Source organism: Rickettsiales bacterium Ac37b, assembly GCA_000746585.2.
In the GTDB taxonomy this organism is placed as follows: domain Bacteria; phylum Pseudomonadota; class Alphaproteobacteria; order Rickettsiales; family Arcanibacteraceae; genus Ac37b.
On sequence record CP009218.1, the window covers coordinates 1 to 47,058 of the forward strand.

The 47,058-nt window shown below is 31.1% G+C and carries 45 protein-coding genes and 2 pseudogenes; 8 read left to right on the top strand and 39 right to left on the bottom strand.

All coding sequences use genetic code 11. The features are described 5' to 3' along the window. Nucleotides 1-218: 218 nt before the first annotated feature. Genes NOVO_09095 through NOVO_09105 form a run of 3 tightly spaced genes read right to left on the bottom strand, consistent with a single transcriptional unit; the run spans nucleotide 219 to nucleotide 2,671 of the window. On the bottom strand, nucleotides 219-1,658 hold the full coding sequence (locus NOVO_09095) for a Plasmid encoded RepA protein (GenBank protein AIL66133.1): 1,440 nt from the start codon (nucleotides 1,656-1,658) through the stop codon (nucleotides 219-221). Between the two features lie 37 nt (nucleotides 1,659-1,695). Continuing rightward, nucleotides 1,696-2,031: a hypothetical protein gene (locus tag NOVO_09100; protein ID AIL66134.1), complete on the bottom strand. Its 336-nt coding sequence runs from the start codon at nucleotides 2,029-2,031 to the stop codon at nucleotides 1,696-1,698. Beyond that, nucleotides 2,024-2,671, bottom strand: a complete 648-nt coding sequence (locus NOVO_09105; protein AIL66135.1) for a Plasmid partitioning protein ParA — start codon at nucleotides 2,669-2,671, stop codon at nucleotides 2,024-2,026. The genes NOVO_09100 and NOVO_09105 overlap by 8 nt, the downstream gene beginning before the upstream one ends. A gap of 501 nt (nucleotides 2,672-3,172) precedes the next feature. Here NOVO_09105 and hin_2 point away from each other — a divergent pair. From hin_2 to hin_4, 6 genes and pseudogenes are all read left to right on the top strand, one after another. Next, the gene (hin_2, locus tag NOVO_09110) at nucleotides 3,173-3,739 is read left to right on the top strand and encodes a DNA-invertase hin (GenBank protein AIL66136.1); all 567 of its coding nucleotides are present in this window, start codon (nucleotides 3,173-3,175) and stop codon (nucleotides 3,737-3,739) included. A 173-nt stretch (nucleotides 3,740-3,912) separates the two neighbouring features. Beyond that, a complete protein-coding gene (locus tag NOVO_09115; protein ID AIL66137.1) occupies nucleotides 3,913-4,308 on the top strand; it encodes a hypothetical protein in 396 nt (131 codons plus the stop codon). Nucleotides 4,309-4,332: 24 nt separating this feature from the next. Beyond that, nucleotides 4,333-5,481 carry a hypothetical protein gene (locus tag NOVO_09120; protein ID AIL66138.1) on the top strand — a complete coding sequence of 383 codons (1,149 nt, stop codon included), beginning with the start codon at nucleotides 4,333-4,335 and terminating at the stop codon, nucleotides 5,479-5,481. 418 nt (nucleotides 5,482-5,899) lie between these two features. Next, a pseudogene (locus tag NOVO_09135) lies at nucleotides 5,900-6,406 on the top strand (putative ParA protein). A gap of 300 nt (nucleotides 6,407-6,706) precedes the next feature. Then, nucleotides 6,707-7,159: pseudogene (locus tag NOVO_09140) on the top strand (DNA-invertase hin_3). 653 nt (nucleotides 7,160-7,812) lie between these two features. Then, nucleotides 7,813-8,373: a DNA-invertase hin gene (gene hin_4 / locus NOVO_09150; protein ID AIL66139.1), complete on the top strand. Its 561-nt coding sequence runs from the start codon at nucleotides 7,813-7,815 to the stop codon at nucleotides 8,371-8,373. Nucleotides 8,374-8,489: 116 nt separating this feature from the next. Here hin_4 and NOVO_09155 read toward each other — a convergent pair whose 3' ends face one another. The 27 genes from NOVO_09155 to NOVO_09285 form a co-directional block, all read right to left on the bottom strand. Next, entirely contained in the window at nucleotides 8,490-9,410 is a 921-nt protein-coding gene (locus tag NOVO_09155; protein ID AIL66140.1) for a hypothetical protein, read from the bottom strand. Further along, on the bottom strand, nucleotides 9,404-9,757 hold the full coding sequence (locus NOVO_09160; protein AIL66141.1) for a hypothetical protein: 354 nt from the start codon (nucleotides 9,755-9,757) through the stop codon (nucleotides 9,404-9,406). Before NOVO_09160 ends, NOVO_09155 begins: the two co-directional genes overlap by 7 nt. A gap of 437 nt (nucleotides 9,758-10,194) precedes the next feature. Beyond that, nucleotides 10,195-10,410 (bottom strand): hypothetical protein, encoded by a 216-nt coding sequence (locus NOVO_09165; GenBank protein AIL66142.1) that lies wholly within the window; start codon nucleotides 10,408-10,410, stop codon nucleotides 10,195-10,197. Between the two features lie 9 nt (nucleotides 10,411-10,419). Then, a complete protein-coding gene (gene traI, locus NOVO_09170) occupies nucleotides 10,420-13,335 on the bottom strand; it encodes a Multifunctional conjugation protein TraI (GenBank protein ID AIL66143.1) in 2,916 nt (971 codons plus the stop codon). A 65-nt stretch (nucleotides 13,336-13,400) separates the two neighbouring features. Next, nucleotides 13,401-14,444 (bottom strand): hypothetical protein, encoded by a 1,044-nt coding sequence (locus tag NOVO_09175; protein ID AIL66144.1) that lies wholly within the window; start codon nucleotides 14,442-14,444, stop codon nucleotides 13,401-13,403. Between the two features lie 11 nt (nucleotides 14,445-14,455). Further along, a complete protein-coding gene (gene traD, locus NOVO_09180) occupies nucleotides 14,456-16,366 on the bottom strand; it encodes a DNA transport protein TraD (protein AIL66145.1) in 1,911 nt (636 codons plus the stop codon). Further along, nucleotides 16,359-16,718 (bottom strand): hypothetical protein, encoded by a 360-nt coding sequence (locus NOVO_09185; protein ID AIL66146.1) that lies wholly within the window; start codon nucleotides 16,716-16,718, stop codon nucleotides 16,359-16,361. The genes traD and NOVO_09185 overlap by 8 nt, the downstream gene beginning before the upstream one ends. Before the next feature lie 38 nt (nucleotides 16,719-16,756). Further along, nucleotides 16,757-19,540 (bottom strand): conjugal transfer mating pair stabilization protein TraG, encoded by a 2,784-nt coding sequence (locus tag NOVO_09190; GenBank protein ID AIL66147.1) that lies wholly within the window; start codon nucleotides 19,538-19,540, stop codon nucleotides 16,757-16,759. Nucleotide 19,541: 1 nt separating this feature from the next. Further along, nucleotides 19,542-20,924: a conjugal transfer pilus assembly protein TraH gene (locus NOVO_09195; protein AIL66148.1), complete on the bottom strand. Its 1,383-nt coding sequence runs from the start codon at nucleotides 20,922-20,924 to the stop codon at nucleotides 19,542-19,544. Further along, nucleotides 20,917-21,687: a conjugal pilus assembly protein TraF gene (locus NOVO_09200; protein AIL66149.1), complete on the bottom strand. Its 771-nt coding sequence runs from the start codon at nucleotides 21,685-21,687 to the stop codon at nucleotides 20,917-20,919. The genes NOVO_09195 and NOVO_09200 overlap by 8 nt, the downstream gene beginning before the upstream one ends. Before the next feature lie 5 nt (nucleotides 21,688-21,692). Beyond that, nucleotides 21,693-23,060 (bottom strand): conjugal transfer mating pair stabilization protein TraN, encoded by a 1,368-nt coding sequence (locus tag NOVO_09205; GenBank protein ID AIL66150.1) that lies wholly within the window; start codon nucleotides 23,058-23,060, stop codon nucleotides 21,693-21,695. Next, nucleotides 23,045-24,298 carry a hypothetical protein gene (locus tag NOVO_09210; GenBank protein ID AIL66151.1) on the bottom strand — a complete coding sequence of 418 codons (1,254 nt, stop codon included), beginning with the start codon at nucleotides 24,296-24,298 and terminating at the stop codon, nucleotides 23,045-23,047. Before NOVO_09210 ends, NOVO_09205 begins: the two co-directional genes overlap by 16 nt. After that, nucleotides 24,298-24,957, bottom strand: a complete 660-nt coding sequence (locus NOVO_09215) for a conjugal transfer pilus assembly protein TrbC (protein ID AIL66152.1) — start codon at nucleotides 24,955-24,957, stop codon at nucleotides 24,298-24,300. The genes NOVO_09210 and NOVO_09215 overlap by 1 nt, the downstream gene beginning before the upstream one ends. After that, on the bottom strand, nucleotides 24,942-25,931 hold the full coding sequence (locus NOVO_09220; GenBank protein AIL66153.1) for a conjugal transfer pilus assembly protein TraU: 990 nt from the start codon (nucleotides 25,929-25,931) through the stop codon (nucleotides 24,942-24,944). The genes NOVO_09215 and NOVO_09220 overlap by 16 nt, the downstream gene beginning before the upstream one ends. Next, entirely contained in the window at nucleotides 25,924-26,556 is a 633-nt protein-coding gene (locus tag NOVO_09225; protein AIL66154.1) for a conjugal transfer pilus assembly protein TraW, read from the bottom strand. Before NOVO_09225 ends, NOVO_09220 begins: the two co-directional genes overlap by 8 nt. A gap of 4 nt (nucleotides 26,557-26,560) precedes the next feature. Continuing rightward, on the bottom strand, nucleotides 26,561-26,947 hold the full coding sequence (locus NOVO_09230) for a hypothetical protein (GenBank protein ID AIL66155.1): 387 nt from the start codon (nucleotides 26,945-26,947) through the stop codon (nucleotides 26,561-26,563). Nucleotides 26,948-27,037: 90 nt separating this feature from the next. Beyond that, a complete protein-coding gene (gene traC_2, locus NOVO_09235) occupies nucleotides 27,038-29,596 on the bottom strand; it encodes a plasmid conjugative transfer protein TraC (GenBank protein AIL66156.1) in 2,559 nt (852 codons plus the stop codon). After that, the gene (locus NOVO_09240; protein ID AIL66157.1) at nucleotides 29,593-29,832 is read right to left on the bottom strand and encodes a hypothetical protein; all 240 of its coding nucleotides are present in this window, start codon (nucleotides 29,830-29,832) and stop codon (nucleotides 29,593-29,595) included. Before NOVO_09240 ends, traC_2 begins: the two co-directional genes overlap by 4 nt. Further along, a complete protein-coding gene (locus NOVO_09245) occupies nucleotides 29,816-31,045 on the bottom strand; it encodes a conjugal transfer pilus assembly protein TraB (GenBank protein ID AIL66158.1) in 1,230 nt (409 codons plus the stop codon). The genes NOVO_09240 and NOVO_09245 overlap by 17 nt, the downstream gene beginning before the upstream one ends. Nucleotides 31,046-31,047: 2 nt before the next feature. After that, entirely contained in the window at nucleotides 31,048-31,767 is a 720-nt protein-coding gene (locus tag NOVO_09250) for a TraK protein (protein ID AIL66159.1), read from the bottom strand. Beyond that, nucleotides 31,751-32,299, bottom strand: coding sequence for a type IV conjugative transfer system protein TraE (locus NOVO_09255; GenBank protein ID AIL66160.1), 549 nt, complete (start codon nucleotides 32,297-32,299; stop codon nucleotides 31,751-31,753). Before NOVO_09255 ends, NOVO_09250 begins: the two co-directional genes overlap by 17 nt. Then, nucleotides 32,290-32,571, bottom strand: coding sequence for a conjugal transfer pilus assembly protein TraL (locus NOVO_09260; GenBank protein AIL66161.1), 282 nt, complete (start codon nucleotides 32,569-32,571; stop codon nucleotides 32,290-32,292). The genes NOVO_09255 and NOVO_09260 overlap by 10 nt, the downstream gene beginning before the upstream one ends. Nucleotides 32,572-32,581: 10 nt before the next feature. Continuing rightward, nucleotides 32,582-32,926 (bottom strand): hypothetical protein, encoded by a 345-nt coding sequence (locus NOVO_09265; GenBank protein AIL66162.1) that lies wholly within the window; start codon nucleotides 32,924-32,926, stop codon nucleotides 32,582-32,584. A gap of 34 nt (nucleotides 32,927-32,960) precedes the next feature. Further along, nucleotides 32,961-33,566 carry a hypothetical protein gene (locus NOVO_09270; GenBank protein AIL66163.1) on the bottom strand — a complete coding sequence of 202 codons (606 nt, stop codon included), beginning with the start codon at nucleotides 33,564-33,566 and terminating at the stop codon, nucleotides 32,961-32,963. Continuing rightward, the gene (locus NOVO_09275) at nucleotides 33,560-34,138 is read right to left on the bottom strand and encodes a hypothetical protein (protein ID AIL66164.1); all 579 of its coding nucleotides are present in this window, start codon (nucleotides 34,136-34,138) and stop codon (nucleotides 33,560-33,562) included. The genes NOVO_09270 and NOVO_09275 overlap by 7 nt, the downstream gene beginning before the upstream one ends. Nucleotide 34,139: 1 nt before the next feature. Next, the gene (locus NOVO_09280; protein AIL66165.1) at nucleotides 34,140-34,487 is read right to left on the bottom strand and encodes a hypothetical protein; all 348 of its coding nucleotides are present in this window, start codon (nucleotides 34,485-34,487) and stop codon (nucleotides 34,140-34,142) included. Between the two features lie 76 nt (nucleotides 34,488-34,563). Further along, a complete protein-coding gene (locus NOVO_09285) occupies nucleotides 34,564-34,947 on the bottom strand; it encodes a hypothetical protein (GenBank protein AIL66166.1) in 384 nt (127 codons plus the stop codon). A 140-nt stretch (nucleotides 34,948-35,087) separates the two neighbouring features. On the opposite strand from NOVO_09285, the gene NOVO_09290 reads away from it, so the two are divergent. Then, nucleotides 35,088-35,582, top strand: coding sequence for a hypothetical protein (locus NOVO_09290; GenBank protein AIL66167.1), 495 nt, complete (start codon nucleotides 35,088-35,090; stop codon nucleotides 35,580-35,582). Nucleotides 35,583-35,593: 11 nt separating this feature from the next. Here NOVO_09290 and NOVO_09295 read toward each other — a convergent pair whose 3' ends face one another. From NOVO_09295 to NOVO_09330, 8 genes are all read right to left on the bottom strand, one after another. Beyond that, entirely contained in the window at nucleotides 35,594-36,877 is a 1,284-nt protein-coding gene (locus NOVO_09295) for a tpr repeat-containing protein (protein ID AIL66168.1), read from the bottom strand. A gap of 9 nt (nucleotides 36,878-36,886) precedes the next feature. Further along, nucleotides 36,887-39,268, bottom strand: coding sequence for a putative ATPase (locus tag NOVO_09300; protein AIL66169.1), 2,382 nt, complete (start codon nucleotides 39,266-39,268; stop codon nucleotides 36,887-36,889). Continuing rightward, nucleotides 39,240-40,745, bottom strand: a complete 1,506-nt coding sequence (locus NOVO_09305) for a hypothetical protein (protein ID AIL66170.1) — start codon at nucleotides 40,743-40,745, stop codon at nucleotides 39,240-39,242. Before NOVO_09305 ends, NOVO_09300 begins: the two co-directional genes overlap by 29 nt. Before the next feature lie 95 nt (nucleotides 40,746-40,840). Continuing rightward, nucleotides 40,841-41,074 (bottom strand): hypothetical protein, encoded by a 234-nt coding sequence (locus NOVO_09310; protein AIL66171.1) that lies wholly within the window; start codon nucleotides 41,072-41,074, stop codon nucleotides 40,841-40,843. A 246-nt stretch (nucleotides 41,075-41,320) separates the two neighbouring features. After that, the gene (locus tag NOVO_09315; protein ID AIL66172.1) at nucleotides 41,321-41,671 is read right to left on the bottom strand and encodes a hypothetical protein; all 351 of its coding nucleotides are present in this window, start codon (nucleotides 41,669-41,671) and stop codon (nucleotides 41,321-41,323) included. Nucleotides 41,672-41,756: 85 nt separating this feature from the next. Continuing rightward, nucleotides 41,757-42,647, bottom strand: a complete 891-nt coding sequence (locus NOVO_09320; protein ID AIL66173.1) for a putative O-linked N-acetylglucosamine transferase, SPINDLY family protein — start codon at nucleotides 42,645-42,647, stop codon at nucleotides 41,757-41,759. A 6-nt stretch (nucleotides 42,648-42,653) separates the two neighbouring features. Beyond that, on the bottom strand, nucleotides 42,654-43,871 hold the full coding sequence (locus NOVO_09325; protein AIL66174.1) for a hypothetical protein: 1,218 nt from the start codon (nucleotides 43,869-43,871) through the stop codon (nucleotides 42,654-42,656). Next, entirely contained in the window at nucleotides 43,861-45,450 is a 1,590-nt protein-coding gene (locus NOVO_09330; GenBank protein AIL66175.1) for a putative O-linked N-acetylglucosamine transferase, SPINDLY family protein, read from the bottom strand. The genes NOVO_09325 and NOVO_09330 overlap by 11 nt, the downstream gene beginning before the upstream one ends. Before the next feature lie 181 nt (nucleotides 45,451-45,631). Between NOVO_09330 and NOVO_09335 the strand changes: the two genes are divergently transcribed. Next, a complete protein-coding gene (locus tag NOVO_09335) occupies nucleotides 45,632-46,165 on the top strand; it encodes a Helix-turn-helix protein (GenBank protein ID AIL66176.1) in 534 nt (177 codons plus the stop codon). A gap of 21 nt (nucleotides 46,166-46,186) precedes the next feature. Here the strand turns inward: NOVO_09335 and NOVO_09340 are convergent, their stop codons facing one another. Continuing rightward, the gene (locus tag NOVO_09340; protein ID AIL66177.1) at nucleotides 46,187-46,948 is read right to left on the bottom strand and encodes an Ankyrin repeat protein; all 762 of its coding nucleotides are present in this window, start codon (nucleotides 46,946-46,948) and stop codon (nucleotides 46,187-46,189) included. Between the last annotated feature and the right edge of the window lie 110 nt (nucleotides 46,949-47,058).

Genomic DNA, 47,058 nt, shown 5'->3' on the forward strand with positions numbered 1-47,058 from the left:
ATATAAATTCATTAGCGATTATGATTACTTTGTCCTGAAGAATTAGATATTACGCATTATTAGACGACACATTACGCATTATTAGACGACACATTACGCATTATTAGACGACACATTACGCATTATTAGACGACACATTACGCATTATTAGACGACACATTAGTCCTAGAAAACGCTATTATAAATAGATATAACATGTTCTCTTATATATACTTGTATTAACTATTAATACAAATACTCTCTTCTTCTAATCGGGAGGCATAATTTCTTATAGAATGAAAAATGCAGTTTTCTAAAGAAGGACAAACTTGCTTCCAAGCATATAAGATATCTTCTTTATAATGATCTAATAAGTATTCTTTTATAAAGTCTGTTTTGCAAACATAAACAACTTCACGTTCAGTAATAGTATCAACTCTCATTTTCATAAACCACGATTTAAATATAGGAATATCATATTGCTTTAATAATACTAATAATACTTGTTTTTCATGATCATTATCAATTGATTGTAAAAATAGGTCTATATCTTGTTTATTATTTTCATTATGCTCAAGCGTATGGGTACTAGGTGATAATGAATTTTTTATAGCGGAAATTAAATATGCTGTTATGTTATTAATTTTAGTATTATTATAATTCAAACGTTCAACAGTATGTTCTATAGCATTTCTAATAATGCTTTTCTCATAGGTATCGAGCAAATTAAGAATTTGTTTTTCTGGTAGTGAAAAGTCATTTTTAAGAGAGTGATATAAATCATCTTGTTCTATAATAGTTTGATTTTTATCCTTGATACTGTCAGACATTCTAATATGAGTATTACTAGGAGATAGTAAAATACCTGAATCTAAGATATTTACGTTAGCTTCATTATATACTTCCAAAACTTTTTCTAATTGTAATATAAACTTTCGTTTAAATTCGTATTTATGATGACGTGAAGTTGTATAACCAGCTCCAAATTGGGATTGCAAAGTTTCAAAGTTAAGTAATATAGGTTTCTTTAAGTAGCTCATTCTATATGTAAGCCAAAAATAAATATCCAGGGCTAGAGAACTATCTTTTAGTATCTGTACAGCTTCTATATCAATAGGAACTGGATTTGATAATATTTCATTATAGAACTCTTCCCCTAATAGAATTTTAGAATTAAAAACATCTATGTTATCAAAATTTTCAGGATTCCAAAATACTCTAGTTTTATCTGCTATAGAAATTTTTGTTGAAATAAACTTGCCATTTGAAGCATCATGATAAGTACATGTGATAGTAGAAGCAAATAGTCTGCACATTTGGTCTTTGAATCTTGAAAGAGTACCCCACTTACCTCCGCTGACAGATATACCTAGGTTTTTCATAAAATTACTTAGGCTCTTTCCTAGAATAATTTCTCTTGATTTATTTTTAAAAACTTCTGTAGACAACCAAGAAAGTATTATTCTTGGATAAGATCCATAGGGTATACCACCAGCCTCATCATTACCAATAATGGAAAGAGTGAAATTATTACATTGTCTCTTATATACTAAACCTTTGGGTTTTGAGTGAGGTAAAGATGCTGAAACAAGTGCGCGAGCAATGTATCCAATATCTTGAGGTTCTTCCTGTACTGTAAGAGACTTCTTATGTGTATAATCTTTTGTCAACCTAATCACCTTTATAATATATACTATACTAGTATAATATATGCTATTACATTTTGTTTTTTGTCTTCTTAAGACACATAATTTGTTCTTCTTTTATAGTTTTAAAAATAGCATTTTTATACCACTCAGTCTTGACTGATACATTTAAATCTTTTAAATGCCTTTCAATGGTAAGCCATTCTTTTTCATTAGTATTTATTAAAATAGGTTTCTTTAAATTACTACCTTCTGCTAAGGTACAAATGTCGGTTGTGTCTTGTAAAGGCCAAACATTACCTTTAACACATTTATACAATTCATCAAGTCCTTCCTTTGTTTGTTCAGCAGAGGAATCATTGATAAATTTTTCTGCTTTGGATACATCTATAGGTCTTTTACGCATTTTTAAATACCTCTTTATATAAATTCATTATTTCTGTTATAGATTTTTCATCCTTTTTTGTGACTTCTGTTACAGCCTGTCCTTCTGCTACAGACCTTCTAAAAGACACTCTATATCCTACTTTTATTTTAGAAAAATTAATATTACTAAGCTCTGTTGATAATTTACTTGCATCTTCTACGAGCTGACTGTTTGGATAAGAATCAACCTTGTTAAGAAAAGCTATAGTTTTAAGTTCTTCATTCATTGTTTTTGCCTCGCCTATAACTAAATCTAGTCGTTCCATGCTCCATACATCAAATTGGCTTGGTAAAAATGGAATAACCATTATATCAGCTTCAAGAAGAGCGCTTCTTAAGGAAGCACTATCTCTGCCCCCCACATCTACAATAATATCATCATATTTATCTCTCAGTTTTCTTAATTCGCTTCCCAATATTTTGCCAGTAATAGAAGTACAAGATATCTCTGGTTGATGACCTTCGGCATCGCGTACGCTTGCAAAATCTGTTGAAGATTTCTGAGGATCTGCATCTACTAATAACACATCGCAACCATTTTGAGCCCTAATTATTGATAAATTAGTAGCTATTGTTGTTTTTCCTGTACCGCCTTTTTCACTACCTACAACTATTATCACTGAAATACATCCTTATTAAGTTATGACTATAATATAGTATAGTATATACTATTATAGTATATACTTAAAGATAAATATCAAATAATTATACGTTAAATATTATTTTTATTGATAAACAGAGTTAATATTACAATAGTATACTATGTTATAGTTTTTTAATTTGTATTAGGGATGTCGTTACTCTTTGCTCACCTACTATTTGTAGGTTTTGCTCATCGCGCCTAACCCTAATACAAATTAATTCACTATATATTAAGTTTCTTTTTAGAATATTTGAATAGGGTTTTATAGTAATACTGTTGAGTGAGTAGGGTAGGAGGGGTGTTTATTAATTCATTATAATATATGTAAAAATAGAGTATGTAGAATGTCTCGTTAAACGACCGTTTTTTGAGAAGAAAAATTCTAGTTGAAAATAATGGTTATTTATATATTATATTGTTATCTCATTAATCATAGTACTATTTACTCATAATAATACATAAAAGTAAGAAAAATCTCATGAATAGAAAAATAGGTTACGCTCGGGTAAGTAAAAATGATCAAAATCTAAAAATGCAAATAGATGCTCTAGAGAGTTTTGGTTGTGATAGTAAAGACATATTTACTGATCAAGTATCAGGATCAAAATCTGAAAGACCAGGATTAAATAAATGTCTAGAAGAATTACAAGCAGGAGATACTCTTGTTGTTTGGAGATTAGATAGGCTAGGAAGATCAATGATACATCTTGTATCTCTTATCAATGATTTCCAAAAGAAAGGAATAGCTTTTAAATCTCTATGTGATGGTCCTATAGATACGACAACAGCATCTGGTGAATTTGTGTTTAATATATTTTCATCACTTAGCCAATTTGAGAAAAGATTAATCCAAGAAAGAACAAGGGCAGGACTTAATGCAGCAAGAGCAAGGGGAAGGTTAGGGGGCAGAAAGAAAACATTATCTAATAATCCCAAAGTGCTAACAGCTAAAAAGATGCATGAGAACCATAATATGAGCATCAACGATATCTGTAACATCTTAAAGATCTCTAGAGCTACTTTTTATAGATATATTTCACTCTAGAAAGTTAATAAATTACACAGAGTGATTCTACCGGGGGAATCTGCCTGTGATAAGTGAATCTCTATACTATAAAAGAATATTAATATAATAATCGAAAATCTTGTGATATATTAGAGTAATATTTTGGAAGAAGATATGCGCAAGATACAGACAGGAAGCAGGAGGGTACTTTCATGAAGAGGTTTTTAATAGTGATAGCTACACTAATATCCATATTAATAGCATATATATTTATTAAAGATTGGCTAGATAATAGGCCTTTAAAATTCGAAAGTTATAAGAATCGCGAAGAATTTAATACTGTCCTTAAGACACAATTTCCTTTAGGTTCAGATATAAGAGAAATGATGAAATTATTTGAGCAATCTGGGGCAAGGTGTAAAGATAGGTCAGGTGAGGAAGATATGTCGCATGACATGAAAAAATATGACATAATCTATTGGTGTGAATATGAGAGCGGTTGGCTTAGTTTACCTCCTTTTCAAGTTTATGAGATATGGTTTATGGGTGATAAAAATCATAAATTAATAGAAATTTTTGGTTCAACATATACAGGGTTTGTTATTTAATTATTGATAAAGAGGATAAAAATTATGACATCATCAACAATTGAAATTTTTGCAAGACCAGTAAAAAAACCATTAAGCTTTACCCAACATCTTTATTTAGTGAGTACTGATAGTCAAGGTAATGAAAAGATTTTAAGATCAGGTCCTGAGTGCCCTGGTTTTGTTGCATCATTTACTAATGATCTAAAGGTAGTTTATGCTGACTATACGAAAGAGAACCAAAAATTATTTGATGGAGACTTTAACCCATCAAATAAAGTAAAACTTTACACAATTACCGGAACAGACATAGAAATCCAGGATAAGATGGAAAAGATGTGGGAAATCGGTAAGCAGATAAATGCTGGTAATTATGATTATAAGCTAGCTTTAAGTGTACTTGGTTGTTCTGAGTCAATATGTCATGTACAAAATAGTAATACAGTTGCTAATTTATTTGCAAAATCTATCGGAGTAGATCTAAAGCCGATCTTAGATCAGAAAAAACTATGGGCTCCTGGTATTGATGGTCATTTAGATCATACAATTATGGATAAATATACTCATAATTATATAGATGGACTTACAAGGATGCAGAATATTCTAGATGGAATAAGAGAAGCCCAAGCACAAAGTAGTAATATAGATTTAGAAGCTATTATCAGGCAAAGTAAAGTGAAAGTAGAGGAGTTTCGTGCTCATAAAGGAGAGTATTCAGCTGCAGAAGAATATGCTAAGTTTACTCAGTTAATGAAGGATTTAGATCTTGCTTTTGTATTAAATGATAATACTTCCTATAAGTATATAGCTTATTCTGGTACGTTTAGACCAAATGTTTATGGTAACTCTATTGCTGAAATGTTTAATAAATATAAAGAAGTTGAGAAGCAGTATTGTCTTGAGAATGGTGATAATCGTGAGATAATTTTTACTATAAAAAGTATGACTGAGGATAAAGTGTTTTATGCATCAGATATGTTACCAAATAATCAGATAAGGGGATCATGGCATAGGGATGGAGAATTTAGTATAGAGAAGAATCCAGATTATGATCCAAACTACCTAACAGTCCTTGATAAGCAGTGTCATAGTTTATCTGAATTTAGAGATGCATCATCACCACTAAACGCAAAGCTAGATGAGATATGTACTTTTGCGGGTGTAGACAATAATAATTTAAAGGATGAATTGTAGTTCTAAGGGACTTTGTCCCTTGCACTTGTAAGGATAAGTCTCTTTGTTGCTAATTTAAGATTATTTAGTGTATCTAGCTGTTTTTCAGCAAGTTTAAAAATATTGCTATTTATTTTCATACCTGAGGTAAGATAATGCTTACTAATTTATTGAAAAAACTTTTCGATACTAAGAAATCTTATCTTCGTGCAATTATGAAAGAATTGTATAATTCAAAAAACATTACTCAGAATTTATTAAAAAGAAGATTAGGAGTGTGATATGACCATTAAAACTCTGAAATATTATCCATACAAATTATTAATGCTGTCGCCAATCATTTCATCTTTAATAATCAGTCTATTATTAATAATTTTCTCATTCCTAGAACGAAACGGCATTAACTTTTGGGAAAGCAGTACATAATGGAGAAACTTATATGCCCATAATTACCGTTGCAAGCACTAAAGGAGGAGCTGGTAAATCTACTTTAGTAAGAAGTATCGCATGTCATTGTGCTCAAAGTGGGTTCAAAACAGCAGTTATAGATGCCGATCCTCAAGGGAGTATTATAAAAAGAAATTTTGAAGATTAGGTTTTGAAGAATATATATATTGTTGCAGAACCAGAAGAGAATGTTTTTAATGTCATAGAAGAACTGAAATCCAAATATTATCCTATAATCATAGACACCGGTGGATTTAGAAATAGGACAACAATCAAAGCACTTGTTGCAAGCGATTTGTCTATAATACCTTTAAAACCATCAGCTGATGATTTAACATCAGCAGTAGAAACCTATCAACTAGTACAGGAGTTAAATCAAACATTAGAACGTAAACATAAGCCTATAAATTATAGGATGATTATTACAATGTCACAACAAGGTACAATTATTTCACGACATATACGAGGAGATCTACAGCCGTTAAAATTGAAGAGGTAGGTAAGAATGAAGAAGAAATTACTATTAAGACAAATGATATAAAATATGAAAGGATAGTGGCTATAGCGCCAAGAAATTAAAAAAGTGTAAATGAAGAAATACCTTATTGATAAGCCAGAGGAAACAGAAAGATCATTGATTCTCAAAGGTCTTAAGTTATTAGGTTTTGATATTCAAACTAATGAGATTAAATATAGAAGAAAATAAGATTACTTATATAGATTAATATAATTGTTTGTTATTAGTTAGTATTAGGCCCATGTACAGTTTTAGATAAATGCTTAACTACAACTTTAAGTTGTGTTAGCAGAAGAGGGGAAAGGATTACAAGAAGCCCTAAAATACTTAAAAACAGGAGATTGTTTAATTGTTTGGAAATTAGATAGACTTGGAAGATCATTATCTCATTTAATAACTCTCATTGATACTTTTAAAGAAATAAATATAGGATTTAAATCTATAACAGAACAGATGGATACAACAACTCCGCATGGAGAGTTTTTATTTAGTGTATTTGGAGCATAAGCTCAATATGAGCATTCTCTAACTAAAGAAAGAATAATGGCAGGGCTAGCCTCAGCCAAGCAAAGAGGTAAGAGGGGAGGGAGACCGAAAGTGATTTTATTAGAGAAGATGCATGCTATAAACGAAGCTTTAAAATCAGGAGTAAGTAAAGCAGCTATATGCAGAACCTTTAATGTTAAAAGAACCACCCTCTATTATAATTTAGATAATATACTAAATATTGAATAATGATAAAAATATATATTTTATATTGATTAAAAAAGTGAAAAGTAGAGTTAATGTTACTTTAATAGTAACTTACCTTAAGTATGTAAGATTAAAAGTACCTATAGAATTTATGAATAAAACTGTACTTATTTTTGGTTATGGATATGTATCAAAGTTTTTATTAGAGGAGTTAAGTAAAAAGAGATTGGACCGTTTATTGTACATCTAGACGTAATATTACGGATACACTTGGGTTGAGTAATATAAAGATTATTAATTTTAATGATCCAAGCCTTCTTCCAATAATCAAGAAAGCAAGTGCTATAATAAGTACAGTGGCAACAGACCCAAGTTAGACCTATTACTGATAATTTATTAGATTGTTAAAAGACCTTCTCAACTATTCTAATGGTTTATTATTCTTAACTCCTATAAATAAGTGTTACTATTATTTAAAAATATAAATATACTATAGACATGTTTTTTACAGTATATATAAGTATAGGGTATACCCTATACTGACATACATGATTTAATGTAAAAAATATCAGAATAGAGTTAATTTTATTATTATTGGACATGTCTGCAAAAAGGTCTAGATATTATATTGACATAAATATGAGATAATAGTATTTTCAAAACCTGACATTAAATCAGACTATAGGATATGAAATATGGAAGGAAAAAAAATTGGCTACATTAGGGTAAGTAGTCATGATCAAAATAGTGATCGTCAGTTAGAAAGTATTAAATTAGATAAAATATTTATTGATAAGGTGTCTGGTAAAAACACTGATCGTGTACAATTAAAACTTTTATTAGATTATGCAAGGGAAGGTGATACTGTCATAGTCCATAGTATGGATAGGTTAGCTCGCAATTTAGATGATTTAAGGCAATTAGTCCAAAGTTTAACCAGTCAAAATATTAAGATACAGTTTATTAAAGAGAATTTAGTATTTACCGGAGATGATTCTCCAATGTCTAATTTATTATTATCGGTAATGGGTGCATTTGCAGAATTTGAAAGAGCTTTAATTAGAGAAAGACAAAGAGAAGGAATTGAGCTTGCTAAACAAAAAGGTTTATATAAAGGAAGAAAAAGCAAATTAAATGACCTTCAAATACAACAAATAAAGGAAAAGTTAGATTTAGGGATTCCAAAATCTCGTATTGCTAGAGAATATAGCATTACTAGAGAAACTCTTTATCAATATTTAAAAAAAGATATTTAATAATTTAGTATTGTACCTTAAGAAACCAGATGAGATCTAGGCCCTTCGCAAGAGCCTTTAATTCAGTACTGAATACAATGCTACTAGATATAAAAACAAGGGAAGGGGAGCAAGAATTAAATATCTCCCTCAAGATTAAGTAGTTCGGAAAGAGAAAGACCAGTTACTTCAGAAATTGTTGTTTTATCGATATTTTTCCTAAGCATATTCAGAGCTACCAGGCGCATACCTTTCTTAACTCCTTTCTTAACTCCTTTCTCAATTCCTTTCTCAACTCCTTGTTGCAACCAATGTTCTGCAAGAGTTCCCATAGCTTTATCCTTATCTATTAAAGTTTCTTCTATAAATTTTTCTATTTTTTCTACATTATCCGTATTTACTATACTAACATATTTTAATAATGTCATCAATATTTCTATATCTAATACTTCAAGTCTTTGTAATTCCTTAGAGATATCTGATAACACTGGGTATATATCAGAAGTAAAGATATTTTTCAGTAAAAACTCCATTAAACCACTTAAAAGAGACTCTTTTAAAGATTCATTATCAGCTAACGTTAAATCTATAAGATTACATGGGTTAATTAGCATTTCTTTTGCTAATTCTCTTTGATTTTCTTCAAATAACTCAATAAGATTAGTAGGAGCATTATATGGTCTTTTGCCTGCGTATAACACTACAGAATAAATAACAGGTAATTTATTATGGTTCTTAAAATATTCTGTCATTATTTTATAGGTATAATCAAGCATCCTAAGAGGCATAGTTTTATCTATGGTAGACTGATGCTCCACATGTAATCTTAAGAAACCTTCACTACCTGCTATCTTAGTTTTAAACAATAAATCTACTTCTTTCCTTTTTAAATCACTATTAAAGTATGTTTCTTTACAAGGTTCTAGGTAATCTAAATCTACAGCCTTCTTGATATGCTCAGGAAGTCTACGCTCAAAGAAATCCCTAGCAACTTTAGTATGACTCATCATAGACTTAATATAACTATCATGAGGTTGGTCTCTTTTATTATCTAGCATGAATGTTCACTTAAGTTAATATGTCTATTGTTAATATTAGCTAAACTATAGCCATGTTTTAACCTAGTATTAATAATAGATTTAAGGGTGCTTGGCAAGTTAGAAGGTAAGGTATACTCAGATTTAGCCCCACCTCTTTTATTAAATAATCCACCCCAATTCTTAGTAATGATGAGTTCACCAAAAAGATTATAGTGAATGTATAAATTATAATATCTATTATTAGAAATAAATCTGAGTAGGGAAGGGGGAGAACTTAAGTTTATACCATCTAAGATTCTATCCACTGATTTTGTGGATGAAGATGTTGAAGTTTTAGTTGATGGTTTTTTAAGAATCTTTTTCATGTAATAAACTATATAAGTAATATCTTCAATTGCCAGATAGGCTATTATAAAATAGATAAAGAGTTGAATATAAATATACAATTAAAGAAAGTCAAATTGATGACAGCATAGCTGTTTTAGTTAGCACAAATTTAAAAATTTGTTGTCACACCAATCGCACCCCTGGTGCATCGCCTTCTAAGTTAAGAATTATAAGGCGTTGAGTTAGACATCTTATTGACGTCAGTAAAATCAAAATATAGACGTCTTGCTGACGTCATAGGTTTGTAACCTCTAAAATAAAAGGATTATAGTAGACGTCTTAATGACATCTAGAAAAGTTTAATAATATTGTTTTCTTATACTCTTGTTGCTTTGGTTAATTATAAAAAATATTTTTAGAAAACAAAATAAGAAAGGTATTTTTGCAACCATAACTTAGGAAGATGTTAGCATACTTAATCAATTTTAGTAGAACGATATATATTTCCTGGATAATTAGAATATGATGGATCATATATGTGGTCTGCTGTTTCATGAGGAACATGAATTTTGTATTTATAATGCATAAATAATAAGACAGGTAAAATAATAAAAGATATAAATTTATAATCCGAAACAAATGCAAAAGCAGCAATTGCAGATAGTAAATCAAAAATAATTTTTTTATACATAAATACTACTTACACAGATTGTAATTCTTTTACCTGATTTATTTTATTATTATTCGGTGTTTCTTGCAAGTTATTTGCTCTATCTAGCGTTTTATCAGTTTTAATACCTGCACTAAATTCTATAGCTGATGTTTCTTTACCATTATTACTTACTAGATATTGCTGTAGTTTGTTTTTATCTTCTACAATTGCAGTAAACTTACTTTGGTGCCTTGAGGTGGCTACTAGCCACATCTTTTGATTACTGAGCAATTTGTTGTTATTAATTGCCGCAATAGTATTTTGTACTGTCTTACCTTGTGAGCAATGTACAGTTACTGCATAACCATAATCTATATGTTTAAGATGCTCTAATTGTATAGTCTTAGTTGTACCATCTTCTAGTCTTAAAGTAGCTTTTTTACTGTCCAGGTTCTGTATTATGCCAGTTTCAGAGTTAATTAAACCATGTATTTTATTATTTTTAGTAAAGACTATTTTTAATCCCTTATATAGCTTTATATCACGCTCATAAAATACTTCCATTTTATTAGAATAATCAACGTTCTTCTTTAAGTTAAAAACAATACTCTTACCTTCTTTTTCTAAGATTAGGCTGTTACTAATCTCATTAATATCCTTGATTTTAAGATAATCACCTTTAGCAATGCCATTGCTATATCTGGCATTAAACTTTATTACCTCTCCTTTTTTAAAGGCAGGAGCAAAGCTATAATCAGCTGTAGTCATATCTTGGTTTCTATAGGTAGTAAATATATAATCCTTGTTATCTATTTTACTTAGCTCATTCAATTGTTTAAGGTTATTTACTATATTTTCATTGATTTTATCTCTAAGTATTCTTGTTGGAGATATAATTAAAGTCTTATCACGTTTTAACTTACTATAAGACAGATATAAAGCAGTAGAAGATTCAACCATCTTATTTAATTTCTTGCTAACTTGCTTAATATTATCTTTATGTATATCAAGGCTTTTAACTATATCACCTTTACTAGTAGCAAGTACTGCTTCTTTATGAGAATTGTCTTTTTGTCTTACAATCTGATCTAACTTTACAGGTTTTAGTATATTTAGCATTTGCTCAAAAGGTTTACCAGCTTCTACAGAGCCAAGCTGTTTGGTATCACCAGTCATAACTAACCTAAAACCAAACATCTCCTGTAGCTTTAATAATCTAAACATAGTATTTGTGGAAATAAGGGATGCTTCATCTATAAATATAATAGTTTTTTTATACTCTCTTTTCATAGCAGGGAGAGATTCTTTCCCTCTGCCTTCAATAAAACCTTGATATTTAGCTAAAAAACTATGTAAAGTTTTAGCTTCTACCTTAGCAGATTCACTTAAAGTCTTAGCTGCAGAAGCTGTAGGTGCAGATCCTTTAAACTTTTCTCCAAGACCAATTAAACTTATTACTTTCCTGCCTGAGATATCACGAATAGCATTAAGTACAGTAGATTTACCAACTCCCGGTAATCCTTCCATAGTTACTATTTTATCTGAAGAAGTCATAATATGTTTAATAGCAGTTTTTTGCTGATCATTTACTTTAAAGGTTTGATTCTTGGCTAATTCTCTTTTTGTAAATTTATCTAAATGTTTATTAAAACACTTATCTTTAACTATAGATTTTGAAGAACAGATAGCATTTTCTGCACATTTAAGTATTATGTTTTCCTTATCAAATAGTTCCCTGGTAGTTAGCATATTATCTTTAGCTATTAAGAACCCTGATTTTGTAAATTCATCTATTTCATATACAATATCTTGGACCCTAAAAGAACCAATACTATATTTAAGACATTTTTCTTCAAGTTCATTTCTTGTAAACACAGACTTATAATAGGAAACATCTTTTATACATAACAGAGCTAAGTCTCTTATATCAATCGCTGCAGTTTTTTGATCTGCTGTATCTAATGGTAAACTATATCTATTACTCAATTTCTGAATAACATTACTAATACCCTCTTTTAACTTAGATAGATTATTAACGTTTTTACTATATTCTTTATTATGGTTATTCACTTTAGTTTGGTTAATATCATTCTGTACTTTTTGTGCAGTTTCATTCCAAAGAGATTTAAGACTTGATTCATCTATTTGCTCTTTGGCTTTTCTAGAGTGAATAACTACCTTATCTCTTCCTTCTTTAGTTTTAATATCTCGGAGTTTACATATTTCATCGATATCCTTGCGTCTAGTAGAAAAGGCCTCTATAAGTTTAGGATCAACGTGTGATAGCTCAAAAGAACTACTACCATCAGAAAGCATATTAGTATTTATCTGGTATCCAAGCTTTTTAGTCTCAATTGCCAGCTCATTTCTAAAGACCTGCCCAAGTAATTTAACTTTCTTAAATAGTATATCTGTATTAATACTACGGTACTTATCATCTGAGCATTTAGCTACATTTGCAAGGAAAGTATGAATATGAGCTTGTGGTTCTAAGTTACGGTTTGTTGTATGTAGGAAACCAGCAAATGTTAGTTTATTAATCTTTTCTCTTTCTTTTCCACCTTGACCTCTGCGAACAATAACATAGCCTTGCTTTTCTATATAACTTAAAGTTTTATCGACGCTATTAAGTAAAGCATGCTCCAAGGATTTTCTTTTCTCAGGACTTGCAAAAACTAACATCTCAATAGAAAAGCTCTTAGGAGCAGAAAAAGTCAGATCCACACCAGGCCTATGCTCAATACCTTCTTTGGTTTTTCTACCAAGTACTTGACCACCTGGTAATATACCTTTTAGTAAGTTATTGAAGGATTTATCAATCTTAGCAGTAAAGTTACCATTTAGCCCAAAATCCTTAGCACCACTTCCAAGCCAAATACCTTCTCCCTCACTGCCATAGTAATCGCCTTGACTATAATATTTACTAGCTGCACCTGCACTACTAAAAGCTTTGACCGAAAGCATATAAATACTATTTTTTTATAACTGCAAATATGTCAACATTGTTGACATAATTGCATAATATAAGTTTATTCATTTTCTTCTTCCTTAAAAACTCTTAAGTGATGGGCAATCTCTTCAGGAGAAGGTAGTAATCCCTTAAAAGCTTTAGGTAATGACTCTTCAGTTGTATAAGTTGCAACTCCCATTGGTTTATTGACATCCCTTAAAGTATACTCAACCATAGTCCTACTTTTTTCTTCACATACGATAATTCCTATAGAAGGATTCTCATCGTCTAACCTTACTAGATCATCTAATGCAGATAAATAAAACTGCATTTTACCTAAATATTCAGGCTTAAATTCTTTTCTCTTTAATTCTATAGCAACTAAACAGCGTAATTTACGATGATATAGAAGTAGATCTATGAAAAACTCCTTATCATCTACCTCAATACGATATTGACTCCCGACAAAGGTAAAATAATGTCCCATCTCAGTTAAAAAGCGACGTATATTATTAAGAAGTTCACGTTCTAAATCTCGTTCTGCGTGTTTTTCTCCTAATTCCAAGAAGTCAAAGGAATATTCATCTTTTAATGCAAGCTTTGCTTCCTTGCTCATAACAGGTGAAAGTTTCGTTTCAAAATTGGTTTGATTTAATATAAACTTTTCGTAGGATTGATTCTTAATAGCTCTCATTAGTGTCTCGCGTGACCATCCGCTTCTTCTGACAATTTGTATGTAATATTCACGCTCTAAATTGTCCTTACATCTTTCAATTATAACAAAATTATGGGTCCAAGCAATTTCTCGCGCAGCCTGCGCGAGTTTTGAATCATTATGATATGCTAAATAAAAATTACGCATTCTCCAAAGACTAGTTACTGAAAACCCTTGAGTTCCAGGGAACTCTGCTTGTAATTCTTTGGCCAGTAATTCTACAACTGATTTCCCCCAACCTTGTTCAGCCTGTTTCTGAACAATAATTTTACCGACTTCCCAGTAGAGACTTATTAGCTCTTTATTCACAGCTTTAAGTGCTGTATATTGTGCACTTTTTACCTTTTCCTTGATTGCAACAAAGAACTCTGTAAATTGTTTTGTGTCGGTAATTTTATTTTTTGTCATTAAGTACTCCATTAATCCCAATTATTTTCAAGTATTTTAGATTGTTTTTTCTCTTTATTAATATCTTTTTTAATTTCTGAAAGTTTTATTTGCTTTTCATTATTACCCTTTTTTTCTTGAGCATTTAGCTCAACCTCAATCTCTTTTCTCTTTTGAGCTGCCTCAATAAGTTCTTGTTTAAAGAGTTCCATTAACTCACTATTTTCATTATAACTACTAGCAATATTCTCAAATATAGCATTCCTAAACTTAAATTTAGCCGGCTCAAATCCAGAAAAACTTATATATCCTTCTCCAGATTTAAGCGACATTAGCTCGGATGGTAGTACCACCTTACGTACAGTCTGCCTCTTATTAACCGATATCCCATCTCGCATCTCATGAGAACCATAAGAATATCCTTCATTCCATTCTTCTATCTCACCTTCACCCAAGGCACTAGAACACCATTCTGCGCTATGTTTTCCTGCTACTTTCATAAATATCTTATTACTACAGTTATTTGCAATTGATGCTGCTACTTCTTTCGAATATATTTTCTCAATCATCTCTATATCTTGAGTACCCAGTACAAAGCATCCTCCATATGACCTAGCACTTGCAAGGCCTTCTTGAAGACCTGCTATGCCTTGATCAAAATATGCAAGCTCATCTATAATAAACCAGATCTTTGGTGTATTACTTGATTCTTTTAAGGCTCTTACAGCATTAATGGCTATTCCAACTTGAGAAGATATTAATGGATTAAGATCTTCTTTTACATCAGACTTTGAGCTGATAAATAAAAAATTATTTTGACTTGAGTCATTTATCCACTCAGTAATAGAGAAGCAATTATCTGATTTCCTATAAAGTTTAAGTGGTCTTAAATAAGTACTTAATACCATAAGTACTGATAAGGCAGCTTTTTCAATATCTTCATTGATAATCTTAGAAGCTGGAGTTTTCTCAAGTAACGTAGATAGAGTACTAAGCTCAGTCTTTAATATCTTATCAGCAAACTCAGACATTGATAAGTTCTCATTAAAATATAGGCTAGCAAGTTCGGCAACTACTCCCCTTGCTGCTTCAATCCAAATAGGATCACTTTTAGATTCTTTAGGTAGTAACGATTTAGCAATAGTTGAAAATCCTTTTAATGGATTAGTCTCATTAAATATCGACCAGTTTCTTCCTCTTTGATCAAGTGGGTTTAGGATAACATCACCTCTTTTTTCTACATAAAAGTTTTTGATAAAATCCCCCTTCATATCAAGAATAATAGCTTTTTGTTTTCTTTTATGTAGCTGATAGACAAGATCTCTTATAATAGTAGTTTTACCTGCTCCAGAGGAACCAATAATTAACGTATGAGACTGTTCTCCGGAACACCATGATTCTTTATTTCCACTAACAGGATAGGGATAATCTGCAAGATTATATGGAATATAACGCTTAAATAATTTATTATGGACTAGGAGCTTTTTTTTAAGCTCTTTAGGTTTTAAGGGAAAGATTCCTCTTTGCTTATTCACATTTCTCAAATGCTTTCCCTTAAACCAAAAGAAACCTATGGCACCTCCAATAACTACTAATACCATAATCAAAGAAAGCATTAGCGATTTACCAAAGGTAAGCTCGAATTTACGAACTACTTCAAGTACATAAGGATCAAAATCAAGATTATGTAGAGTAGTAGTCTTCTGATACCCATATTTACTAATATATGTAAAACTACTATCAATGCTGCTAGTTTTAAAAAGATCTCTTTTTATCCATGCAAAGCCTATTCTCCATTCATTATGGTTCAAATCCTTATAATAACAGTAAACAAATGATGAAATTATTAAAGCAAGACTTATTCTAGTAAGTACCCTACTTACCTGCATAAGCATCCGAAACTTATGGAAAGTTACCTGTCCTCCACGGATAAAATCACTCACTTGCTTCAACCCTCAAGTATCCATTTTTGGCAACACTTTCTTTAGCAGCCCTATGAAAAGAACTAAGTAATTCTTGTACTTCTTCATCATCTTCAAGTTGATTTTCTAGATGATCTTTAACAAGCCACTTCAACATGAAGTATACCTCCTGCAACATTCCCATCGTCAAATAATCATGCTTTGCATTTATTGCCGTCTCATATACGAATTTTTGATCTGTAATATCAGGATTACTTAGAAACAATCGTTGCTTGATATAATCAGTAATAGTCATATCTAATTTCTTAGAGATTTTTGATAAGACTGATTTTTCTTGTTTATTCATTCTTAGAGTAAAATTAATGTCGACCATAAAAACCTTTTTAATAAGTTGATAAGAGTATTAATAATTTATTTTTTATTATTTATATTCAGCTTTATTTGATCTGGTCTAGATACCGCATCATATACAGTTTTTGAAGCAGAATCATTGTTCTTTTCTTTTACATTTTGCTTTAAAGATTCATTTATTATAGATAAAGTTTTTTCTTTATGTGCAAATGTGTGGTCGGTTGCTGTTTGCAAACTTAATACTTCTTGCTTTAAATCAGTATTTTCTGTCTTCTTTTTTATATTATTGTTAAAATTCTTTGGAGATACATTCTCAACTTCTCTGATATTATTTTGATTATAAATTTTTAATTCTTCTTTTTGTGCATAATGACGATCTTTAACTTGTTTAGAGGATAGCATAATCTCATTACTATCTGTAAAGTCTTTTTGTAAGATATTACTATTAAGAGCTAATCTATTATCAAGCCACTTACTTGCTTCTTGATAAGTTCTATCAGGATTATCACGTATCATCTGTTCTGTAGCTCCAGCTCCATATTCTTTGATTTTATCTTCAGCAAATTTATTATTATAATCTTGGCTAATACTTGCACTATTTTGCTCAAAGTTGCTTTTTGATTGCTGTAAACTGTGAACATGATCCATAGATTTAGATGCTTCAAAGCTAGCAGCTCTAGCCTCATTAAAATCACTTCTAACATTATCTAGCATACTACTACTCACACTATCATTTGATTGGTATTGATTAGATAATACAATATTTTCAACTTTACTTAGAGAGTTAGCTAATTGATTAGTACTACTTGATTTGAGAGATTCATTATTTGACATACTCTTTTGACCCAGAGTACTTGCTTCAATAGATGCTGGAAGTCCTTTGGTACCAAAGGCTAACCTTAAAGCATCCATTCTATCCAGTTTTAGCTCCTTAGCAAAGCTTTCTACATAATCTCTGGCTTCATTGATGGACTGTCTGTCCTCTTGACTGAAGCCTTTCATCAAGTTTTGGTGCGTATTACTACCTTGACTATAATGCTGATCAAACCCAAATAGCTTTGAGTAACCTGATGTTGCACTCTCTACTGACGAACTTGCATATCTACTTGCATTACTCATATGATCGCTTATGCTTTGATCATACCTATTACCCATCATTTTCTGCCAGTCTATCTTAATCAGTCCACCTAAGTTACTCAGTGCTCCAGTACTGTCAATACCTGTTCTTCCATCAGCAAACATCTTCTCCTGAGCACCACTTTGCATCGCAAATGACTTCATGCCACTCATCCACGAATAGTTATCATCATATTTATTACTGCTTGTATTGTTATAGCTATGAGTATCAATTTGAGTGGTACCAACTTGATAATTACCTTTAATGGCTTGTTCTGCATTATTTACTGCTGCTGTTTGTGGAATATAAAATACTGAGCTTGCTAAGTTACCCATACCTGATACCATACCCTTAGTTACAAATACTGATAGTATCGGAATAAGTGCCAGCATGTAGCCAGCTACTGCTGATATCTCACTATTAATATGCGCTATCTTTAGCTGATTAGCGAAAGTTAAACTATCTATACCACTTGCATAATATTTACCCCAAGCCCCTGCTATACAAAATAATATTGCATACATTGGCTGCCACATCTGTAGATAGATAAAACCAAATCCATAGTTCTTCAACACCTCAAGACCTATTGGCGTTACCATTAAAATAAGTATTAGCGGAAATATCCCATATAATATACATTCTAATACTGCCCGATAAATTGGAACAAACTTCTGTGCCATTTGTGATATAGCATAATAAGCTGAACTAGTTGTTGCTTCTGTTGCTGCTCTACTAAATGACTTGTTATAACTAGCTGCATTATCTCCAATTGAGTTAATCATAATGTTTTGTAGCAATGTATCTTTAGCATCTTTGCTATCTTTTTTTAGAAAGAGTCCATAGCTATTAGTTAAAATACTTGCAAATACTTTATTTGCATCTATCTCTTGCTTGTCTGCAAAAAAATAAGAGGTAAATCTTTTAGCAAGTACTGATTCTCTCTTATTTACCTCTTCGGTTAATTTGCCTGCGATGTAATTAGCTGCTTTATTACAGGATATATAGCTTTCTTTAACGTTATCATTTTTACTTGTAGAGTTGCTATCATTAACTGGTGAATTTGCCTTAATATCAAAATTAATCATCCTTGCGTTTGAAGAGCGTTTTTTTAAAAGAGTTAGAATGTCATCTGTATCAACTAAGTCTTTTATTACATATCCATTTTTGCGGTTATAACCCATGCGTAAATCAGGGGCCATACATCTTTTGTAAAAATTAGATACAAAACTCTTTAAGTTAGCATCATCAATCCTAAGCTTACTAATATCCTCTACAATCTTACTACCAAATAGCATTCCTGTTTCTTGGTAACTTGAATTTACAAATGTTCCAGCAAATGCCATATCAAACTTCTCTGCTAAATAATTACCTATTTGAGAAGTAGTAGAGCCAAGTAACGCCAGACCCCATGGCACATCATCTACTGTCCTTGGTGCTTGTACAATACCATAAGAGTTCGGTAACATATCATGGATATGTACTTTGGCTTTAGTTGTTAAAAATAAACTGAGGAGTACAGTAACACCTATGAACCATTTTACTGCTGATTTAAAATCATTATTTAAACCAGCCCTAACAGCAAGTACAACTATTGCACCTATTGAGGAAAACTTCATTATTGAAGTAAAACTATTCTTATCTGGATTTTGTATAATGATACGAATAGCATTTAAGATTTTTTCTAAGTAATATCCAGAGCCAAGAGTATATATATCAAATTCATTCATATTAATTACTCCTTGCATAAGATATGATTTCTGACATCTCATCTGCCATTGCATGTTCCATATTCTCAGCCCTTTTTACTAAGAATAGCTGTAACTTATATCTGGATAGGTCTTTTTGTTCGTGATTATTTAGTAATTGCTGGGCTGATTTTATGGAATCTCTAAATTCTTTTAATTCACTACTTGCAGCTAGCTCAAGGTTATTTGCTGCCTCATTTACTTCTCTTAGCATGTCCGCCAAGTAATTATATAAGATATTCCAAGCAATAACTTCTACAAATATACCTTGTTCATATTCTGGGTTACCTTGCGTAAATTGATAAAGTACATCATATATAGCATAAGCAGGAAGACCTGCATTTGCTAAAAACTTTTGAGCAGAAGCTTCAAGTTCACTATCTTCAATTAAGGCTTTCTTTATTAAATCTAAATAGTCTGTTACTTTACGCTCAAAGCTTTTATCTTCTGTTATATGAACATTCTTTTCTACCACATCTAAGCATTTTATAGTGTCACTACAGCTGATCAGCTTCATATCCTTATTGCCTTTAAGTAAAGCTTCAAGAACACTAGGACTTGTTACCGTAGATGAAATATATTGTACCTTGGGCATAGATTTATCAGTACCTGAAGATTTAATGATTACTGTACCACTTATGGTCATCATCATTTCTTTGAGTTCATTAGATGTTATTTTCAGTTTATCAATTGCTCTCCAGGCTAGATTAACATCCTCTAATATTAATCTCTCATCTTTTTCTGCAGCTCCTTTTAGTGCACTATCTTTACCTTTTGGGAACTTGCTGTAACTTCCAGATAGATCTTCTGTTTTACCGCTAGATAACTTAAACCGAGAAACAATATCTTTAGCTTTTTCAGCAAATTGAGCAGGCTTATCTCCTGCAAAACTAACAATCTGTTTTGCAACCTGACACTCATCTGCTAAAAATCCTCCAAGCTCCTGTAATTTACTATATACTTCTTGTACTACTTCACCAAGCACTGGACTAACTGCATTTAGACCTAAATAAGCATAGGATAACCCAACACCCTTTGCTATATTAGTAATCTTACTCTTTAGCTCATCACCTGAGATAAATGATATCCCTCCAAAGTTTAATACTCCTTGGCTATAACAGCTTTTATCTAAATCTATTTCTGGAGGATTAACACTGATAATTGGCCTATTTCTTTTTTGTCTTGCAAAATACATTGAGCCAAGTGTGTAGTGTCCTCCCTTTTGGCCCTTATAATAATGAGCTTCATTGGTAACTGTCTCTGCACCAAGTGAACTCCAAATACCTGCTAAATCCTCACTAACAGATGCTACAGCACTATTTGTAACTAACATAAATAAAAGAATATTTCTTAAGCAACTAATCACTACTTACCTCTCTATCTTCTATCCTTCTTGCGATTTTCTCCTCAAGCTTATCAAGTGTAATTAATCCTTTAGAGATAAATATCTTTGCAGGGTTTAACCGATCTATTAATATAATAGTTGGATATGCTTCAACTAAAGAATCATTTGCAATATTTTCATCTATCTTATTCTCATCTAATCCTTTAAAAATTCCATCCCCCGTTGTTATACCGAGAATCTTAAAGTTATATTTTGACTTAAAATCCATCAATATTGGTAATTGACGAGCACAATATGGGCAGGAAACGTCATAAATAAAGACAAGTCCGTATCTACTACTTGCCCCGTATAGTAGGTGCTCATAACTATCTTCCCTTAGTTTTGACTCAACTACATTTTTATAGTAGCTCTCATTATTTGCATAAACAGGCGAGGTGTCTATAATACGTTGTACATTCCTTGAAAAGTCTATCCCCTTATCTACTATAAAGTTATGAACTTTTAAAAACCCTTCCAAATCTTCTTTACTACCTGTAATTGTTGCACGCTTTAAATTAGTATCCCATAACTCTTTTAATTCTGCAGCTTTTTGTTCAGCAGGACTGCTTGAACTCATTATATCTTCTAAAGTTGGCTCATCTGGTTTAACTTGCTTATTATTCTCACAATACCAGTTTTTACCAAGTCCGTATTTCTCACATATTTCAGGCGTAAATTTAAATGCGTGTACCATTTCAAGTTGAAAAAGAAAAAAGGAAAAGAAATATATAAAAGCCCAGATCATTCGCTTCACTTACCACCCCCATTTTTATAAAAGTTTTGGATCTTTTTATTTACCATCTGCTGCATATTAGAACTACTTGGACTCTTTATGCTATCCCGCATCTTATCAGCTGTTTCTTTTACTTTAGATTTAGCTTGTTCCTCTAAATCACCAAACAATTCACTGAAATCTATTTTGCTAAAATCTATACGTCTTAACTCTGCAAGTGTTAATGGACGACAATCTGGATTCTTTTTACTACCCCAACCTATATTAAGCTGTTTTCTACCTTCAACTTGAATAATCTTTGATAACTTACTCTTGAAACAACAATATGATTGCTTTTTCTTATAGAAATTTACTCCTTTTCCTTTCCAGCTTCCGACAAAATGACATAGTTTTGACTTCTTCTTTGTAAATAAATCCTTCTCGCCTTGATCACATTTAACTAACTGACGTATAAAACCTTTATCACTGCAGCAGTTAAACTCACCTGTATACTTACGACACCGATTTTTATCTCCTGTAAAAAACTTACAGCTACTAGTATCTATTTCATTTGGATTACAGTTTTGCTTATTATTTGGACATTTACAGCCTTCAAGCTCATTTGATTTAAGTGAGGCTAGAATACTTAAATAACTTATACTGTAAGCAAAATCATTATGCTGTGATCTTGGACTCGTTTTACACCTATCACCTATACAATATTTGCTTGCTACACATTCTTTATTACTTTTAAGTTCTTCATTACACTGATATTTTATCTCATAGTGATCACACTCTTTACTCTTAACATTTAAGTGTAGACATTCTTTTGATATTTGATGGCAATTATTATCAGCCGCTAATTCCTTGCATTCATCGATATAACTACCCGTATTACATATATATTTTTTCTCCCACTTCCAACAATCCTTATAAACATCTTTACCATTTATGTTTCTAGTAGACGCACCTTCTATACATATCTCTTTTGCTACTTCACAATTTTTATTAATCTCCCGATCGCTGCAGTTTGATAGATCTTTCTCATCTCGTAAAATATTATAGTCGGTTCTAACATGCTTTGTTTCTTCTTTAGCTTCTAGCTTATCACCACACGCAAATCTTTTACTAAATATCTTACAGATTCCAAGTTGCTCTTTTTCTAAACAAGTTCCACTTATTTCATCGCAGCCTCTGTTATCTTCAAAAATCTTACAATAATTTTGTTCCTTACCTTCGCATATTTCTCTTTGCTCATATTTCCAGCATTTGGTTACATTAAAACCATCGACTTGTTTCTTGGAATAATCTGTACAGACTTTCTCAGTTAAAGCTTTACAATTTTCTGCCTCAAAGGCAAAAACAGAAGAACTAAGGAGGAGGAGTATTATTATATATAATCGCATTGCTCTACCCAACTATCAGACCATTGATTACAATCTAATAACTTTGAAACACTAAACTGTACCCCCCAATGTCCCCACTTTTGAATAACTATCTCAAGCTCAATATCATTTATCCCAGCTTTTAATAAATGCCTTAACTCTAAATTAGGCGAATATTCCTGAGCTCCTACATCACCCTCACCATATCTTGGTGTTCTGTATGCTTCTTTGCCATTTACAAATACTCTTAAATGATCATCTATATTTACTCTACTAAGTCTAAATGATCCAAGCTCATTAATTGCTGGTATACTAATTTTTATGTAACGTCTATAGGTATGAAAGGCTCGAATATTATTTCCCCCCCATACGGTATTTATGTTGATACTTGCTCCACTAAACCTATATTCTCTACTTAAATTACTACTTGGATCACTGTAGCTTATAATTTTAATCAATGACTCAAAAGGTGCATCCAAAAAGCTTTTTTGAGTACAGTGAGTAGTTAGATTATAAATACATCTTTTTTCTTTAATTTCTTTTTTCTTCAAGCACTCATAATTATACTTTGGATCAATCTCAACAATCTGTGCTGGAAAACAAGTTTCTGCCTTCTTGTCATAATATTTATCACAAATAAGCTCTGATTTGCTTATCACACTCTCTTCTTTGCCAGAGCAGCTAACATACCCTCCTCTTAAAAAATCAAAATCCTTCTCTGCTTGCTTACTAAATAAAAGGACCTTATCTAAGTAACCTTTATTGTTAATAATATTACCACTTGCATCACGTATATATCCTTGCTCATCTAACCTATCTTGCCTATTTAACGTAGACTCAGTACTAAAAGCTTCACTAACATCACAAGAAGACCTACTACATTCTTGTTTATCCTCTCCTGATGCACCTTCTCGCAATTCTGCTCCCATACTCTCAGCTTCCTCTAAGCTTACACCTACTGCCTTAATATCTAGATTCTCTACTCCAAGTAGTTCTCTAAGTTTATCATCAGTAAAATATTGATTTAATTCTGGTAATGACTCCGCGTATGATGTAGAATGACAAAATATTACAACTTTAAATAATATTATATGAAAGCTAATAAACGTATTTCTATTTTTGATATTACATATCAAACCAATTTTTACAAAAACGAATCCCAAACAATCCAAAACACATCTAGCCACCATCTTAATATGCGCAAAAATACTAAAAGATTGTTGAAAGAGTTTAAGAAAATTTAAACAGTATGTTTGCACTAGATATCTCTCCCTATCCTACTTTGGTATAAGGTAACTAAGTGCTTTAAATCACCTGAGCTTGCAAACTCCTTTAAGACATAGGGGATGCTGACATTACCTACTAACTTATCATAGCTATTACCTCTACTTAAAACAAAGCTTGGTACGTGATGAATATCGAACAACTCAAATGCTTCAGGATCAATATCTATGATAATGCTGTCATTACCAGCTTTTAAATAATCTATAGTACTTTTAAAGCTATTATCTTTTAAGCCCCTAATTACTAACCTTGCTGATATCTTACGAGCTACTTGATCTAAATCTCTTAGTAACCCCTTGGGCATACTAAAACTAACAAATATTCTAAATCCTTCTCGATCGGATGCATCACAACTACCCTTCTGGACTTGATTATAGTTATTAAGTATATTTGCTACTAACTTGCTTTTATCTTGTGTTTGTTTTGGATTTTCTGTTTTTTCTGTTATAACAGGGTCTTTAGATTTTACTTTTACTTCTACCTCTTGAGCTATTTGTTTGAATTTTTCTGCTTCTTTTGTTACATTCTTCTCAATTTGTCTTAACTCCTCTGTACTTAGTATTTCGGCTGCATCTAAGTAGTTATAAGGAGTAAATATATTCATACAAAATGCAATAGCTAAAAAATACAGCATGATTTCTTCCTCCATAGCAAATAGCCGAAATCCTCACCTATAATAGGTCTTTCTTTATTTGCCTCAAAAAAACTAGTGCTTTTTCCAAATGGAGCACATTTAGATGTATCTGGATTTACAAGCTGATACCTATAATGACTTTTTTTCATCAGCGGTGCTAAATGTTTTGTACATATCTTATTAGCATCAGAACTAGTTGACTCATGAGCCATTCCTTGCCTGTGTAGTTTAAATGTAATTTTTTCTGCTACATTTAAAGACGCCTGTATCCCTCCTATATGAGCATTAACACTGCCATTCATAGGATACATCGTACCTTGACATCCAGCACACCAGTATAATGAATCTACAGGCTTACCCTTAGAAGTTGCTGATACACAGTCTACACTGCAGGCACTTTGTGCTGTTATGTTATTAAATAAAAATGCTTCTGGATGTAATATAGCTGATAATTCATCATCTAGACCCGTTGGATCAAGCTCTGTTATCCACAGCGGATCAAAGTTGGTTTCTTGTAAGCACACAAAATCTGTAAATATCTCAAGCAAATATATTATCGGATATATATAATAATGAGCATACCATCTTGATATTTGACTACTTGATGCTTTAGGTCTTCCACCTTGATGCCTCTCCATCCCCATATCAATCTTCATACCACCCATATTTACAAAACAATATGGTTCAGCTGATATGTCAACCATTCGAGCAGGCTCAAAGAAGCCACCCACTATACCTGGCACTGGTACTCCTCCTTTTGGACAAATACATATTGGAGAACTTGGATTCTTAGTATCTACTAAATCACTTCCAATTATTTCTATAGAGCCCAACGTAATTGGAAATAAACATTTCCAATTAATATCTGTGATCGGATTTACAAAATGACCTGTACATCTTTTAGCATGTGAGATAGTTATATTTGTAGATATAAATAGTATGATAAGACAAAAATAAGCTAACCCCTTACTCATAACTATCTTCCCCTAAGATACTAATCTTAAGATTTACTCCCTCCTGCTCTACTAAAGCTGGTACTTCAATAATTGATAATTTACTCGTGATAATTCCACCTTGATCAAAATATATCCATTTTTTATGCTCTCTTTGCAGTTTTAGCGGGCTACCAGATGTTAGTATTATCTTTACCTTATTATCTTTCTCTTTTGCTAATTTAAGAGCAAGATTCACTTGTCTCTCATCTAATCCATCGATAAATAATAAACTCTCCTCTAAAGAAACCTGTTCTAAAGGATTTACCTTAGTGCCTTCACTATGAAGTAAATTGTTTTCATGATCATATATATTTTCTTTTAAAACATACGTGGGATCAAAGTAAAATATCTTTGATTCTTTAGCAGTTTTAATGCCTGCGACTGATTTTGGATTTTCAATATAATCCTTTGTTTTTTCTTGCATATCATGGTTTATTTTCTCCATGTCTAATTCAGATAAACGTTTTTCTATTAACTTTAAAATATCCTCTTCTATGATCGGAAATATATGCCCCTGAACCCCAAAATCTTTAGCGTAGCTAAACTTAATTAGAACAAACATAAATAATAATAAAAAACATATTTCTACTAAGTAACCACGCATATTATTATTCTTTGTTAAGCTTTTTGTTTCTATAGTACTGCTCCTCTAGCTCGTCTGTCTTGTACATCTTCCGAAATCTTCTGTAATGGTTAATATTTGTTTGGTTGACTTCCAATTTGCTTACTAGTTCATTTAAATGCATGTACCATTCGATGTTTGCCTTAGTTGGGTCTTCAAGAGATTGTTTTTTTGCCATATGCATGTACATTATTAAGTCCTTATCTGAAAAGCGAAACTCCGGATAAGCACTAACAGCTTTGACTACCATTTCATTAAATGCCTTGCGTTCTTTAGACATACCCATTTGTTTAAGTTCACTGGGAAATCTTTCCATAGAACAAGCTGTAGCTGTACTTAAAAGCCCAATCATCATTAATTTTCTAGTATTCATAGATTCTTCTCATTCGAAAGTTAAGTTAAACTGTTCTTTTTACTAAGGGCTCTGCCCTCGCGCCATGCATGAGCGGAGACCCCTCTTTTCTTAATTTTCTTCAAGTAACCTCTCTATAGCTTCTTCAACTTGTATCCCAGATTTCCTCATCTCCATGATTCTTGCCACATCCTCTGCTTTAGTCGAATATAACTTAGCTGAAAATGGATCAAGTATTAGTCTACCAATAACCCAGCTGTTATTCTTATGCCTTATCATAAACTCTGAATATGACCCCTTTAGTCCAGATAAGTTCTTCGCTATCTCTATCTCCGCATCCCCCATCCCTAACTCTGATTTCAGCATTTCTTTATCTTTACCATCTACTGATAATATGATCCTCCAATCAGATTGTGCTAATGCTGCTGATCCCGCTTCACTACTCTCTTTACTAAAATCTGATATTGATTGTGTCGCACAACATAGACTTAAATTATATTTCCTACCCCGACGCGCAAAACCTTCAATTGGACCCTTTAATGCAGGATGTACGCCAAGACGCCAAAATTCATCTATGATTAATACCGTCCTTTGTCTTCTGCTCTGCGTCTTCGCATATACTAAGAAGGTCACTAACATTAATGTGCTATTTTGTAAGACTAAATTATGTTGTAAATCTGAAAGCTCAAATACTGTAAGCTTATTCACTATATCTATTGTAGCTGGACCATTAAAATATCTAGCGTATCTACCGTTGTTACTGTACTTTCTAAGTATATATTCTATTTTATTGATTATCTCTTCTGTATGAGTTGTTCTGATATTCTGATTACTTAGTAACTCTTCCCTAATATCACTAAATCCTCCGCTATTACCTTTCTTTCTTATTACTTCTTCTACTGCATTGCCAACTATCGCTCTATATAAACCCACTTCTGGATCTATATTATTATTTTTATCAATATTTAATATTATGCATAACATCGATACTATTAAATCTATAAAAGGCTCCTCGAAATATTCCTTATATTCCTTGCTATCTTCTCGAGAGCTTTGATCTCTATATAATGAAAATGGATTAATACAAAACTCCCCTCCTCCAAAATCTACAAAATCACCATCTAGTAACTCACAAACATTCTTAAAACTTCTCCCATCATCAATTATAATTACTTGACCACCTACTCTAAGTATTGAGGTTGTATATTCCTCTAGCCATACTGACTTACCACTCCCAGATGCACCTGGTATCACCATATTAAAGTTACCATTGGCATCACCCAGTGTTCTAAAATTATCAAAGAAAAATATTTGACCAAGCCTTCCCACAAATAGTAATAATGGATCTGCATAGTTCTGCGCATCTCCAAATACCGGCATTAAATTCATAATGTCACCTGATAGCATCTTAGAGGGTATTTTTAGCTGATCTATGATTTGCCAGTTCTCACCTATGTTAAATGGAAGCGTATGTAGAAAACTATTTAAGGTATCGTTATTTATTTTTTCTATTTTAAACTTTAATTTAGCAAAATGATCCTTAAGCACTGCCTCACAGCGCATTAATTGATCCTCATTACTTGCAATTAAAACTATATTCATTAATGCTTTACCAAGTCTCTCCCCTTGGTTTATTCTCTCAGATACATAATGCCAGTCATTTCTCTCTTCCATCATTCTCGGAAAAAACATTGGGAGTTTAGAATCAGCAGCTTGAGTCTTAATCATTCTATATTTATCTGCTATCCTCTCTGACTCACCTCTGGTTTTTAAGTTAAAACCGTAACTAATATAAAAAGGACAAGGTATTGAACTTCCTGTCTCAAAGTCTCCTATATAATTAATACTGTTTCCTAAATCCCAATATTCTGGAAATTCTACTACCTCAAATACACTATAATATAATAGCCCAAACCTGATACTTTCCTTATTCATCTGAATCTTTAAATCACTCTTAAAATAATCCCGAATATCAGCTAAAGTTTCTTTGTTACTCTCTTTGTAGCTATCAAACGAAGGTACTAATAACTCTTGCACAAAGTTAGCCAATTTTACCTCGTTTAATAGCTCAGAACTTACCTTTAAAGCTTTAAAGCCTTCTGATAACCTCTCTTGTAAGTCTTTTAATTTATATAGATTCTCATCCCTACCTGACTCAGTTATCGAATTGCCTAGAGAAAAACACATATATAGCTCATAATCTCTAACTAATAAGTTCTTCTTATTGCCGAGTATACTTTTCCAGTTACCTTCTCTAAAAAAATCACGTCGCTTTTCAGTAATCTTCTTATATATTTTATCTCCCCCTCCATGAGCATACCAATAATCAAGTAATCCTCCAATCCTTGGTGATGAATAGTTAATAACTTGTACGGTACAAGAAGCAGGTATCTCATTATTAATTAGGCTTCTTAACGCATTCTTCGTCCTTAAATCAATTCCTGAAAAATGACTTAAACCCATTACAAATCCTAAACTTGTCTTATTCTCAAATAATCCATATTTTGGATTAAAACTTCTATATGGTAAAAACTCTAAAAGACTTACTTCCTTATCAAAATTAGATGCTTTATGAACCTTATTAGAATTTGTTTTACCTTTAAACTCTTGATAAATTTGAGAAAAATCCTCTTTTAATTCATTAATGTAGTCTTCTAAGCTTTCTCTCATCTTAAAACCTCTACTTCTTCAAAAGTAGATTCCCCATAAGGATCTTGATTGATTAATATTTTTTTCTTCTGCTTTACACCTGAATTAAGTAGAATTTGTTCTCTTGCAATGTTATCCGCATATTCTAGTGAGCTGCATCCTATCCCCTTAGCTTTTGGACAATCCCAACTACTTCTATACGATGAGCAATTACTTAAAAATAATATAAAGAATAAAATACTAGCTAGTCTTATCATCTTGATCCTCTAACTTTAAACTAAACCCCTCTTGAAATACTACATATACTTCTGTACCCTCATTTACTGATATTACTGGCTGATACTGCTCAGCTCGCTTGATGAAATATTGTGATAAGGTATCACCAGCTGAATTTGCTCCAGACCCTAGACCACTGCCAACTATATTTCTTGTTTGCTGCTTTCCTGTAGTAACTAACCCACCCCCTGTTATTGCCACCTGAGGCTGACTCATCTGTGCTATGCTACTTCCAAAGCCTGAGGTAATACCTGATAAAAAGCTCTTAAGTACCATATCTCCCTCCCTAGATACTATCTCTCCTCGTACGCCAGATTTACCTCTTGATGTTATATATGCTTTTACTGGAACCTCTATTGCAGTATTTTTATCAACTGCGCATGTTAAGATTACCCCATCTAAATAGGCCTTCTCACTCGATATATCTCCAACTGCTTTCACTGATAATAAGCAGCCAATTAACCTCTTAGTTTTTAGATATTCTTGACCAAGCCCTGCAGATATTGCTTCTCCAGTTATTCTAAGTAACGCCTGCCTAGGATCAGACTCCGCAGTTATTCCAACTCCAGCATCAACTCCCGATATCATCTTAGCCTGCACATAACTATTAGCTGGAATATAATCTCCTATTTTACGAACACGCTTCTTTATACCTGACTTCTTACTTTCTATACGCCTCTCTATAACAGGTAACTGATTTGCCACCGTTTTTTTACCAAGCTCCTCTTCAAGACGTCTGTTATATGATTCTTCAAGTTCAGCTTTCATTTTTAACATTGCATCCGCAATCTCTTCTCTACTTACTTTATCAATGAGCATCTTCTCCTTAAATTCTTTAAGTAGTAATTCCGACTCTATTTGCTTATTCTTTAATTCCTCTACCTCTTTTCCCTGTACTTCTGACCAATGAGCTTCATGCGATATACCCTTAGCTAAGTTACTTATTCCTGAATTATTTACTTCCTTTTCTTTTACATTTTTAACTAATGACTTTTTTTCACCTTTATTACCTGTTTCTACAATAAATACACATACTGCTATAAAAATTACTCCTATCAATAATCCTACTCGAACTTGCTTTCTTCTGGTTTCCTTAGGCTCAATGGAATTATCTGCTACAAACAGATTCTTAAAACTGCTTTTTATTTTATCTAGGATCTTAAAAGGTAAAGCTTTTAAATAATCTTTATCCATATTTACTCCCCATATATCCTTATTAATATCCCCAACTCTCCAGGCATTAATCTTTCCTTACTTACATAACTAGCAAGTTGCCTAGAATCCATTAAATCACTTAGATTTAGTACTTGCTCTTTCCGACCAACATTTTTGACAATTATTTTTTCCAAATAAAGCTTATCCCCTGATAATGTACTAACTAACCTAGATTTTAAATCTCTATTATGTAGACATATCCTCTTGCTGTGATTTCTAATCTCATAACCTAAATATCTACTAGGTCTTAGGGCCACTTCAATTATTTTAGATATTCTTGACTTAAGTGCCTCTGTTACCCCATCACCATAACTAAGCGCACTATCTTTCACGTTAAGCAATGAGTCACTATTCTTATGGATAAATATTTGTGCAGATGGCACGTTCTCTGAACTTACTAAAAACTTATAACTCACATCATTTGTTAGTGTTATAAAGAAATTGATTGGCTTACTAACTAATGGACGAATATATATGTCTTTGCCTATTATATTATACTCTAACTCTCCACTTACTACATTTATAGCAGCAACATCCTCTTCAAACTTAATACGGTTAATCTCTCCCTTAGAGATAAAAGCTACAATCTTATCATTGTCATGCTTAATAAAATGCTGATCTTCATAACTACTTGTGGCATTCACTTTAGAAATACTAATCAGTACTAATAATATTAAGAGTATTTTAAATTGCCTTAGCATCTTTAACCTCACTAAAACTCTTTAGAGTTAATACCCCGCCCCTATTATAAAATGATATTAGATACTCCTTGTAGCTATTAGATACACATTTCCCTCCAATATAGCCTTCCAGATAACCCTTAACTTTGACACTTGGCTCATGATTATCAAACTCATATCCTTGGCTACTCGCAAATATATATCTGTAATTACGAGTCCTAATATCTTCTACAAGCTCCTCTATATTATGCTTAAAGTCATCATATCCACTACTATCTACCTGCTTTAATACTTGGTTTGCGATTAACTCTGCATTATCCTTTCGCATGGAAAATATTAATCCTATAATCTCATCACCCCTTGCTTTTAAAGCCGCATCATTTACAAACTTACTACCTATTATTTGTTCCAGATCTATAGTAGGCACAAGACGTGTTACAGTGTCTTGTGAATATATACGTAAACTAAGCAAGCTATTGCTTATGATCATTACTCCTAAAATACATACAAGTACATTGCGCTGTAATCTGAGCTTTCTATTAATTACTTGCATATTAGCTTCCTTTGGTGCCCTTGAACCCCCTTTATAAAGTTCATCTCACTTGGTAAGTACCAATATAAGAATCTAATAAATCTTCTAACTATTGATCTACTCCGAAACTTACCAAATAACATCGATACAACTATACCCACCGGTATCCCAAATAGACCTTTATCAAATACTACAAACCCTCCCCAAATACCCATAAAGACTATTAAAGCATCAATTGGTATGCCTAAGCACCTAACCGGGTTATCTAATGTTTTAGGTATGCGGTAGTTCATATAAACCTACTTAAAAAATCATATCTACAAGGCTCTTTGCAGATGATAGTAGTAACCCTACCCCTATTGCACCAGCCACATGCTTAGCAGGAAAACCCGCAACACCCATAATGCCTGCTATTAATATAGAGATAAATGTAATTAGCTTTCCAGCCGTCCCGCTAATCCAACCTTCAGCCCTATCTAATGCTACTTTAAATCCATCAACATTATTATCTGCTAATACTAAGTCAGGAAAAAAGCACAACGTAGTTAGCACAATCACTCCAAGCATTAGTACTTTTTTATTAGCTGAATTTATTGACAATCTATCCATTTGAGCACTCCACATCTTCTTATTAAATAACTTAATCATACTTCTCCTTCTTTGTTAAAGTTTAAAAACTAGTTTAATGAACATATTGATCTCTTATTAATTCCTTAGGTGAATACTCAATTTCTAACCTCGTATTATTAATACCCATCTCAGCAAAAACCTCCCTTACCTGACCCATATATTTATCCTTTATAGTAGTTGCTATAAACCTACTTGGAGCATTAAGTCTTATTAATTTAGCACCATCCTCATTAGCTTCACCCTCTATATATTCTAATTTTCCAGTCCAAGATTTATGTACATCCTTACCAAGTGAGATCTTTAATCTCTCACATACTTGCTTCCATATAGGATTAGAGATATTTTCTTCACGGTCATGTTCCATTGATGCTGATTCTTCTTTTAAGTGTGGTTTATCCCTATCCCCAAGGGTATAATATCCACCTAGTACACGCCGGATAGTTTGCTCTCTTACTGCCCACTCAAATGACACTTTCCAACCATTGATCCCTCCTCCCATCAAAAACTTACTTGAAGCTATCTTAATTAGGTAATCTTTCCACAGCTCTAAATCTTTGCTAAAGAACCTTAATGGGGATTTAAGCATAGAATAGGCATAGCTACTTACCGTAAGTGGTTTTAGATCTTTACCTAACACTTCATTCCAGAGATTTAACATCTCTCTCTCTCTAAATCCTGAACTTCAGATTTAATAACTTCTTTAGCCTTAGTTACTAAGAGAGAGTTCTTATTATTTGTGGTAGTATTTGTAGCATTACATATGATCTGATCAATTTGATCACCCCCCTGCTCATTTTGATCACAGGTAAATTTTTTTCCTAACTCAGGATTATGGTGATCATTTTTATCAACTCTAATATTAGAAGACATAGCTGATTTATGTGGGACTAGTTCACTAGGTATAAGCTTATATAAAGCATCATAATCGATACTATACCACTTAACCTTAAGATAAGGATTGTTAGACAACTTATCACTAACCAACACACCCATCTTTTCAAGCTTATTAATTGCACGTCTAATGGTAATTAGAGATAAATTAGGTAATTTCTTCTGCCATTGCTCATAAGAATTATAGACCCAGTACCTATCGCTTTTAAAGTTTTGATTATACTTGGGATTAATCCAGTAATGTATTAGGCTTAAAATCAGAGATTCATTTGTACCGATAACCTTAGCTAAGTTCGGTAAAAATATTATTGAACTCTCATTAGTTAAACATGCTGACATCTTACCATCTCCCATAATTTAACTTGTTTGGTAATATTATCTCTTTTAAAAGATCATAGTTAATCACTAGACATTTTTTATTCTCTTGTTCTATCTCTTTTGCTGAATCCCTATATCTAACCAGTAAACCAATCTTTATTAGCTTTCCTATTGCTTTCTTAATAGATATAGATGTTAAACTTGGTAGGTAGCTTACACATAATTCTTCTAGATCCTCTAATCTGTTCTCAGATGAAAAATACTCATGTATAAGCATCAAAACTAGAGACTCATTATCTCCTATCTTATTAGCGAGACTTGGATAAAACCAGATCCCTTGTTCGTTTGTTATATTACTGTATACCTTCATATTTACCTATTATTCTTTGAAGTTTATAAACTAAGTCTAATGCTCCCAACTGCTCAATAACTACACATTTTTAGCATTACCTACTCACTCTTGCTTCTGTAGCTGATAATTGACCTGCTATTATTACAGTAAATTTATTTTCTAATCCTTTTAATGCCAAATTTAATTTGGTAAGTAATAATGAGATGTATCTACATTCTTTTCCTAAAGAATCTTCATAATACCCTTTAGTAAGCTCCGTAAATTTACGTTTAAAAATATCATAATTGCCTGTTAACTCTAGAACACTATCCTCTATTTCTTGTTCTATCTGATCATACCTGCCCAAAGTAAGATTTAATAATTTTACTAAGCCGCGTATCTTAGATGCCTGCATATCTACCCACAACCTAAACTCTTCTTCACTGATCTTTGATTCTTTTGCACAGTCAGAATGGCATTTACTTTGAGATGTATACATAAACCTCTCTTTTGTTAGTGCTGTTTAATAATTCTGAGTCTACTGTATGAATATATTCTTTTTTTGTCAACTATATTCGTTATACTTCCGAATATAATCTACATATATTATATTTTGTTGTTATTGAGATTTTACAAATATTGATTTATCCTTATAACTGTAGCCAAAGATTAATTATAAAAAGAATTATATACATGCATAACTTTACAAAAGAAAAAATTAAAGAAAAAATGGCTGAATTAAGACTGTCATATAAAGAAGTAGAAAATAAAAGTGGTATCCCTAAAAATTCGCTATGGAAATTAATAAATTCAGAGCGTTTTAATCCTACTCTTAAAACAATTAGCGCTTTATCTGAAGTATTTCATTGCTCTATTTCAGACCTGGTAGATCCTAGTTTTACACCCAATAATACTAAACTTAAAACAGGATTGATACTTAACAAAAAATTATACAAAGATTGTACTGAAGCAATTTTCAGTGAAGCAGATAAACGTGCTATCGACCTGAATTATGATGATTTCACACTGATATTAAAAGAACTATATGCTTTCTCTATCAAAAAAAATAGTAATAAATCTGACAAATTTTTTTTAGAGTTTATATTGGAAAAACTATTAAATAGAATTTTCTAACATATTCAAATTTATATATTAAACTTTTGGATGATATGAATATAATTTTTATATAAGTTTAATTCTCCCATACGTTCTAAAATATTTGAAATTTTGATATATAACTTTTTTACTTCAAACATATTATATATTTTATCTTTATACAAATTAAGATAGTATTCTTTAACTTCCATAAGTTCTTTCAATGCTTGTTGTAGCCTATTAGTTTGCTCGTAAACATCCCCTAGTTGTACGTGTGCACAAGCTTGACTAGGATCTACATATTTTCCACCAAATATGCTTTCTAATACTTTGATAGAATTATTTATTAAACATTCTGCTTCATTAAAATTCTGCTTATACACATAACATCTGGCCATAGTTAACTGTACTTCAGCAATAACATCTTGTTCCATTGTATTGTAAAATATTCTTGCTTCCTCATAGCACTGCTCTGCTAACTCAAAAGATTTTTCATATTCATTCAACCTAGCATAATTAGAAGCAGCTATATTTTTAAGATGTAGCCTTATACCTAAGGAAAGGTTACTCTGATCTGAATTTATAAAAGTCTTTTCAAGAAATATAGAAGCATACTTATACTTACCCTTTTCAATATATAACCATGCCAAATGATACAAACACAATGCAACATAGTTAGGTATATTCATTTCATTGAGTACTGTATAAGCTTTTTGTAAGTATGACTCTACTTCTTCTATAACTCCTTGAAATAAATAAAACTGAGATATATTAATATAGGTGAGGAATACATAATTTTTATATTTATACCCTTTACATAAAAATTCTAAGCTCGATAGTAACTTTTCTTTATACAACTCCAAAATAGCATTATCTTGGAAAATATAATCCGAATAAACACCCGCAGAAAGGAATCTTGCTTTTAGTAAAGCAGATATTTTAGTATTATTTTTATTAATCATCTCAAATGCATATTCGAAAGTCTTTTGATAAAGTTTATAGTTACTGTATTTATGAAATATAATATTATTATTCTCCATTAACACAATTAAAGACTTTAATATGAGTGGAGTACGTAATCCTTGTGCATATAAATCAAATGTTATTGTTGTAGTAACATCAACCAAGTCTGGATATTGGTTAATATTATCAACATTTATCCCCCAGTCCTGGTCTAATTCCTTAACTAGCGTCTTTAAAATTTCTCTTTCTTTTAAGCTGTTAGACATTTTATTTTTGTTTAGAATGAACTTTATATCATGTCCTATATGCTGTGGCAGATTACCGCTATCAATGTCATTTAAATAGTCTGTATTATTATACTTTAAAATCATAATGTACCATCACAATGGTAATTTGAAACTTTGAGAGTTATAAAAATCTATAACCCTCTGTACATTACTGTTATCTATACCATATTTATTTACTAACTTTAGATAATATCGTTTAGTCATACCGCTATCTTTCAATTTACTGCCTAATACTACAAGATTAGCATAAATAGTGCTTATTTCATATATTTCTGAAATATTTTCTTTATATATTTTATGGTATATAGACTCTGCAAACTTGTATTCTTTATATGCCAAAATGTCTTTACCCTCTTCCTCTAATATTTCCCCTAACAATAGATGTGCCGAAGCTTGACTAAAATCCACTTGTTCTCCACCAAAAAAGTTGTTAAACATTTTGATAGCATTATTAACGTATTTTTCTGCCTCACTTAACTGCCCATTCTGTTTATAACAACGTCCTATTGTAATTAATAATTCAGCTATAACATTTGCCGATTTAGATTTATAATAATTAATTGCAAGGTTATAACCATGTTTAGACCATATACATGCCTCCGTATAATTACCTAAAATAAAATGTATACGTGCAAAATGGTTGATTGCATAAAAATCAATAGGATAATCCCCAAGTGGTTGTGCAATTTTTAAGAATTCTTCTGCATTTTTTGATGCTTCGTCATATTTACCCCTTTCCATAGAAAGCCATGTAGATATATACCAAAATAAAGTCTTAATTGACACACCATTTACATGATGTTGCAACAATTTAGCCTTATCTAAATACTTTTTACTATTACCTAAAGAACCTTCAAATAAATAAAATTGTGCAACTACTAAATATGCTTCTACCAAAACATCAATATCTCTTGAGTTCTTTTCTACATTCTTCAATACTGATAATAAGTGTTCTTTATAATAATCTGTATTATATTTGTCCGTAAAAATATAGTCACCATATATCGCTGATAGAAAAAACTTTTTTTTCATTTCTTTTGTAGTATAAATCTTATTATACACATCCTTTAAGAATTCTATGTCCTGTTGCAAGGTAATATAATTGCTCTTATGGTGAAACATCATATTATTATTTTCTACTAAACATATAAGTAAATTAAACAAATTACGTGTTCTTATACCATCGTTATATGCATTTTTTGCTACAGTATTAGATAGTATAAATAAGTAAGTATTGGCATTTACGAAATCTATTTGTGCATTCCATTTTTTCTGGTCTATATACTCCATGAGCGAAACCATAATAGCACTATATAGATATTCCATTTCTGTTGTAAAAATTCTATTTAGAAATTTGCTAATAGAAAGATTATCTGGAGTAAAATACTTATATCTAATAAATTCTTTAAGTACATTAGGTAAGCTATAATAAATTACTCCTCCAGTATTAATTTCATTAATCATGTTATAATCTCTCAAAATTTTTATGCTCTTCGAAATATCAACTTGATCAATACCAAGATTATTGAGTACTTTATATAGTACATATTTAGGAACTCTTATAGATAATAAAGATAATGCTTTTAAAATACTTACAGTCTCAGGATTATGTTCTTTTATCCTAGAAATAGATAAATTAAGTGTCACATTAAGAGTTTTATTTTTTTTATTCAAATACTTAATATTTGTATTATAAGAATTTTGCTTAAACAGATCTTTAGGATTATCACGTAGCAAGTTCAGATAATCTTTTATTGACAATTGATTATACAATATATACGAAGCAGCTTGCTGTATAGCTAGGGGCATACAATCCAAAAACTCAATTATATCCGTGATTTCTTGAGAGTGATTATGCGTAATTTTACTAAAAAATTCTTTTGCTTCCTCTAAATTGAATGGAGTAATATTAAAATTAGTAATATCACTATAATGATCAAGAGAAGTGATAATTATATGCTTTTTATCCCCCATATGCGTTTCTGGGAAATAATCACTAATCTGTGCTAACTTTTCTGCACCATCAAATACTATCAACCACCTTTTATTTGTTGTCCTTAGAGTATCCTTAATAAATTGTATAATTCCACTAGTAGATAAAGCACCTACATCTACCCTAAGATGCTCCATTTCTACTATTTTATTCAACTCACCTGCAAAATCACTTAATTGATCTACAACGTTTGTTTGCACATCAAACCACCAAACTATGTCGTACACAGAATTATGTTTATGTGCGTATTGTTTTGCAATTTGAGATTTACCTATGCCTGAAGGACCATTAATATTAGTTATATTATGTTCCAGCAATAATTTTTCTAATTTATGTAATTCTTCCTTCCTACCTGTAAAATCCTTATTAATAAAGGGAGCTCTCCATACTATAGGAACAACATTAATAGCAATACAATCATTAGTACATACTAAAGATAATAGTATAATTATGTTAATTCTTAGAAGGGAACAAGATAACATTATTGCTATTTCCTATATTACTTATATTGTTATCATAACGGATTATAGTTATGTTTCCTTGATTGTTATCAAGTTTTTTAAATACTAATAATGTATCTGCAGATAATGCTAATTTATGAAGAGCATTATCCGTAAGAGAAAACATATTAAAATCTTGAATCCAAAATTCTTTACTATTACTGAGATGGTAAGCGTTATCTATTATTTTGATTTCAACTTTATTACAATCATATTGTGACACACTTATATTTATATAGCCTTTATTAGGAATATAACGTAAAGATCTCTGCAAACAATTTATTAATAGAAGCTTTAGAAATATTATTTTATCACCTGATATCGTAAAATGCTCTTTAATCATAATTTTAAGTTCTACCTTAGCAGCATATAATTCCATATAAATTATAGACTCACATTCCTGTAATATAGTTGACAAACTCATCTCACTCACATTCGGATTATATTCTTTGCTTATCCCTAAAAAAGGGCTATTAATATGCCCTATAATATCATTGTAAAAAGATGATATTTTATGAAAAGCCTGTTTAAGACTTATATAATGTTCCTGATCTTCGTTTTTATTTTCTTTAATAAATTTTAATTTATATAAGAATATAAGATTTATGAAATATATACTAAATACACATATAAAAGAAAGAAATAACCTTATTAAGATTACTAATATATTGTCTTTAATATAAGATAAAAAGCCCAATTTTGAATAAAAAAACATCAACCCATTATTTAACGTAGTTAAGGATTTTTGCGAGGTAGATGCGTTTATATTTCCATTATTATCTAATATAATTACTTCATTATCTATATTTATATACCTTTGCATAGACTGAACCAACGATGGTAAATCTATTAATAATATTATATACGATACACCTAAACTTGGGGATGGAATCGATAAACCTGCAAATAGCTTGTTATTTAATACCTTATACTTAGGAATTCTAAATTTCTTACCCAATAAATTATAAAATTCGTCTGGTACATAAAGATTTTGTTTCATTTTCCCATATTCTGAATAGGAAACAAAATCATAGTCTGCTAATACTATATAAATTCCTTCAATACTTATATTATTGAAATTACTACTTAATAATCCATTATAATTTTCTGCTTTTAATAATTCCTCTATTTTTTTGTTCTTGATTTCAAATTTATTTCCCAATTGCAGTAATAGTTTATCGATAGAATTTATATCTTGCTCTAAAGTATTTTTTATTAGTTTGACATTTCTTCTATTATATTCATATACATGTAGGCCCTCATATATTACTATGATTACACTTATCAACAAAAATAAGAGTGTATAAAAGCTAGTTAAAGCTTTTTGGTATTCTTTAATAGCTTCTTTAAAGCTATAATGTTTATATTTTCTGACTAACCTATAATGGAGAGTTTTTTCTATAAAATTCCTAAAAACCTGTTTTTTCTCTATAAAAATTTGTTTAGCTTTAAGCCACATGATGCCGTGCTCACGATATAAAATTATTCTTTTTAATAAATAACAGATATTTCCAGATTAAACTGGAATTAGTAAACAAAAATAAGAGTAAATACCTACCCATAAATCAAGACACCTGCAACTACAAGTATAGCCCCAAACAATCCTAATCCTTCTGCTACTATTACTACTCTATTCTTTATTAAGAGACCATAGCAAAACCAATGCAGCAGTAATATAGTACATATCATATAAGCGAGGAGTGACACATCAGTTGCTGATTTATTTGTAAATATTTTATAAGCTTGGATATAATGCATCAATTGTCCTAAACATAATATGCATGACATATAGTGCTCTATATATTTTCTTTTTATAATCATAATTTCTTATATCACCTTCTGTTTATTACATATCATAGGTTGAGTACTTAAAAAATCTACTAACCCTATAGTTGTATTTAGTGGTTTAACTTTATTTAGCTTGTTTTATATTTTTATTAATGTTTTTAGGTTTTTAAGCTTTAAATATTGTTATTTATAGTTAATAGTAGTTAATAAATGGTTAACGCTATCTTAAGAATCATTTTTTTATTTTTAACCACTCCTATAGTGCTTCGACCTTCCTGATATATGGTTCATGTATTCTTCTGTTAGTTTTAGGTGTGTATCTCTTATATGATGCTTTAAGTAACTCTGGCTATTATTTATTATGTACACACACGTCATATACTTTTCTATTAGTGTGCCCGCCCCATAATCCTTCTTTAGATCTATCCCTCTTGACTTTGCACTTAGTAATTCTTTGGCAAGTTCTGATAATCTTACTTTGTATAACTTTTTTTCTTTTTCTTCACTCGTATGTAATGAATTCTTATAGTTTTGTACTAATTCTTTAATTGTTCTTACTAAAGATAGGTACTCTTCTACTAAACTAAAACTTAACATCTTTTATATTACTTCTTATATATTTTAGACTTTATAACGCTTTCAGTATAATATTGTTATTAATATAAGCGTTACTAAAATTCTCTTATTTAATAGATTCTAATTCTGTGAGTTTATTTAAGTCTTTTAGTGCTTCTTCACTTCTATCTAGATATCTATATATTACAGATCTATGAGAATAATACTTTTTAATCATTTGGATTATTGTATTATCCTTTTGTGTTTCTTGGTTAAATCCTATAACTCTACATACAGTTTTTGGTGTTCTAGATTTCCTCTTTTTAAGTGGTCTTTTCAATTGTATCTTATGAACTTCTGCCTTAGGAAGTAACTCGATAGCCTTATTCATATCTTCTAACGCTTCTAGGTAATTACCTAAACTCACATGACTAACAGCTCTCTTATAGTAATTCTCACTATCTCTTGAATCTAAGTACACTGCCTTACTATAATCTTTTATCGCTTTTTCGTGATTACCTATTTTATGATAGTAATCACCTCTACTTACGTAATGATCTTCATTTGTATACTCATTATAAATTGCTATATCATAATATCTTTTTGCTTCTTCATATTTATATAATTTAGAATAAGCTTCTGCTTTAATAATATAGTACTTAACATCAACTTCACGTGATACTTCAATTGCTTCAGTTATATCCTCTATTACTAGATTGTATTCTTTTATCTCTAGATAACACAGTGCTCTACTATAGTAATACTCCTCTTCTAACGGACATAAGTTTATAGCACTCGTATATTCTCTTATTGCTTCTTTATAGTTTGCAACCTTATAATAACATTTACCAACTTTATAGTAATTCTCAGCATAGCTTGGGTCTAACTCTATAGATTTTCTATATTCTTCTATAGCTTCTAAGTAGTTACCAGCTTCGTAAAGTGCATCAGCTGTATCTTCATACTCCTTTGATCTTACTTCCTCTGATAAACCTTTTAACTCTTTCATACTTACCATCTTTACTTAGCCCTTCCACCTACTAGGACCTCTCCTGCCTGGAGGATTATTAGGAACTTTTGGCGTAACAGGAGGACTAAGATATTCTTGAGAAGAGCTTTTTTGTTCTTTTGTTTCTTTCACTTGCTGAGATTTACCACTTTCTAATTTATCTTTAATATTTTTAGAATTACTTTGTTCTTCTGAGATAGCCTCTAGTGCTTCAAGACCATCTACGGTTAAAGATGAACTTAAAGCTTCTCTTTTTTCATTTAGTGTATTATCTCTTGCTTTAATTTCTCTTCTTACTTGTTTAACTACATCTTGTATTTTTGCCTTTCCTTGCTCAGTTTCTAGCTGCATATTCACAAAGGTTCTAAGAGACGGTAAATCACTCCTTCCTGTTTCTTTTTGAGCTAAGTCTCTTATACCCATATGTACTGCTCTATCTAATCTTGCTCCTTTTAATTCTTCTTTATATAGCTTTCTTTCTTCTTTCTCTTCTTTCGTTAAACTTTTGGTTTTTTCCTTTTTATCTAAATGGTCTACCATTAATGCTAATCTATCTATATACTGATTCTTTTCTTTTTCGTCTTTTTCTAACGTATGATTCACATATTCTCTGAGCATTGGGGCTGGTGGTTCTTTTCCTTCTTCTATGTCTTTTCGTGCAGCTTGAACCTTTTCTTTATGCTCATTACTCTTATAATAATTGAGCATATCATTACTAAGTAGCATCCTATATTCTTCTGCTTCTTTTTCTGATAATCCATTTACTAATAAATTTCCTATATTATTAACTGAGATATAGCCATTTTGCACTTCTATTATTTCACTAGATATTCGTTGTATACTACTCTCTAACCCACCCCCTTTAAGTAAGGGATTATTTTTGATTATATCACTGGCATCATTCAAAAGTTGCATTGCCCTGTCATAGTGACCTGCTACAGCAGCACTCCTAGCCTGTTCTATCAGTGATTTTACTTCTGCGATTTTACTTTCTTTTTCTTGCTCTAATTTATCTTCTTTTGTATCTCCTTCTTGAATATCTTTAACTTTATCTACTTTGAGCTTCTCTTGTATTTTCTTTTCATGGATTTGAAGTTCTTCTTCTAATTTCTTAAAACTATTTTCCAATATTAATTGCTTTTCTTTTAAAGCTATTTCTATATTACTTACTTTTTCTTCTTCAGCTTTATTGTCAATGTTTCTTGTATTGGTATTTTCCTGGTTATTTTCCATCTTTAACCCTCTTATATAATTCATCATTTAACTCTTCTAATTCATCTGCTATATTAAGTAACTTTGCTTTTATCGCTTTTTCATATTCAGCTTTATCTTGTTCGCTTATTTCTTCTATTTTAGCTATTTTTATTTGTTTCATATCATCCTCCCCTGCTTTCTTCTTATATAACCAAGATAATTTTTTGTAATATTCCTTCTGATTTGGATAATAGCTACTTGCTTCCCTATAGTTTGTTATTGCTTCTTCATATTTCTCTAACTTTTCATAACACTTCCCTATTTCATCAAAGACTTCTTCTCTTTTATCTCCTAGCTCTATTACCTTTTTATAGTCTTCTATAGCTTCTTCGTACTTCTTTAGACCTTGATAACATTTTGCTCGTCTATAAAAGTCATACGAGAAAAACTTACCTATGCTTGCAAAACATTCTATTGCTTCTGTAAAGTCCTCTATGGCTTCCTGATATTCCGAAATCCTATAGTAACAATCACCTCTGCTCGCATAATTAGGATAATGTTTTATTAATCCATTAGATTTTGCTTGTTCTATTACTTTAGTATAATCATCTATTGCTTTTTTATAATTATTGAGTTTAGCATAACATCTAGCTCTATCTGCTAACCAAACTCCTGGAGAGTCAAGATAGTTTAATTCTAAACATTTAGTATAATCCTTTATAGCTTCTTGATATTTAACTGATAAATCGTTAAGCATAGCTCTATATAAATAAACCTTGCCGTTCCTGGGATCTATATCTATTACTTTTGAGAAATCTTCCAAAGCTTCTTCATATCTTTTAAGACAACTTAAGAAAGCTCCTCGCGCTATATAGTATTTTATTATTCTTTCTTTACTAAATGCATCATTTAAGCGTACAACTGAATAATTAATTATTTCTTTATTTTTCTTCTTTGATCTGAATGTCTTTTTACGTCTATAGTTATATATTATTGCTTTTGGCAGTAATTCTATAATTTTAACATAATCAACCATTGCCTCAAATACCTTACCTTCTAACAATCCACAGCTTTGCGCTCTCTTAAAGTATAGTTCTGTGTCCTCGGGAGATAGATATATAGCCTTACTATAGTCATCTATAGCTTTGCTATATTCTTTTAGCTTATGAAAACAGTCTCCTCTTTCTTCATAATAAACTCTATTCTTTGGAGAAAACATTATTGCATTATCATATGCTTTTATTGCTAATTCATTTTCATTTAGCTCAGAATATGTAGATGCTTTTAAGTAATGATATTTGGGATTTTGTATATTAAGTTCTATACAGGTATTTATATCTTTAATAAATAGTTCTAACTTATTGTGGCTTTTATCGCACAAAGCTCTATTATAGTAATATCGCTCTTCTAGCGGACATAAGTTTATAGATTTTGAGAAGTCTTCTATTGCCTCCTTCTCTTGCTTTAACTCATAATAACAAAGTCCCCTGCAATTATAAAGATCTGCGTTCTTAGGCTCAAACTCAAGAGCATTACTGTATTCTGTAATAGCTAGAAGGTAATTCCCTGTATTATAAAGATTTTGGGCTTTTTGGGCATATTTTCTTTCTTTAGACACATACCCTCCTATCATTAGTAAATAGTTAGATCTCTACCAATATCTTGATACAACTCTCCCCTTAGTAGAAATATATTGTAAAAAATTCCTACGCAGCATACTTTAAATATCTTTTTATTTTTATAGACCAAAAATACAGGTCGTAATTCTCGATACTAACATATTTAATTATAGCAGTCAAATGATAAATCTAAAAAACAATATTCCAATCTTTATAAAAAGAAAGCTTCTAGAACACAATTTATCCTTAAAGGAATTATCTTTAAAAAGTAGTATACCCTATCCGACTCTCAAAAGCCTTAATTCAGGTAATAAGTCATCTCCACAGCTTCAAACAATATTAAAAATTGCAGCTCTGTTTAATTGTTCAATTGATGAAGTACTTGGTAGAGACTTTAAACACTACTACAACAAAAATTTTAAATATGGTACTCTTGAAATTAATCAGGCTATTAATAATTTAAAGTCATTCATAAAGTATAAAATTATAGAAAATAACCTTACGTTAAGTAGATTAAGTCTCAATGTAGGATTCAGTGACAAACTCCTTGCAGATTTCTTTAAATCGGAAGATTGTGTAAAAACATTAAGTACCTTAGCAATATGTGGAATTGCAGATTATTTTAATGCTTCAATCGATGAGATGATTGGTAGGGTATCTTATAACCCTAAAGAATTTGATGACCGCACTAACAATAATTATCCAATCACTTAAGAAGCTTAAATTATTTTTAAATTAGATTATTGAACAGCCTTTCCCTTTATTCCTATCACATGCTTTCTTTAATTCTTTTTCCTGAAATGTACCCCATGTAATGTTCAAAGTATCTTCTATTATTTTTAGTAATGTTTTGTCATTTTGTACATATGTATATAGTTCTCCAGAATTTCTTAATAAACTAGCTATAGTCCTAATCATAACCGTATTATCATCAATTTCTTTAGCAGCTTTAATAACTGGATTATCTCCTTCATGGTCCCTAACATCACGATCTGCTCCTTTTGATAGAAGAAAAGTTATATATTCAGGTTTATGCGCATGAGCAGCTATATGCAAAGGTGTCTGCCCTTTATTATCCTGAATATTAACTGTGTCAGCTATTTCCTTATCTATTTGACTTTTAGACATTCCTTTTTTTTTTAATGCACTTCTTTGGGCTTCTACTAATACTTCAGCATTATCTAATCTACCTGCAGAAATTGCTGACATAATAGGTGTCTTACCCTCATGACTTTGTTGTTTATACAAAAAAGTGTCTAAATACTGTATCAATCGTGGAAATATATGTCTACAATGCTCACTTACAGCTAAATTGTGTAATATATTAAGGGATATATTATCATCATTACAAATCCCATTTAATGCTTCTACAAAATTATTGTTTTTATCAAGTAACCCTACTAACTTATCAAGCTTCTCCGAATTAGTGGATTCCATTACGGCACTAAATACTTTTTTAATTAATTCTGGATTAACTCTTGTATCTACTTCTTTCATATCTGTTTTCCTATAGCTATATGTTTTAGATCGGAATCATATAATAAAGGTTAATTTATGTAAATATATTAGTTACATCTTTTAACGTTTTAGTTTATTTACATAATTAA

What these genes read in the sequence shown, in the direction of transcription:
- NOVO_09100 (AIL66134.1), bottom strand. Translation starts at nt 2,031, where the DNA reads ATGCGTAAAAGACCTATAGATGTATCCAAAGCAGAAAAATTTATCAAT.
- hin_2 (AIL66136.1), top strand. Translation starts at nt 3,173, where the DNA reads ATGAATAGAAAAATAGGTTACGCTCGGGTAAGTAAAAATGATCAAAAT.
- NOVO_09115 (AIL66137.1), top strand. Translation starts at nt 3,913, where the DNA reads ATGAAGAGGTTTTTAATAGTGATAGCTACACTAATATCCATATTAATA.
- NOVO_09120 (AIL66138.1), top strand. Translation starts at nt 4,333, where the DNA reads ATGACATCATCAACAATTGAAATTTTTGCAAGACCAGTAAAAAAACCA.
- hin_4 (AIL66139.1), top strand. Translation starts at nt 7,813, where the DNA reads ATGGAAGGAAAAAAAATTGGCTACATTAGGGTAAGTAGTCATGATCAA.
- NOVO_09155 (AIL66140.1), bottom strand. Translation starts at nt 9,410, where the DNA reads ATGCTAGATAATAAAAGAGACCAACCTCATGATAGTTATATTAAGTCT.
- NOVO_09160 (AIL66141.1), bottom strand. Translation starts at nt 9,757, where the DNA reads ATGAAAAAGATTCTTAAAAAACCATCAACTAAAACTTCAACATCTTCA.
- NOVO_09165 (AIL66142.1), bottom strand. Translation starts at nt 10,410, where the DNA reads ATGTATAAAAAAATTATTTTTGATTTACTATCTGCAATTGCTGCTTTT.
- traI (AIL66143.1), bottom strand. Translation starts at nt 13,335, where the DNA reads ATGCTTTCGGTCAAAGCTTTTAGTAGTGCAGGTGCAGCTAGTAAATAT.
- NOVO_09175 (AIL66144.1), bottom strand. Translation starts at nt 14,444, where the DNA reads ATGACAAAAAATAAAATTACCGACACAAAACAATTTACAGAGTTCTTT.
- NOVO_09185 (AIL66146.1), bottom strand. Translation starts at nt 16,718, where the DNA reads ATGGTCGACATTAATTTTACTCTAAGAATGAATAAACAAGAAAAATCA.
- NOVO_09190 (AIL66147.1), bottom strand. Translation starts at nt 19,540, where the DNA reads ATGAATGAATTTGATATATATACTCTTGGCTCTGGATATTACTTAGAA.
- NOVO_09200 (AIL66149.1), bottom strand. Translation starts at nt 21,687, where the DNA reads ATGATCTGGGCTTTTATATATTTCTTTTCCTTTTTTCTTTTTCAACTT.
- NOVO_09205 (AIL66150.1), bottom strand. Translation starts at nt 23,060, where the DNA reads ATGCGATTATATATAATAATACTCCTCCTCCTTAGTTCTTCTGTTTTT.
- NOVO_09215 (AIL66152.1), bottom strand. Translation starts at nt 24,957, where the DNA reads ATGCTGTATTTTTTAGCTATTGCATTTTGTATGAATATATTTACTCCT.
- NOVO_09220 (AIL66153.1), bottom strand. Translation starts at nt 25,931, where the DNA reads ATGAGTAAGGGGTTAGCTTATTTTTGTCTTATCATACTATTTATATCT.
- NOVO_09225 (AIL66154.1), bottom strand. Translation starts at nt 26,556, where the DNA reads ATGCGTGGTTACTTAGTAGAAATATGTTTTTTATTATTATTTATGTTT.
- NOVO_09230 (AIL66155.1), bottom strand. Translation starts at nt 26,947, where the DNA reads ATGAATACTAGAAAATTAATGATGATTGGGCTTTTAAGTACAGCTACA.
- traC_2 (AIL66156.1), bottom strand. Translation starts at nt 29,596, where the DNA reads ATGAGAGAAAGCTTAGAAGACTACATTAATGAATTAAAAGAGGATTTT.
- NOVO_09240 (AIL66157.1), bottom strand. Translation starts at nt 29,832, where the DNA reads ATGATAAGACTAGCTAGTATTTTATTCTTTATATTATTTTTAAGTAAT.
- NOVO_09245 (AIL66158.1), bottom strand. Translation starts at nt 31,045, where the DNA reads ATGGATAAAGATTATTTAAAAGCTTTACCTTTTAAGATCCTAGATAAA.
- NOVO_09250 (AIL66159.1), bottom strand. Translation starts at nt 31,767, where the DNA reads ATGCTAAGGCAATTTAAAATACTCTTAATATTATTAGTACTGATTAGT.
- NOVO_09255 (AIL66160.1), bottom strand. Translation starts at nt 32,299, where the DNA reads ATGCAAGTAATTAATAGAAAGCTCAGATTACAGCGCAATGTACTTGTA.
- NOVO_09260 (AIL66161.1), bottom strand. Translation starts at nt 32,571, where the DNA reads ATGAACTACCGCATACCTAAAACATTAGATAACCCGGTTAGGTGCTTA.
- NOVO_09265 (AIL66162.1), bottom strand. Translation starts at nt 32,926, where the DNA reads ATGATTAAGTTATTTAATAAGAAGATGTGGAGTGCTCAAATGGATAGA.
- NOVO_09270 (AIL66163.1), bottom strand. Translation starts at nt 33,566, where the DNA reads ATGTTAAATCTCTGGAATGAAGTGTTAGGTAAAGATCTAAAACCACTT.
- NOVO_09275 (AIL66164.1), bottom strand. Translation starts at nt 34,138, where the DNA reads ATGTCAGCATGTTTAACTAATGAGAGTTCAATAATATTTTTACCGAAC.
- NOVO_09280 (AIL66165.1), bottom strand. Translation starts at nt 34,487, where the DNA reads ATGAAGGTATACAGTAATATAACAAACGAACAAGGGATCTGGTTTTAT.
- NOVO_09285 (AIL66166.1), bottom strand. Translation starts at nt 34,947, where the DNA reads ATGTATACATCTCAAAGTAAATGCCATTCTGACTGTGCAAAAGAATCA.
- NOVO_09295 (AIL66168.1), bottom strand. Translation starts at nt 36,877, where the DNA reads ATGATTTTAAAGTATAATAATACAGACTATTTAAATGACATTGATAGC.
- NOVO_09300 (AIL66169.1), bottom strand. Translation starts at nt 39,268, where the DNA reads ATGTTATCTTGTTCCCTTCTAAGAATTAACATAATTATACTATTATCT.
- NOVO_09305 (AIL66170.1), bottom strand. Translation starts at nt 40,745, where the DNA reads ATGTGGCTTAAAGCTAAACAAATTTTTATAGAGAAAAAACAGGTTTTT.
- NOVO_09310 (AIL66171.1), bottom strand. Translation starts at nt 41,074, where the DNA reads ATGTCATGCATATTATGTTTAGGACAATTGATGCATTATATCCAAGCT.
- NOVO_09315 (AIL66172.1), bottom strand. Translation starts at nt 41,671, where the DNA reads ATGTTAAGTTTTAGTTTAGTAGAAGAGTACCTATCTTTAGTAAGAACA.
- NOVO_09320 (AIL66173.1), bottom strand. Translation starts at nt 42,647, where the DNA reads ATGGTAAGTATGAAAGAGTTAAAAGGTTTATCAGAGGAAGTAAGATCA.
- NOVO_09325 (AIL66174.1), bottom strand. Translation starts at nt 43,871, where the DNA reads ATGGAAAATAACCAGGAAAATACCAATACAAGAAACATTGACAATAAA.
- NOVO_09335 (AIL66176.1), top strand. Translation starts at nt 45,632, where the DNA reads ATGATAAATCTAAAAAACAATATTCCAATCTTTATAAAAAGAAAGCTT.
- NOVO_09340 (AIL66177.1), bottom strand. Translation starts at nt 46,948, where the DNA reads ATGAAAGAAGTAGATACAAGAGTTAATCCAGAATTAATTAAAAAAGTA.